Raw genomic sequence first — 57671 nt, forward strand, 5'->3', positions numbered from 1 at the left:
GTCCTGCTGTTCATCCTCGCGGCCGCCGCCGGACTGTTCGCCGGCTCCTACACGTACGCCATGGCCAACCCCACCCCGCACCGCATCCCCACCGCCGTGGTCACCGATCCGGAGACCGACCGGGGCCGGGAGTTCGTCGCCGGGATGGACAAGGCGCTCGACGCCTCGCTCGTCATCCATGTCTTCGCGACGCCCGAGGCGGCGCGCGAGGCGCTGGAGGAGCAGGAGGTCTTCGCGATCGTGCGCTCCGGTCCGGCCGGGGTCTCGCTCCAGGTGGCCGGGGCCTCCGGCGCGGCCGTCGCCCAACTGCTCGCGGAGTCGGCCGTCAAGGTCGGGGACACGCTGGGACTGCCGGTCGCGGTGACGGACGTCAAACCGCTCCAGAAGGGCGACCCGCGCGGGCTCGCGCTCTTCTACATCTCGCTCGCCGCCGTGATCGTGGGGTTCGTCGGCTCCATCCAGCTCAGCGTGCACGCCCGCGGCCTTGTCCCCCTGGAACGCATCGCGTTCACCGTCGCCTACTCGCTGCTCGGCGCCTTCGCGATCGCGGCGGTGGTCGACTGGCTGCTGGGCGCCGTCGATCTGCCGTTCGCCGAGTCCTGGGCGATCCTCGCCTTCACCATGTTCACCTCCGGCATGGTCTTCACCATGTTCAACACCCTGCTGGGCCGCTGGGCGATGCTCCCGACCTGGGGCGTCATGGTGTTGCTGGGCAACCCCTCCTCGGGCGGGGCGGTGTCCTGGCCGCTGCTGCCCTCGCTGCTCGGGCACATCGGCCGCTGGCTGCCCCCGGGCGCCTCCGTCAACGCCCAGCACACCGCCGTCTACTACCAGGGCCACCAGCGGCTCTTCCCGTACCTGGTGCTCGCGGGCTGGTGCCTGGTCTCCTGCACCGTCTTCTGGGTGTGGCGCCACCGCCACCCCGGGGGCCGCGACCGCGAACCCGAGCACGCGGCCCCGGCAGGCTGATCCCCGACGACCGTTTCGCGACTCGCCCATGTCCGTTCCAGGCGGAAACGGACAGATTCCTTACGGTGGGTGAGCAATGTGCCCCGGGCTGTTCACGGCCCGTCGCGGAACCCCGGGCGTGCTCGCCCGGCAGTGGGGAGTTCGACATGGACCGTAGAAGCTTCAGCCGGCGGATGCTCATGGGCGGCGGCGCGGCCGCGGCGGCCGGGGTGACGTCGCTGGCCCTCCCCCGGACGGAGGCGGCCGCCCGGCCGCACCCGCCCCGGCGGGCGGGCGCCGGGGGAGCGGTCCGGCGGATGCGGATGTACGTGGAGCAACTGCCCGACGGCCGGATGGGCTACGGGCTGGAGAAGGGGAAGGCGACCGTACCGGGGCCCCTCATCGAGATCGTGGAGGGCGACACCCTGCACATCGAGTTCGTGAACACCCTGGACGTCCCCGCCGGGCTGCACGCCCACGGCGTCGACTACGACACCGCGAGCGACGGCACCCGGATGAACCGGAGCACCGTCGAACCGGGCGCCACCCGCACCTACACCTGGCGCACCCACACCCCCGGCCGCCACCACGACGGCACCTGGCGGTCCGGCAGCGCCGGCTACTGGCACTACCACGACCACGCCGTCGGCTCGGACCACGGCACCGGCGGCATCCGCAAGGGGCTCTACGGCCCGCTCGTCGTCCGCCGCCGGGGCGACCTCCTGCCCGACCGGACGATCGCCATCGTCTTCAACGACATGTCGATCAACAACACCCCGGCCGGCCACACCCCGGACTTCGACGTCACCCTCGGCGAACGCCTCGAAGTCGTCATGATCACGCACGGCGACTTCTACCACACCTTCCATCTGCACGGTCACCGCTGGGCCGACAACCGCACGGGCATGCTCACCGGCCCCGACGACCCCAGCCGCGTCGTCGACACCAAGATCGTCGGACCGGCCGACTCCTTCGGCTTCCAGGTGATCGCGGGCGAACACGTGGGCCCCGGGGCCTGGATGTACCACTGCCATGTGCAGAGCCACGCCGACCGGGGGATGGGCGGCATGCTGTTCGTGAGGAACCCGGACGGCTCGATGCCCGGCCACGAGGCGCAGACCGCCCCCGCGCCACCGTCCCCCGAAGCGTCCGCGTCCCCCTCGGGACACCGGCACTGAGCCCCTCCGGTCAGCCGGACCCGAGGCGCCGTTGCTCCTCCTCCACGATGCGCCGGGCCAGCGAGCCGTCCGAGACGTCCACCGCGTCCGGCGTCGTCTCGGCGACATCGCTGCGCCGCGCGTAGGCGTCGAACAGCCGCTCCTTGCGGGCCAGGATGTCCAGCATCCGCTGGTCGACGCTGTCCGTCGCGAGCAGCCGGTGCACCTGGACCGTCCGTATCTGGCCCATCCGGTGCACCCGGGCCACCGCCTGGTGCTCGGTCGTCGGCTTGAGCTGCGGCTCGCACAGGATCACCACCGACGCGGCCTGCATGTTCAGCCCGACGCCGCCGGCCTGGATCTGGCTCAGCAGCACCGCGTGCCCGCGCGCGTCGGCGAAACCGTCGATCAGCCGCTGCCGCCGCCCCGCCTCGACACTGCCGGTCAGCGGCCCGAACACCCCCTCGCCCAGCGCCTCGCGCACGGTCTCCAGCACCTCGCGGAAGTACGAGAACACCACGACCTTCGCCCCGTTCTCCGCGGCCTCCGCGACCAGCTCGCGCAGCCGCTGGAGCTTGGCGGAGCGGTCCGGACACGCGTACGCCGCGCGTCGCATCCCCATGAAGTGCCCGGCCGCCACCGCCTCGTGATAGGCCGCCCGGTCCGCCTCGCTGAACTCCTCCCACTCGTCCACCTGGACCAGCGCCGGGAGTTCGGTGAGCACGTCCTGCTGGTTGCGGCGCAGATAGGCCGGGGCGACGGCGCGGCGGAACGCCTGGGAGCCGGCCGCGCCGTGCGTCGGGGTGACCGCGGGCGCCAGCTCGGGCCGCAACTGGCGGACCAGGCTGCGGAACTCCTCCACCCGGTTCTCCATCGGCGTGCCGGTCAGGAACAGCACGTGCTCGGTCCGCCGCGACCAGCCGGCCACCGCCCGGGACCGCCGGGTCTCCGGATTCTTCACGTAGTGCGCCTCGTCGACGACGAGCATCCCGGGCCGCACCCCGCCCGGCTCCAGGGTGTGCAGCCCGTCGAAGGTGGTCAGCGCCACCCCGCCGGACGCCCGCCACTCGGCGAACGCCGCCGCGCGCTCCGGCCCGTGCACCGGCAGGGCCCGCAGCGTGGAACGGGCCCGGACCTCCCGCGCCCAGTTGATCAGCACGCTCGCCGGGCACACCACCAGGAAGTGCGTCTCCCCGCGCGCCGCCAGATGCGCGAGCGCGGCGATCGCCTGCACGGTCTTGCCGAGCCCCATCTCGTCGCCGAGGATCACCCGCTTCTGCGCCAGCGCGAAACGGGCGCCGAACGACTGGTAGCCGCGCAGCGACACCCGCAGCCGGGCGTCGTCCAGCCGCAGCCCCCGCACCCGGTCCGCCATGCCCGACGGCAGGAAGCCCTCGGCCGCGTCCCGGTCCGGCCCGGTGCCCGACAGCTCCGCCAGCAGGCTGTAGTACTCCGCCGACCGCAGCTCGAAGTCCACCCACGCGGCGACCGGCGACTCCGGGTCCCGCAGCAGATCGACGGAGACCTGACCGAACAGCAGCGGCAGCTCCCGCTCCCGCGCGTCCGCCACGGCGTCCCGCACCGAGGCCACGGCCTCCAGGGCGCCGGCCCGCACCCGCCGCCGGGCGAAGACCAGCCGCAGCCGTCCCCGCGCCGGAGCGGCCGCGGTCAGCAGCGGGCCGAGCCGGTCGGAGAGCCGCCGCGCCCCGTCCACCGCCCGCCGAACGTCCGGGCCCGCGGCCACCAGCCGGTACACGGCGGTGACCAGGGCCGTCGTGGCGTCGTCGGGGGCGTCCACGTCTATCCGCAGGGCGACGGTGTCCCGGACCGCGTGCGCGATACGGGCCGCGGCGGCCAGCGTCTGGTCGGCGGTCTGCGCACCGACCCCTGGGATCTGGCGGAGCTCGTAGCGACTGGCCGCGTACACCTGGCCGACCGTCGTGAAACCGGCCTGCTCGACCGCGCCGATCCGCAGCCGGCCCTCCGTGACGTCCTTCAGCCGGGACACCGGGATGGCGGCCAGATCCTGCCGCACCAGCGCGTCCAGCAGCGGATCGAGGGCCGTGCGCACGGCCGCGACCGCACGCTCGTGGTCCGCCAGCACCGCACGGGCCGCCGCGAGGAGTCCGTCGGCCCGCGTCAGCAGCTCCCGGGCCGCCCGCCCGGTCGGTGCCCCGCTGTCCGTGGACCCGCCCTCAGCCATGTACGTCCTTACCGTCCCCGCACCTCGTGCCGCCGCTGTGCCAGGCGACCGCCCGGAGCGCACATATCGTCCCATGCGGCGCGGGCCGGGGCGGCGGAGGCCCGGTCAGCCGGCGGGCGGCCGGCGCTCGCCCGGGGGCAGCAGCAGCACCTCCAGGGCACGGGCGCAGGACCGGGCCCGCGCCAGGAACCAGTCCCGGCGCGCCTCGGTGATCACCGACGGGGTGGCCCGCACGGCCAGGGCGAAGCGGGCGTACCCGGCACCGTCCAGCACCGGCACCGCCAGCGTCCGCACGCCGTACGCGGACTCCCCGTCGTTGACCGCGTGGGCCGCCGCCCGGACCCGGGCCAACTCGGCCTCCAGGGCGGCGGGTTCGACGATCGTCCGATCGGTGAACGCGGGCAGCGGAGGCAGTGTGGCGGGCCCGCCCTCGCCCGGCCGCGCCCACGCCAGCAGGACCTTGCCCAGCGCGGTCGAGTGCAGCGGCCGGCGCAGCCCGACCTTCGGCGTCACCGAACCGCCCGCGACGATCACCGCGTGCGGACCGCTGCGCAGCGCCAGATCGGCGGTGGCCCCGGTGCGCCCGGCGAGATCGGCCAGCTCGGGCGCGGCCAGATGCAGACCCCGCTGGTGGTACGAGAGCCGGCCCAGCTCCGTCACGGCCGGACCGAGCCGGTACCGGGAGGTCCGGGCGTCCTGCTCCAGAAAGCCGGCGCCGAGCAGGGTGCGGGCCAGCCGGTGCGCGGTCGACGCCGAGAGCGAGAGCCGGCGCGCCAGGTCCGACGCGCTCAGATCCGGGCCGTTGTCGTGGAAGCAGTGCAGGACGTCCAGGGCGCGCCGGACCGCCTGCGCCCCGGCGGGCGCGCGCTCTGCCGCGGCCTCGGTCATAGGTCACTCTCCGCTCGCGTTCATGGGGTGGGGAGGTCTCGACCGTGTCATATGGCGGCAGCCGCACCGGGCCGAAACCCCCTGGTGAAACACTGTGTTCACGCCCGGTCCCACATCATGGGAAGCGAGTTGTGGGCGTGCGCGCCGCCGTGGCAGGCTGCGGTCCGTCACCACCGACGAGCAGAAGGGAGCAGTGCCATGGCCGGCCGCCGGTCCGCGTCACCCGCCCGCACCGCCCCGCTCCTCCTCGCCCTCACGCTGCGCCGTCACATCGACCTGGCCCGCGTGTCCAGCGCCGCCTGTCGCTGACCCTTCCCGCACCGCCCCCGGCCGGTCCCGTCGTCTGACGCGTCCCGCCGTACGCACCCGCACCCCCGTCCGCGCACCGGAGCGCCGCACCGCGCGCACCCGGAGGTGACGGTCCGCCGCGCCCGTACGCCGTGCCGCGCCCCGCCGTGCCCGTCGCCGTCCCCGCCCCGCCGAACTCCCGGGAGGACCCATGCCGTCCGCCGCCCTGCCCGACACCCTCTGGTTCACCCGCTGTCCCGTACCCACCGCCACCGGCATCGCGGCCGACCGGCGGTGGTTCACCGAGGAGTTCGCCGCCGACGGCATCTCCGTACGCTCGCTCCAGGACGCCGCCCCCGGCGCCGACCGCGCCGCGCACTACACCCACGCGCTGCCCGGCCTCTTCCGGGAGGGCGGCAACGTGCCCGCGCTGTGGGCCCGTTCACGCGGGGAGCGCACCCGGCTGATCGGCCTCACCTGGATCGAGGAGCGGCAGACCGTCCTGGTCGCGCCCGGCTCCGGCATCCGGGGCGCCGAGGCGCTGCGCGGACGACGGCTCGCCGTGCCCCGCCACGATCTGGCCATCGACTTCTGGCGCGCCATGGCGCTGCGCGGATTCGAGGGCGCGCTCGCCTCCGCCGGACTGACCTGGGAGGACGCCGTCCTCGTCGAGGTGCCCGCCGACGGCCGACCCGGCCAGTGGGCGGCCGAACTGGAGGCGCTGCGACGCGGCGACGTCGACGCCGTGTACGTGAAGGGCGCACTGGCCGTCGAGGCGGCCCGCCGGGCCGGGGCCGAGGTCGCCGTGGAACTCGACGCGCTGCCCGACCGCCTCCACCGCGTCAACAACGGAACCCCGCGCCCCCTCACCGTCCACCAGCGGCTCCTGGACGAACACCCCGGCCTGGTCGACCGCTTCCTGGCCGTCCTGCTGAAGGCCGCCGACTGGGCGGCGGGACAGCCCGGCGAGGTCGCCCGGATCCTCGGCGCCGAGACCGGGGCCGGCGCCGACGGAGTCGCCGGCGCCTACCGGCCCGGCACCCATCTGACCCTCCACCCCGATCTGTCCGCCGACCGCCTCGCCCTGCTCACCGCGCAGGAGGCCGGGCTCCGCGCCCACGGCTTCCTGCCCGAGCCCGTCGACATCGCCGCCTGGGCCGACCCCGGCCCCCTGCACCGCGCGGCCGGGCTCGCCCGTGCCGCCACCGCCCCACGAGACCAGAGGACCCCCTGACCATGCATCTCGCCCGCTCCCCGCGTACGGCCGCCGCCGCGGCCCTCCTCACGGTCTCCGCGCTCCTCGCCCTCACCGCCTGCGGCACCTCCGAGGCCGACAGCGCCCAGGACGGACCGGGCGGCCGGGCCACCGTGACCGTCCGCATCCCCGACCCCGGCAACTCCGGAGTGCTCGCCCGGGGCAAGAAGGACGGCAGCCTCGACAAGGCCCTCTCCAAGGTCGGCGCCGAGGTGAAGTGGACCGGCAGCGCCGGCCCGTTCGCCCCCGCCGCCCAGGCGATGAACGCCGGTCAGCTGGACATCGCCACCGGCTCCATCACCTCCGGCATCACCTCGCTCGCCCAGCGCCCCGGATTCAAGTTCTTCACCGCCGTCGCCCCGGACGCCGCCGGCGAGGGCATCCTCGTGCGCGACGGCTCCGGCATCCGCTCGATCGCCGACCTCGTCGGGAGGAAGGTCGCCGTCAACCAGGGCGGCACCGGGGAGTACCTGCTGCTCAAGGCCCTCGCCAAGGCCGGGATCCCGGCCGACCGGGTGACCCGGGTCTATCTGCGGCCGGACCAGACGGCGGCCGTGTTCAACGCGGGCAAGGTCGACGCCTGGGCCGTCTGGGCCACCTACGCCGTCGCCGAGATCGGCGGCGGCAAGGCCCACTTCGTCGCCGACGGCGCGGCGATCGGCTCCGACAACTACAGCCTCAACGCCGTCCGTACGGAGTTCGCCGCACAGCACCCCGAGGTCGTCAAGGCGCTCTACCGGTACCTCCACGACGCCAGCGCCGAGGAGAAGCGGAACCCCGCCGCGTACCTCAATGTCTTCACCGACGTCGGCCCCACCGCCGTCACCGGCCGGGCCGAGGAGGTCCAGACGGAATTCACCGCCAAGGGCGGCACCGTCGACCCCATCGGCCCCGAGGACATCACCCGCTTCAAGGCCGTCGCCGCCTTCTACGCCGAACAGAAGGTCACCCGCACCGAGGTCGACGTCGTCGCGCACCTGCTGGACGTGGAGACCCTGGGATGAGCGGCCCCGCCATCGGTCCGAAGACCGGAACCGGCGTGCTGCCGGGCGACGGAGGGCGCACGGAGCCGGACGCCCTCGCCGGGCTCGTCCGGCCCCGCCCCCGCACCGGCCGGCCGCGCGGACGCGCCTACGCGGTCACCGTCCGCGCGCTCGGCCCCGTCGCCCTGCTGGTCCTGTGGTGGGCGGCCTCCGCCACCGGACTGCTCACCCCCGACGTCCTCGCCTCGCCCGCCGACGTCCTGCGCGCGGTACGGGAGCTGTGGGGCAACGGGCAGTTGCCCGACGCCCTCACCACCTCCCTCACCCGCTCCGGCCTCGGCCTCCTCGTCGGACTCGCCGCCGGACTGACCCTCGGCATCACCACCGGCTTCACCCGCCTCGGCGACGAACTCCTCGACTCCTCGCTCCAGACCCTGCGCACCATCCCGTTCCTCTCCCTGGTCCCGCTGTTCATGGTCTGGTTCGGCATCAACGAGACGGCCAAGATCCTCCTCATCGCCGTCGCCACCACCTTCCCGATGTACGTGTCCACGGCGAGCGGGGTGCGGAACACGGACCCGAAACTCGTCGAGGCCGTGCGCAGCTTCGGGATGGGCCGGCTCGCCCTGGTCCGCGAGGTCGTCCTGCCCGGCGCCCTGCCGTCCCTGCTCGCCGGACTGCGGCTGTCGATGACGCTCAGCGTCATCGCGCTGATCGCCGCCGAGGAGATCAACGCCACCGCCGGCATCGGCTATCTGATGTCCCAGGCCCAGAGCTACGCCCGCACCGACGTCCTCGCCGTCTGCATCCTCGTCTACGGACTCCTCGGGCTCACCGCCGACATCGTCGTACGGCTCCTGGAACGCCTGCTGATGCCGTGGCGCACCCGGAAGGGAGCGGTCCGATGAGCTCCGCCGCCGTCCACGTGCGGAACCTGAGCCGGGTCTTCGACGGCCGGGCCGTCCTCGACGGGCTCCGGCTCGACATCGCCCGCGGCGAGTTCGTCGCCCTGCTCGGCGCGAGCGGCAGCGGGAAGACGACCCTGCTGCGCATCCTCGGCGCCCTCGACGGCGCCGACGGGGGAGAGGTGCTGGTCCCCGAGGCCCGCACGATCGTCTTCCAGGAACCGCGCCTCGTCCCCTCCAAGCGGGTCCTCGCCAACGTCACCGTCGCGCTGCCCCGCGGCCGGGCGGCCGACGGGCTGCGGGCCCTGGCCGAGGTCGGCCTCGAACGCCACGCGACGGCCTGGCCCGCCACCCTGTCCGGCGGCGAGGCCCAGCGGGTCGCCCTCGCCCGCGCCCTGGTCCGGGAGCCCGAACTCCTGCTGCTCGACGAGCCGTTCGCCGCGCTCGACGCGCTGACCCGGCTGAAGATGCAGGACCTCGTCGGGGAGCTGTGCCGCCGCCACCGGCCCGCCGTGCTGCTGGTCACCCATGACGTGGACGAGGCCGTCCGGCTCGCCGACCGCGTCGCCGTCCTGCGCGACGGCCGGCTGGTCACCGACGAACCCGTCACCGTCGCACGCCCCCGCGACCCCGGCGACCCCGCCTTCGCGGCCCTGCGCCGCAGGCTCCTCGCCGACCTCGGCGTCGAGACCGCACCGACGGCCCGGCCGCCCGCCGGACCGTCCACCGCACCACCCGTCCCGCCGTCCCCCGAACGAACCGAAGCCGGAGTGATCTGAATGACCCTCACCATCGGTGTCCACAGCAGCAACCCGTCCCTCTACTACCTCTACCACCTCTCCCGTCTCGGCTTCGCCCAGGAGGAACTGGCCCCGCTCGGCGAGACCGTCGTCTTCCACCCGTACACCAACGGCGTCCGCACCGGAGAGCTGCTGTCCCGGGGCGTCATCGACTTCGGCGGCACCGGATCCACCCCGCCGGTCACCGCCCAGGCCGCCGGACACGACATCGTCTACACCGCCGTCTCCGCCCCGCGCCCCGAACACGGCGCGCTCCTCGTCCCCGAGGACAGCCCCCTGACCTCGGCCGCCGACCTCAAGGGCACCACCGTGCACCTGGCGATCGGCTCCTGGCAGACCCATCTCGTCGCCAAGGCCCTGGACGACGCGGGACTCTCGTACGCCGACGACATCACCGCCGTCCGCTCCGGCCCCGACAGCGAGCGGCTGCTGCGCACCGGCAGGATCGCCGCCTGGGTCGCCCAGGGCGCCGAACTGGCCGCGGCCCGCCGCACCGGCGGACTGCGCACCCTGATCCGCACCGGCGACGTCATCAGCGACCGCTCCGTCTTCTTCACCCGCCGCGAGCTGGCAGAATCCCGCCCCGAGGCCGTCGAGGCGCTGACCCGGGCGCTGGAGCGCGCCGACGCCTGGGCCGCCGCACACCCCCGGCAGGCGGCCGAGATCGCCGCCGCGGACCTCGGCGGCTCGGCCGACGACTGGGAGACCGCGCTCGCCTCCCTGCCCTGGGCGATCGAACCCGTCGGCGACGCCTTCCTCGCCGAGCAGCAGGAGGCCGCCGACATCTTCCACCGCACCGGGTTCATCGACCGCCCGGTCACCGTCGCGCACGCCCGCGCGCGGGCCGCCACCGACAAGGCGGTATGACGACATGGCGACAGAAGTCCTCTGGTACGTCATCCCGCGCGAGGGCGCCTATCCCTGGGAGCCCGAGGGCAGACGCCCGGTCGACCTCGGCTATCTGACCCGGCTCGCCGGAGCCGTCGAACGCCTCGGCTACAGCGGGGCGCTCCTGGCCACCGACCTCTACGACGTCTGGCCGCTCGGCAGCGCGCTCGCCGCCGCCACCAGCACCCGGTTCAAGCCACTGCTCGCCGTCCACCCGGGGCTGATCGCGCCCACGCTGCTGGCCAAGACGGCCCTCACCTTCGACACGCTCTTCGGCGGCCGGCTCCGCTTCAACGTGGTGAACGGGTCCACACAGGCCCTGCGGGAGTACGGACTCCACGTGGAGCACGACGAGCGGTACGAGCTGAGCGCCGAGTACTGGTCGATCGTGAAGCGGCTCACGGCCGGCGAGGTCTTCGACCACAAGGGCCGCTTCTACGACCTGAAGAACGCCGGGGCCTCCTTCGGGGAGCTGAAACCCGTCCAGGACGGGCCCGTCCCGCTCTGGTTCGGCGGCTCCTCGGACCCCGGCATCGAGATGGCGGCCCAGCACGTCGACGTCTTCCTCACCTGGGGCGAGCCGCCCCATCTGCTGAAGGAGAAACTGGCGAAGGTGCGGGCCAGGGCCGCCGCGTACGGCCGGACCCTCCGCATCGGGCTGCGGCTGCACCTGATCGTCCGCGACACCGAGGACGAGGCCTGGGCCGCGGCCGACCGGCTCCTCGACGTCACGAGCGAGGCGACGTACGCCCGGCAGCTCGGCGACCGGGCCGGCGAGGACGGGGTGGGCTGGCAGCGGCAGTTCCGCCAGCACGGCGGCAAGGTCCCCGCCCGCGCCCGCGAACTGGAGGTCCACCCGAACATGTGGCCGGGCATGAGCCTGTTCCGGCCGGGTCCCGGCACCGCCGTGGTCGGTTCGACGGCCCAGGTCGTGGAGCGGCTGAAGGAATTCGAGGACCTGGGCGTCGACACCTTCATCCTCTCCGGCAATCCGCTGCTGGAGGAGGCCTACCGGGTCGCGGAGACGGTGCTCCCGGCCCTCGGCGTCACCCGCTGAGCCGCGGCCGGAGGCGTACGGCCCCGTCCCGTACGCCTCCGGTTCGCGCGGTGCCGTCCCCCGTTCCGCCGACGCGCCATGGATCGTTGATCAGTCGTTTATCGCGGCACGGCACTGTATGGCCCATGCTGATCAACACCGCGGCCGACCCCGCTCGCGCCTGGCAGGAGACGGCGCTGTGCGCGCAGACCGGGCCCGAGTTCTTCTTCCCCGCTCCCGGCAGCTCCACCCGTGAGGCCAAGCAGCTCTGCAACGCCTGCGAAGGACGCCAGGCCTGTCTGGAGTACGCACTCGACAACGACGAGCGCTTCGGCGTCTGGGGCGGTCTCTCCGAGAAGGAGCGCGACCAACTGCGCAGAGTCACCAACGCCTGATCCGCCCGCCGCGCGCACCGGGCGGGTGTGAACCGCACCCGCCCGTGCGAGACTTCGGCCTTCCGTACATCGTCCCGCGGGTCCCCGGCCGCACCGGCGGCCCGCGACGACCGCGAGGAGAAGCCGAGTTGAGCGAGTACGACTGCATCGTCGTCGGAGCCGGATCGGCCGGCTGCGTGCTGGCGGCGCGGCTGTCCGAGGACCCCACCGTCCGGGTCGCGCTCATCGAGTCCGGCGGCCCCGACCGCGGCACGGAGATCCGGATCCCCGCCGCCTTCCCCAAACTCTTCAAGACGGCCTACGACTGGGACTTCACCACGGCGGAGCAGCCCGCGCTCGGCGGCCGGGAGCTGTTCTGGCCGCGCGGCCACACCCTCGGCGGCTCGTCCTCGGTCAACGCCATGATGTGGGTACGCGGCCACCGCGACGACTACGACGCCTGGGCCGGTGCCGCCGGAGCCGCATGGGGCCACGAGGCGTTCGTCCCGTACTTCCGGCGCGCCGAGCACTGGACCGGACCCACCGGGCACGGCACCGTGTACGGCACCGAGGGCCCGCTCTTCGTCTCACCGCCGCGCGCCCCCTCCGCTCTGACCGGCCACTTCCTCGACGCCTGCCAGGACGACGGACTGCCGCTGCTGCCCGAACTGAACGCGCCCGACCACAGCGGTGCGGCCGTGACCCCGGTCAACCAGCGCCGCGGCCGCCGCTGGAGCGCGGCGGACGGCTACCTCAAACCGGCCGCCCGCCGCCCCAACCTCGACGTCCTCACCGGCACCCGGGTCACCGCCCTCGCCTTCGACGGCACCCGGGCCGTCGGCGTCCGCACCACGGGCACCGGCCCCGCCACCCTCACGGCCCGCCGCGAAGTCCTCCTTAGCGCCGGCGCCGTCGGCTCCCCGCATCTGCTGATGCGCTCCGGCATCGGCGACCCCGAGGACCTGGGACGGGCCGGGATCGAGGTGCTGGCCGCCTCGCCCGACGTCGGCCGCAACCTCCAGGACCACCTGTCGTACGCGGTGACCATGCACTGCCCGCGCCCGGTGACCCTGACCGGCGCCGACACCCCGGCCAACATCGCCCGCTATCTGCTGGCCCGGCGCGGCCCGCTCACCTCGAACCTCGCCGAGGCCGTCGCCTTCGTCCGCAGCGATCCGGCCCTCGCCGCCCCCGACCTGGAACTCATCTTCGCCCCGGCCCCCTTCATCGAGCACGGGCTGACCGCCCCGACCGAGCACGGCCTCACCATCGGCGTGGTCCTGCTCCAGCCCGCGAGCAGCGGCCGCATCACCCTGGACCCCGACGGCGGGGACCACGGCCCCGGCATCCGGATCGATCCCGGATACCTGACCGATCCGGCCGACCTGCCCCGGCTGATCGCCGGGGTGCGCCGTGCCGAGACCCTGTTCGCCTCGGGGGCGCTGGCCCCGCACACCTCGGGACCGATGGCCCCGTACCCCGGACCGGTCGACGACGACCGCCTCGCGGAGTCGGTCCGCGAGGCCGCCCAGACCCTGTACCACCCCGTGGGCACCTGCCGGATGGGCGAGGACGACGCGGCGGTCACCGATCCGCGGCTGCGGGTGCGCGGGGTGGACGGGCTGCGGGTCGTGGACGCCTCGGTCATGCCGCGCATCACCCGCGGCCACACCCACGCCCCGACCGTCGCCCTCGCCGAGAAGGCCGCCGAACTGATCCGGCAGGACGCACGGGCCTGAGGAGCGGCCCGGCCGGGGCGGGGCCGGGGCCGGATCAGGACGGGAGGCGGAACGTCTCGCCGTACACCTTCCAGGTCAGCGGAGTCTCCAGGGACAGGTTCCCGTCGTCGAGGAACGCGCGCTGGGCGGTGTCGATGCGCGAGGTGTCCTGCTGGTTCTTCTTCGACTTCATCACGGCACGCGCCGCGTCGAGGAACGCGTCCAGGTACACCGACTCGTCGCCGCCCTCCTCGACCGTGTCCGCCTCGGCGAGGGCGGCCCTGCGGATGCCGTAGAACTCGTCGGGCCCGGTGCCCGGCCCTTGGAGGACCATCGCGTCGAAGTAGATGTACTGGCCCAGGGTGCCGAGCCCGTCGAGCTTCGCCAGCCGGACCGCGGGGACGAAGTAGTCGTGCTCGCGCACCCGGTCCTGCGCGGCGCGGAACTCCGGGTCCTCGGCCGACTTCTTCCAGGCGGCCGTGAACCCGGGGTCCAGACCCTCGTGCGAGGCGGTGCCGTCGACCTTGCGCAGCGCCGGGAGGAACGGCGCCAGCGGACTGTCCGGGTGGTCCTTCGTGAAGGACTCGACGAACGCCAGCATGTCGTGGGTGCCGGAGCAGAAGCCGACGATTCCGGCGTTGTACCCGGTCCCGTCGTTGTTGTCCTCGATCGTGGCGTACTGGCTGCGCCAGTCCAGCGTGGAGCCCTCCGCACTGGCGAACAGCTTCCAGGCGATCTCCCGCTCCTTCGGCGCGGCGAGCCCCGCGGGCATCTTCGCGACCCGCGCGTCCATCTCCGCGCGCTCCTCGTCGTCCGCGGCGGCGTACGGATCGGCCGGCTCCGCGGACGCGGCGGCCGACGCCTCGGCGGTGGGGGAGTCCTCCGGCAGCCCGGAGTCGCCGCCGCTGTTGAAGAGGATCGAGGCGGCTATCGCTATCGGTATCCCGAAGAGCACCACGCGGGTCACAGGTTTCACCCGCCACAGCGTACGGTCCGTAAAGCGCTGGGGAGCGCCCGCCCCCGCACGGCACAATCGCCCCCATGACCGAAGCCCTGCTGAACGCGCTCGATCCGCTTCCGTACCCCGCGCGCATGCGCGAACTCGCGGCCCGCGCGCGTGCGCTGTCCGCCTCGGGAGAGCTGCGCGCCGTGCTCGACGCGCTGGACGGGGGCGGCCCCTACGAGCGGGGGACCGCCGTCGTCGCGGCCGCCGTCGGCGGGGACACGGAGTGGATCGGCGCCCGCGTCGGCGACCCGGACCCCTTCGTCCAGGGCCATGCGCTGAGGGTGGCGCGCAGCCTCGGCGTCCCGGACGAGGCGTACGAACGGGCCCTGGACGACCTGCCCGCCACCGCGCGGCGCCGGCTGCTCCGGGCCGTCGTCACCGACGGGCGCGGCGCGCTCGCCGCCCGGCTGATCGACCGGGTGCGCGCGGAGTGGGGCGACGAGGCGGCCACCCTGCTGCTGCCGGGCTGCCCGCCCGCGACGGCCGCCGCCCTGCTGCCGGACCTGCTGCACGCGGTGGCCGGCTGGAGCGCTCTCGTCCGCAGCCACCCCGACCTCCTGCTCGACGTCGTCGACGCGCAGCTCGCCGCCCTTGCGGCACCCCAGCGCGCCCTGCGCTGGCAGCGCGACGCGCCCGGCATCGCGGCCTGCGCCCGCGCCCGGCCGGACCGCGTCCTCGACCTCCTCGAACGCCTCGGCCCCGACGCCCTGCCGCGGCCCCTGCTCAGCACTGTCGGCACCCTCGCCGCCGCCGACCCCGCCCGCACCCTGCGCCTGCTGCTGCGCCCCGGCACCCGGCCGCTGCTGACGGGCGGCGCGCCGGCGCTCGGCCGCGGCACCCTGGTCCGGCTGGCCCGCACCGCGCCCGACGGGCTCGTCGTGGAACTGGGCCGCGCGCTGGCCCGGGACTCCCGCGCCCTGGCCCGGCTGCTCGCGGCCCTGCCGCCCCGCGGCCGCACCGCCCTGTACGCCTCGGTGACCGAGGGGCACGGACCGGGCAGGAACACCGTGGACCCCGTCGTGCTGGACGCGCTGCCCCGCGGCGGGGTCGCGGACGTGGCCCGCCGCGCCGCCGAACGGGCCGAACGGCAGGGCGAGGCATGGTCGACCGTGCTGCTCGCCCGCTCGTACCTGCCGGTGGCCGAGGTGTGGGACGACCTGCTCGCCGCCACCCGCCGGCCCCTGGCCGCCGACCGCGCGTTCGCCTGGCCGCTGCTGGTCCGCAACGCCGCACGCACCGGGGAGCCCGGCCCCGTCGCCGTCCTCCTCGACGACATGGCCCGGCTGCGCAACGAACAGGACCCGGTCCGCTCGGCCGCGCTCACCGCGCTGAGCACGGTGCCCGCGCCCCTCTTCACTGCGGCGGCCGAACCCGCCCTGGACCGGATCGCCACCGACGCCGTCGAGGCCCGCGACTCCTCGTACACGACCCGGCAGGCGCTCACCGCCCTCGCCGTGCGGCTGCTGCGCGAGCACACCGTCACCGGCCGGCACGCCCTCGTCAGCTGGGCCCTGCGCACCCTGGTGCGCATCTCCGGGAACACCGGGGGCGCCGACCTCGGACGGCTCGACCGCACCCTGCGCCGGGGCCAGGAGCACGCGGTGTTCGACGCGCTGCGGCCCTGGCTGGAGGCGGGCGCGGAGAAGAGCGACTACGGGCTCGTGTTCGCCCTGACCCGGGCGCTCGGCCGGCGCGCCGCCGGGCTGCCCGAACTCCAGGACCTGCTGTGGCAGGCGGTCCGCTTCGGCACCGCCGCGACCGCACGGACCGCCGTCGCCCTCTGGCTGGAGCCTGCCGCGACCCGGTCCGAGCGGGTGGAGCGGCTGCTCGCCCTCGACGCCTCGGCCGGCACCGTGCCCGAGGTGCTGCGCGTCCTGACCCGCGTCCGCACGGATCTGCTCGATCCCCTGCTCGCCACCCTGCCGCCGCACGGCCGCTTCCTCGCCCCCGGTGCCGCCTGGACCGTCCACCCGGGGCCCGAGGTGCGCCGCTGGGTGCCGCGTCAGCACCGCGCCGCCGCCCGCGCGCTGCGCCGCGCGGCCCGCGACGAGAAGCTGCCGCTGTACGGCCGCGCCGCCGCGATCGGAGCCCTGGCCTCCGTACCCGCGCTCGGCACCGACGCCGTACGGGAGTGGGCCGCGTCGGACGACGTCGTGCTGGCCGAGGCCGCGCTGACCGCCCTCGGCCGCACCGACCGGGCCGCCGATGTGCTCCCGGAGCTGCTGGCGCTGAGCGGGGACGACCGCGCCCGGGTCGCCGTCTTCGCCGCCGGACGGGCCTCCCGGAACGTCCGGCCCTCCGTGCTGGCACCGCTGCTGCGGGCCCGGCTGGCCCCCGGCACCGGAAAGGTGACCGCGCGGAAGGAGGCCGTCCGGCTCGCCGTGGTCCGGCTGCCCCGGGAGACCGCCGCCGATCTGGTCGCCGAGGCCTACGGGGCGCCCGGACAGCACGAGGACGTGCGGGCCGCGTGTGTGGCGGCCGCCGTGGAGCTGCTGGGCGACGCACGGATGTGGCGGATGCTGGCCGAGGCCGCGTCCGGCCCGGCCGTGCTGCGCGCCGCCGTTCTGGACGTGTGGCCGTTCTGCCTGCCCGCGGCGCACCGCGCCGGATACGCGCGCCTGGTCCGCGAGGTGTGCGCGACGGACGACGAGGAACTCGCCGCCTCCGCGCACGCGGTCGCCGCCCACTGGATCGCGTGGGAACCGGAGCTCGGTGCGGTCCTGGCGGACGCCGTCACGGATCTGGGGCGCCGCTCCTGGCAGGCGGCGGCCGGTGCGCTCGCCAGGGCCGCGTCCGCCGACTCCGGGGAGGCGGCGCGGGCCCTCCTGGGGGCTCTCGCGACGCTCTCGGACGCGGTGGCCGTGGAGGACGCGGACAGCGACCGCGACCGGCCCGCCCGGCAGCGCGTCGTCCACCTGGTGAACCGTCTCGTCGTGGGCGCGCGGACCCCCCTCGGTGCCCCGGACGGCGCCGTTCTGACCGACGCCGGCGAACTCCTCGCCCGCCACCGCGACCACATACCCCAGGCCGCCGCCCTGCTGGTGGAGACCGTGGATCCGCAGAGCGGACCCGAGGAGCTGTACACGGCGCTGGACCGGCTGGCCGGGCTGCACACGGGCCGGGCCGTCCTCGCGGCGCGCACCGCCGCGCGTTTCGGCGCGCGCGCCCGGGTGCACGTGGGCGAGGACGGCACGGCCGGTCTGCTCCAGGTGGCGGGGCGGCTCGCCGAGGACGGGCGGCTCGCCCACGGGCTGCTGGCGGTGAGCCTGGTCGCCACGGGCGGCCGGCACACCGGCTGGACCGGTCCGTGGCGCACCCAGCTGCGGCTGCTGCGGCGCCACCGGGAGGCCGAGGTGCGCGACGCCGCGTACGCGGAGGTCACTGCGCAGGAATGAGCCGTGGGGCCCGTGCCCGGCCGGCCACGGGCCCCACGGGCGTGTCCGGGGTCAGCCCTGGGCGCGGGCCGCCATCCGCGCCTTGCGCGCGGCCAGCTTCTCGTCGAACGTGGACGCCTCGCCGTCCAGCCCGTTCATGTACAGCCCCAGCTCCTCCTGGGCCCGCAGGCCGTCCGGGCCGAGTCCGTCGATGTCGAGGACCTTCAGATAGCGCAGCACGGGCTGGATCACGTCGTCGTGGTGGATCCGCAGGTTGTAGATCTCGCCGATGGCCATCTGCGCTGCGGCCCGCTCGAAGCCGGGCATCCCGTGTCCGGGCATCCGGAAGTTCACCACGACATCGCGCACGGACTGCATCGTCAGGTCCGGGGCGAGCTCGAAGGCCGCGCCCAGGAGGTTGCGGTAGAACACCATGTGCAGGTTCTCGTCGGTGGCGATACGGGCCAGCATCCGGTCGCAGACCGGGTCGCCCGACTGGTGGCCGGTGTTGCGGTGCGAGACCCGGGTGGCCAGCTCCTGGAACGCCACGTACGCCACGGAGTGCAGCATCGAGTGGCGGTTGTCGGACTCGAAGCCCTCCGCCATGTGCGCCATGCGGAACTGCTCCAGCTTGTCCGGGTCCACGGCGCGGGAGGTGAGCAGATAGTCCCGCATCACGATGCCGTGGCGGCCCTCCTCGGCCGTCCAGCGGTGCACCCAGGTGCCCCAGGCGCCGTCGCGGCCGAAGAGCGAGGCGATCTCGTGGTGGTAGCTGGGGAGGTTGTCCTCGGTGAGCAGGTTCACCACCAGGGCGATCCGGCCGATGTCCGTGACCTTGGACTGGTCCGTCCGCCAGGCCTCGCCGTCCTCGAAGACGCCGGGGAAGTTGCGTCCGTCGGAGAACGGGACGTACTCGTGCGGCATCCAGTCCTTGGCGACCTTGAGATGGCGGTTGAGCTCCTTCTCCACCACTTCTTCCAGCGCGTACAGCAGCTGGGCGTCGGTCCACGCCGGTGAACGGCCGAGGTGGGCAGAGGTGATCGTCACGGGGAGCTCCTGGGGACGGGAGAATTACCTACGGCTTCGTAGGTTACGAAACCGTAGGTTAAAGCCGGGGTAAGGCTCTGGCCAAGCCCGTCCCGGCGACCACTCCTCACGCGGTGTCATCGCCCCAGGTCAGCTGTGTACGGGGAGTGTGCGGCGGCCGGGCCGGCCCCCTGTGGCGGGAAGCTCCGAACAGTCGGCGTACTCGGAGCGCGGGCGCACGGGGGGCGCGGTCGGGTGGGCCGGATCAGAGCAGATGGTCCGCCGCTCCGGACTTCACGGCGGAGATCAGCGCCCGCAGGGCCTCCACCGAGTCGCTGACGTAGGCGGCGGTGTCGGTGGTCGAGCCGATGTAGGCCCGGCCGTGCTCGTCGAGGCCGAACCGGAAGCAGTTCGCTCCCTCGCTGCAGAAGGCCTCGTCCCAGCAGATGTCGTTCATGCTCTCTCTCCTCATAGGTCCTGCGCTATGCGCCGGATGAAGTCGCGCGACTCCTCCACGGGCAGCGCGAGTGCCCGCAGTCTTTCCAACAGGCCGCGGTAGCGCCTGAGTTGCATGTCCGCGTCCAGCAGGATCGAGCCGTGCGACGAATCGAGCTGCACGGTATCGAGCTGCGGGACGGCCGCGCCGACATAGGTGAACGACTGACCGGCCCCGGGGAAACCCCCTGCGGAGAACGGGATCGCCCGGACCGTGATCCGGTCGCGCTCGGACTGCTGGAGGATGTGCTCCAGCTGGGCCCCGCTCACCTTCGGCCCGCCGAACTGCATGCGCAGCGCGGCCTCGTGGATCAGCGTCTCGTACAGCGGCGGGCGGTCCCGTTCCAGCACCTCCTGGCGGCGCAGCCGCAGCGAGAGCCGGGCCATCAGATCGGGTCCGGGCAGCGGGGGGACGGCGGTGTCGAAGACTGCGCGCGCATGCTCCTCGGTCTGCAGCAGGCCGGGGATGTGCGTGGTGGTGGCGGTCGTCAACTCCACGGCGTGGTATTCGAGTTCGGCGATGTCCAGCAGGCTCGGCAGCAGCAGTCCGCGGTGCTCCTCCCACCAGCCCCTGGCCCGTTCCGTCGCCATCTCGGCGAGCAGGTCGACGAGTCCGGCGTCCGGGCAGCCGTAGTTGAAGGCCAGGGTGCGGACCCGTTCGGCGCTGATGCCGAAGCGGCCCGACTCGATATTGGGGATACGGGTGCGGTCCACGCCGAGCAGCGCCGCCGCCTGCTGTGCCGTCATCCCCGACTGCTCGCGCAACTTGCGTAGTTCGTACCCGAGTCGTTGTTGTCGTGCGGTAGGTGTACTTCGGGGTGGCACGGTGTGGTTCCTTCCGGGGCGAGAGTGGCGAAATGCCGGAACCACACAAGTAGTAGCACTGTGCTCCGGTCGTACGCTACGGTCGGTAGTGCCAGTCTCACACGGGGCGACCGCGCCGCTGTGTGATCGTCACCACACGTATGAGAAAGACGAGTCCCCTTGATGAAAGGCGCATTGCGTTGCCTTCCGGCCCCCGTGCCGGCGGGCCCCACCCCGCCGGAGGCGGACAATCTGAGCTATTCCTTCGCTCTGCCCGGCGGCGCCTTCTGCGCCGGTCTCGCCCGCCGCTCCGTGAGCGAACTGCTCACCCGGCACGGCCTGGACGAACTGCGCGAGACGGCGGTGCTCGCCGCCTCCGAACTGGTCGCGGCGGCCTACCGGTTCACCCCCGACCGCGAGATGCTGCTGCGCGTCCACTGGCAGTTCGACGCACTGCGGATCATCCTCTACGACCAGCATCCGGCGCACGAGTCGCCGGAGCGGTCGGAGGAGTGCCGCGAACACCGCAGCGCCAGCATGTGGCTGCTGGCCGCCGCGGTGGACGCGCACGGAGGGGACTGGGGGCTGACTCCCGCGCTGACGGCCTCCGGCGGCACCAAGGCCTGGGCCTTACTCCACCGGTGACCGCGTCCGCGTCCTGAGCCCCCGTCCCCGTACCGCCTCCCTCACACCCCCGGGCGCACCTCCTCGGCCGACGTGGTCCGCAGCCCGTCGTCGAGCAGCAGCCAGCGCGTGATCCCCAGCGATTCGAGGAAGGGCACATCGTGGCTCGCCACGATCAGAGCCCCCTCGAACGCGTCGAGTGCCGCCGTCAGCCGGCGCACGCTCGCCATGTCCAGATTGTTCGTCGGCTCGTCCAGCATCAGCAGCTGAGGCGCCGGCTCCGCCAGCAGCAGGGCGGCCAGAGCGGCACGGAACCGCTCACCGCCCGACAGCGTCCCGGCGGCCCGGTCCGCGCGCGCCCCCTTGAACAGGAAATGGGCCAGTCGCGCCCTGATCCGGTTGTTCGTGGCCTCCGGGGCGAACCTCGCCACGTTCTCCACCACGCTCAGCGTGTCGTCCAGTACATCGAGCCGCTGCGGCAGAAACCGCGCCGGCACCTGCACACACGTCGATCCGGACACCGGCGCCAGCTCACCGGCCAGGGTCCGCAGCAGCGTCGTCTTGCCCGCGCCGTTGCGTCCCACGAGGGCGATCCGTTCGGGGCCGCGGACCTCGAACCAGCCCGGGACCCGCGCCCCGTACAGCAGTTCCAGCTCCGTCGTCCGCAGCACCTCGCGGCCCGGGGGGACCTTGGTGTGCGGCAGTTCCACCCGGATCTCCTCGTCCTCCCGCACCGCCTCGACCGCCTCGTCCAGGCGCTCCCTGGCCTCGGCCAGCCGTTCGGCGTGCAGGATGCGGTGCTTGCCCGCGGACTCCTGGGCGGAGCGCCTGCGGGCGCCCATGACGATCTTCGGTTCGCGCTTGTTCTCCTGCATCTTCTGCCCGTAGCGCTTGCGCCGGGCCAGTTTGACGCCGGCCTCGGCGAGTTCGCGCCGCTGGCGGTGGACATCGGCCTCGGCGACCCGCACCATGCGCTCGGCCGCCTCCTGCTCCACGGCCACCGCCTCCTCGTACGCGGAGAGGTTCCCGCCGTACCAGGTGACGGAGGAGTCCCGCAGATCGGCGATCTGGTCGACCCGCTCCAGCAGTTCGCGGTCGTGGCTGACGACGAGGAGCACCCCGTGCCAGGCGTCGACGGCCGCGTGCAGCCGGGCGCGGGCGTACAGATCCAGATTGTTCGTCGGCTCGTCCAGCAGCAGGACGTCCGGCCGGGCCAGCAGCAGCGCCGCCAGCCGCAGCAGCACGCACTCGCCACCGGACATCTCGCCGACCGTGCGGTCCAGCCCGAGACGACCGAGACCGACCTGGTCGAGCATGGCCCGCGCCCGCTCCTCCACGTCCCAGTCGTCGCCGACGGCGGCGAACGCCTCCTCGCCGGTGTCACCGGCCTCGATGGCGTGCAGCGCCGCCCGGGTGCCCGCGATGCCCAGGGCCGCGTCGACGCGCAGCGCGGTGTCCAGGACCAGGTTCTGCGGCAGATAGCCGATCTCGCCGGCCGTGGTGACGCGGCCGTCCAGCGGGGCGAGTTCCCCGGTGACCAGCCGCAGCAGCGTGGACTTGCCCGAGCCGTTGAGCCCGATCAGTCCGGTGCGGCCGGGGCCCACGGTGAGGTCGAGGCCGTCGAACACCTGGGTGCCGTCCGGCCAGGAGAAGGAGAGGGAGGTACAGCTGATATGGGTGAGAGGGGTGGACACGAGGAGACTCCCGGTTGCGTGGAAGGGGCGTGGGCAACGGGGCGAGACACCGGCCACGGGCCTTCCACGGAAGGGATGTTCCTACGGTGGAGAGAGAAGCCCAGGTCGCGGAGGACGGCTCGAAGAGCTGAGGTCACACTCGGGCACGCGGACATGAGGACATGGCACGGCGTGCGACACGGTGTCTCGGGACCTCAGACGAACAACGTCCTGCTCCGATCGGCGACGACAGGGACGCGTACGACGCTACGGGCGCGCCGGGGGCGGGGCAACCGATTTGAGCGGCCGGCCTCCGCGCGGGCCGGGGCGCGCCCCGCTCAGCGCGGTCCGTCCAGCAGCCGCGCCAGACCCCGGTCCAGTTCGAGGAAGCGGTGCTCGTCCCCGGCCGGGACCAGCTCCTGCGCGCGCCGCAGGAACCGGCGCACCTCGTCCGTCCGTACGTGCACCATCGCGATGCCCTCCGCGGCGTGGAACTCCAGCACCGTGCGGTCGTAGCCGAAGGGCCGCACCCGGACGTCGCCGAGGCCGGCCGGGGTGTCCATCCCCGCCGCCAGCAGCTCCCGGGAGAACTCCCAGAGCACCGCCGTGCCCTCCAGCGTCGCCGGCGCGGGGAACGCCATGCGCACGGCGAACGGATCCGCCGGGTCGTAGCTCAGCACGGCGGGAAGCGTCTCCATCCGCGGAGCGGATGCGACCATGCGGGCCTGTACGGACTGCTCGATAACGGTGGACACGACCTGCTCCCTCTCGCGACCGGACGGACGGTTCCCGGCACTGATACAGACGACCGAACACGCGGTTCCGTGCACCGGGACGCGGCGTGAGCTGCGTCACCGCGCACCGCACACCGCTCCTGCTCGGGTGCCCCGATCCACGTCCCGCACCCTGGACGGGGCGCGGCCCGTGGGTTAGCTTCCAGCGCCATGAGGGCCAAGGGGAAGACGCGACGACTGATGTCTCTGGGAATGTGCGGGGCGGCGCTCGCCGCCGTGCTGTCCGCACCCGCCGCCCACGCGGCATCCGGGACACCGCACCGGACCGGCCACGCGCCGGACTGGACGGCCACCGACACCGGGACCGACGCCCGCTTCCGCGGCCTCGCGGCCGTCGACCGCCGCACGGCCTGGCTGGCCGGCTCCGGGGGAACGGTGCTGCGCACCACCGACGGCGGCCGCCACTGGGCCGACGTCTCGCCGCCCGGAGCGGCCGAGGAGGCGCTGGAGTTCCGCGACATCGAGGCCTTCGACGCCCGGCGGGCGGTGGCGCTGGCCATCGGCGAGGGCGAGGCCTCCCGGGTGCTGCGCACCGACGACGGCGGAAAGACCTGGAAGGAATCCTTCCGGAACACCGACGCGCGGGCCTTCTACGACTGCCTGACCTTCTTCGACAGCCGCCACGGCCTCGCCATGAGCGATCCGGTGGACGGCCGGTTCCGCATCCTGGCCACCGACGACGGAGGACGCCGCTGGCGGGTCCTGCCCTCCTCGGGCATGCCGGAGGCGCGGCCGGGCGAGGCCGGATTCGCCGCCTCGGGACAGTGCCTGGTCTCCTCCGGCCCCCGGGACGTGTGGCTGGCGACCGGCGGTGCGCAGACCGCCCGGATCCTGCACTCGGGCGACCGGGGCCGGACCTGGACCGCGACCGCCGCGCCGATCCGGGCCGGGGACCCGGCCCGCGGCGTCTTCGGCCTCGCCTTCCGGGACCGCGCCCACGGCATCGCGGTCGGCGGCGACTACCGCGCCGACCGGCCCTCGCCCCGCGCCTCGGCCGTCACCTCCGACGGCGGCCGCCACTGGAGCGCCGCCCGGACCCCGTCCCCCGACTACCGTTCGGGCGTCGCCTGGCTGCCGCACAGCCGCTCGGCCGCGCTCGCCGTCGGCCCGACCGGCACGGACCTCACCACGGACGGCGGCCGCACCTGGCGCACGATCGGCACCGGCTCGTACGACACCGTCGACTGCACGGCCGACGGCGGCTGCTGGGCCGCGGGCGAACACGGCCGCGCCGCACGGGCGTTCGTCGGATGAGAGGCGGTCAGACCCGCTGACGGTACGGCGCCAGCGCGTCCGAGGTCTTCGTCGCGATGAACTCCGTGACCCGGTACGCGCAGACGCCGTGCACGGCGAACGGGTCCGTCTCCGTGAGCCGGACGATCGTCTCCCGGTCGTCCCCCACGGCGAGGATCACCCCGCCGTCACGCGGGTTCTTCCGCCCCGACGCCACGAACACCCCGGCCGCGTACTGCGCGTCGAGCCAGGCGACATGCTCCGCCATGACCGCGTCGACACGGTCGAGCGGGGCGGTGTAGGACAACTCCAGTACGAACATGATCACCACGGTACGGGAACGGCCCGTCCGCCCCGCCCGCCCGGACGGGTCGCTCCGGCCACCCCCTAGGCTGGGCGCCACCATGACTGCTTTCCGGATGCCCGCGGACGAGGCCGAGGCCCGTGCCGTCCAGGACGATCTGCGCACCCGTGTCGTGCTCGACGAGCCGGGGCCCGAGCCGGGCACCGGCCGGGTCACGGGGGTCGACGTCGCCTACGACGACGAGCGGGACGTCGTCGCCGCCGCGGCCGTCGTCCTGGACGCCGCGACCCTGGAGGTGGTGGCCGAGGCGACCGCCGTCGGCCGGGTGACCTTCCCGTACGTACCCGGACTCCTCGCCTTCCGCGAGATCCCCACCGTGCTGGCCGCCCTGGAATCCCTGCCGGCCGACCCCGGACTCGTCGTCTGCGACGGCTACGGCCTGGCGCACCCGCGCCGTTTCGGCCTCGCCAGCCATCTGGGCGTACTGACCGGACTGCCGGTCATCGGCGTCGCGAAGAACCCGTTCACCTTCACGTACGAGCAGCCGGGGCCCCGGCGCGGGGACCGGTCGCCGCTGCTCGACGGCGGCGAGGAGGTCGGCCGGGCACTGCGCACCCAGGACGGCACCAAACCGGTGTACGTCTCGGTCGGACACCGCACCGGCCTGGACAACGCCTGTGCCCACACCCTGCTGCTGGCCCGGGACTTCCGCCAGCCGGAGACCACCCGCCGCGCCGACGCGCTGTGCCGGCGGGCGCTGCGCGAGGCCACGGCCTGAACGCCCCGGGGCGGCCGGCCGGTCAGGCCGGCGAGAAGACGTGGTTGCTGATCAGCCGGGTGGCGCCCACCACCCCGGCGACCTGGCCGAGTTCGCCCAGCACGATCGGGAGGTTCCCGGTGGCCAGCGGCAGCGACTGGCGGTAGATCTGGGTGCGGATGCTGGCCAGCAGATGGTGTCCGAGGCCGGTGAGCCCGCCCCCGATGACCACCAGACCGGGGTTGAAGAAGCTGACGAGACCCGCGATGACATGGCCCGTGCGGGTGCCGCCCTCCCGGATCAGGTCCAGCGCCTCGGTGTCCCCGGCCGCCGCGGCCGCCGACACGTCCTCGGCGCTCAGCGTCCCCGCCGCCGCGAGCCGGGCGGCCAGCGGCTCCGAACGGCCCGATCGGGCCAGCTCCGTCGCGTCCCGCACCAGCGCGAGCCCGCTGAAACACGCCTCCAGACACCCCGTGTTGCCGCACAGGCACCGCGGCCCGTCCGCCACCACCTGGATATGGCCGATGTCCCCGGCGCTGCCCGTCACGCCCCGGCGCACCTCGCCGTCCACGACGATGCCGCAGCCGATGCCCGTCCCCAGCTTCACACAGAGGAAGTCCCGCACCGAACGGGCCACGCCCGCCTGCTGCTCGCCCAGCGTCATCAGGTTCACGTCGTTGTCGACGAGGACCGGGCAGCCCAGTTCGCGGGTCATCTCCTCGCGGACCGGATAGCCGTTCCACCCCGGCATGATCGGCGGCGCCACGGGAACGCCCTCCGGGAACCGGACCGGCCCGGGAACACCGATCCCGGCACCGTCGAAGTGCTCCACCGACGTGGTCCGCCGCAGCTCGGCGACCAGCTCGCGCACCTGCGCGAAGACCGCGACCGGCCCGTCGCGCACATGGAGCGGGGCGGCGAGATGGCCCAGGATCTCCAACTCCGCGTTGGTCACCGCGACATCGACCGAGGTCGCCCCGATGTCCACACCGAGGAAACGCATCGACGGGGCCACCCGCACGTTGTACGAACGACGGCCCCCGCGCGAGGCGGCCAGGCCGTCCGGGACGATCAGTCCGGCCTCCATCAGCCGCTCGATCTCGAACGCGAGCTTCGAGCGCGACAACTCCACCAGATCGCCCAGCGCGACCCGCGACTGCGGTCCGTGGTCGCGCAACAGGCGCAGCAGCCGGGCCTGATGCAGATTGGCCGGTCGGACCGTGGAACTCCTCACGCCGCCCCCGAGATGGTGAATGCCGTGTCCCCGGCTCGTGTTCGGGCGGGGATTCCGTCGGACGGTAGCATCGTGCCGCCGATGGTAAAAGAAACTTATGCGCCGTGCCGCGGGTCTTTCCATCGGGGATGGACAAAGTCGTGGGGCGCCGGTGCGCCGGGGCCCCGCCCTCCGCACGCGGGCGGGCCCGGCGGGGGAGTCCACGGACTCCCCCGCCGGGCCCGGTACGCAGTTCACGCCGTCCGGCCGGTCACGGTTCAGCGGCCGTGGGGGCCGCGATCCCGCATCCCGACGTCGGACCGGGCGGCGGCCTTCTTGATCGTCGCGGCCTCGCGCCGGTCGATGACTCCCTCCTTCTTCAGTGCCTTGACGACCTTTCCGACGTGGGAGACGAACGCGCCGTGGTTCTTCCACGGCCGGTGGTCCTCGATCAGCTCGTTGATCGTGCAGCCCTTGGCCGTGACACGGTTCGGGACACCGGTGTCCACCAGACCGGTGAAGACGGTGGTCCGGCCGTCCTTCTCGGGGCAGCCGGCCGGCGGCCTGCCGTCGACCACCGTGACGGACAGCCACTGCGGCACGGACGTGTTGCCGGCCTTGTCGCTCGCCCGGTAGAGGACGGCGTGGCTTCCCGACCGGGTGATCCTCACCGGACCGTCGTACGTCAGATAGGGACCGCCGTCGAGCGAGTACTCGATCCCGGCGACCCCCGACTCCGTGTCCGTCGCGGTCACCGTGAGCGTGGCGCTGCCGACGTACGCTCCGGCGTCGTTCCTCGTCCCGGAGACGGTCGCCGACACGTCCGGCGCGGTCTCGTCCGCGGACGGGGCGGTCACCACGGTGAACGTCACCGACTGGGCGGGGGAGGTGTTTCCGGCCCGGTCGGTGGCCCGGAACCCGAGGGTGTGCTTCCCGGCGGCGGCGACGGCGACGGGCGCGGTGTACGGCTGGTAGTCGGCGCCGTCGAGCGCGTACTCGATGGTGCCCACGCCCGATTCGGTGTCCGAGGCCGTCACGGTCACGGTCGCGGTGTCGATGTACTCACCGGCGTCGTTCTTCGTTCCGGTGACCGTGGCGGAGGTGTCGGGTGCGGTGGTGTCCTCGGGGGGTGCGGTCGTGGCGACCGTGAAGGCGACCGTCTTCGCGGGCGCGGCGTTGCCCGCCTTGTCGGTGGCCCGGTAGGCGAGGGTGTGTTCACCGGCCGTGGTCACGGTGACCGGCGCGGTGTACGGCTGGTAGTCGGCGCCGTCCAGTGCGTACTCGACGGTGTCCACGCCCGATTCGGTGTCCGTGGCGAACACGGTGACCGTCGCGGTGTCGATGTACTCACCGGCGTCGTTCTTCGTCCCGGCGACCTCGGCCGAGGTCTCGGGCGCGGTGCCGTCCTCCGGCGTGGCGGCCGCGACGGTGAAGGTGACCGTCTTCGCGGTCGCGGTGTTGCCCGCCTTGTCGGTGGCCCGGTAGGCGAGGGTGTGCTCACCGGTCGCGGTCACCGCGATGGGGTCGGTGTACGCGGTGTAGGCGGCGCCGTCGAGTGCGTATTCGACGGTGTCCACGCCCGAGTCGGTGTCCGTGGCGGTGACGGTGACGGTCGCGGTGCCGACGTACTCACCGGCGCTGTTCTTCGTTCCGGTGACGGCCGCCGAGGTCTCGGGTGCGGTGGTGTCCTCGGGAGGATCGGTCGCGGCGACGGTGAAGGTGACCGTCTTCACCGCGGCGGTGTTGCCCGCCTTGTCGGTGGCCCGGTAGGCGAGGGTGTGTTCACCGGTCGCGGTCACCGCGACGGGGTCGGTGTACGCGGTGTAGGCGGCGCCGTCGAGTGCGTATTCGACGGTGTCCACGCCCGAGTCGGTGTCCGTGGCGGTGACGGCGACGGTCGCGGTGCCGACGTACTCACCGGCGCTGTTCTTCGTTCCGGTGACGGCCGCCGAGGTCTCGGGCGCGGTGCTGTCCCCGCCCGGTGCGGCCGTGACGACCAGCTCCCCGACCATCATCTGGTGGCCCGGCATGGCGCAGAAGTACCGGTAGACGCCCGGCGTCAGCGTGACCTCCGCCGTGTGCCTGCCTCCCTCCGAGTCGAAGGGGCTCGCCAGGATGTTGAGGCTGACATCGTTGTTGTAGTCGCCGTTGGCCGTGTCGAACGTCAGGGTGTGCGTCAGCCCCGTCGTGTTGCCGGTGGCGGCGCTGCTCTCGAACACGATGGTCGCCTTGCCCGCGACCGCCGTGGCGGGCGCCGACGTGTACTTCGTGTAGTCGTCGCCGGCCGTCCAGGTGAGCACCTGGTCCTCCGCCGGAGCCGCCGCGGCCGCCTGAGCCGGACGGTCGGCAGCGGCGTAGGCGGCCGGCACGGCCAGGGAGAACACGGTGAACACCACGGCCATCAGTGCCATCAGCACCGGATGCTCGCCGAACCGGACACGTGGCGCGGATCTTGAGGGGGGCGGATCCGTCTGGTCATGGAGCAGTCTTCTGGACACTGCTGCACCTTTCGGGAATTCGCTGGTGCGGCACCGCATGGGACTCACGGCCCCGCCTGCTGGACGATCAGTCGCCGTGATGAGCGCGTTCCGAGACATGTGCGTATGAGTGCTCACCGGACCGGTCACCCCGGCCGTAACGGGGGTGCGCGCAGCCTCCTTCAACGTGGCAACGTCGGGAAAGTAGCGGCTCTTTTGACTATTCGCCAAGACCTATGACGAGAATCCAACCAACTTTGACCTGAGTCTGGAAAAACTGGAGCCGTGCCCGCTACGGTGTCCAGCGTTCCGAGGTGACCCCCTCCACCCAGTCGGTTCCGTCCGGCCCCCGCCGGCCGAGCCGAGTCAGCGAGCTCACGTCAGGTCCTGGCCGAGTCCGACCGCCCCTGCCGAAGTCCGGCGCGGAGACCGTCCCGCCCCCCGTTCGGGGGCCGCACGCCAGGCGCACCACGCGTACCGCCGTGACAGGAGAGCCGCTGTCGCGGCGGCTCAGACCACGACCACGAAACGACCGCGTGCACCTGCGCGTTTCGAGGATTGGAGAGCGATGTTCGACTCAGACGCAGGTACGGGACGCCACTTCTCCCGACGGGCGTTCGCCACCGGCGCCGCGGCCGCCGCGGTCGTGCCCACGGTGCTGGGCGCCACCGCGGCCGTACCGAAGGGCAACGCCGCCGAGAACAACGGCAAGGGGAACGGCAAGGGCGGCGTGCGCAAGCTGACGCTGTACATGGAGAACCTGCCGAACGGGGAGATGGGCTACGGCCTGGAGCCCGGGAAGGCGTCGATCCCCGGACCGCTGATCGAGATGACCGAGGGCGACACGGTGAAGATCGAAGTCGTCAACAACCTGGACGTCGCCGCGAGTCTGCATGTGCACGGTGTGGACTACGACGTGGCGAGCGACGGCACCCTGATGAATGACAGCGTTGTCGAACCGGGCGGCCGCCGGACCTACATCTGGCGCACCCACGCCCCGGGGCGCAGCGCGGACGGCACCTGGGAGACCGGCAGCGCCGGCTACTGGCACTACCACGACCACAACGTGGGCACCGAGCACGGCACCGGCGGCCTCAAGAAGGGGCTGTACGGGCCCGTCGTCGTCCGCCGCAAGGGCGACGTCATCCCCGACAGACAGTTCACCGTCGTGTTCAACGACATGACGATCAACAACAGGGCCCACCACGACGTCCCGACGCTCAAGGCGGTCGTCGGCGAGCGGGTGGAGTTCATCGTCATCACCCACGGAGAGTTCTTCCACACCTTCCATGTGCACGGGCACCGCTGGGTGGACAACCGCACCGGCATCATGCAGGGCCGCCAGGACGAGACCCGGGTCATCGACACCAAGACCGTCGGCCCCGGGGACTCCTTCGGATTCCAGGTGGTGGCGGGTGCCCGGGTCGGCGCGGGCAACTGGATGTACCACTGCCATGTCCAGAGCCACGCGGACATGGGCATGGTCGGGATCTTCCAGGTCGCCGACGCCGACGGCAACGTCCCCGGCGGCACCGGCGGGATGGGGGACATGGCGGGGATGGACCACCACTGATCCCTCGCACCACCTGTGGCACCCCGGCGGGCGCCCTTCCTCGGCCCCGCCCCCGAATCCACGCCCGCCGGGACCGGCCGACGGCCCGACGGGCGTGCACGGACCTGCCGTCGGTCGGTCCCCCTGCCCGCCAGGACCGGAGGCGCGCCCGCGCCTCCCGCTCCGGCATCCGTCCTCCCGGGCATCGTGAACGCCTGCCGAACGCCGTCCCGCCCGCTGCACGCACCGGTCGGGGCCCGGCGGCAGCCCATCCCTGAACGCTCTTCCGGTTCCGGATCGAGTCAAGGAGTAAGCATGGGCAAGAGAGACCGCTTCACAGGGTCGAGGCGGAGCGGAGCCCCGCCCGCGTACGGCGGGCGTGTCTCCGGGCGCGCCCGCCCCTGGCGCCGCGCGGTCGTCATGGTGTCCAGTGCCGCGCTGGCCCTCGGGCTGTCGACGCTGCCGGCCGCATCCGCCCCGAAGCAGCCGGCCGATGCCGCCGGAGGGAAGCAGAGCGCCGCCGCCAAGGCCCCGGTGAGCGTCCTGGTCTTCCACGGTCCCGCCGCCGAGCAGGACGACCCGGTCAAGAAGGCCGTGGCGGCGATCGGGAAACTCGGTGACCAGAACGGGTTCAAGGTCGTGGAGACCGAGGACCCGCACGTGTTCAGCGCCGCCTACCTCGCTCCGTACCGGGCGGTGGTGTTCCTCTCGGCCGACGGTGTGACGCTCAGCGCCGAGCAGGAGGCCGCGTTCAAGGCGTACATCAGCGGCGGCGGCGGCTTCGTCGGCGTGCACGACGCGGCACGGGCCCAGCCGGACTCCTCCTGGTTCACCGGGCTGATCGGCAGCCGCCCGGCCCTGGGGCTGCCCGATGCCGAGAAGGTCGTCGAGAGCGATGCCAGCGGGGACAATCCGCCGAACGAGTCGAAGGACAAGCTGTTCGACGGGAAGAACACCACCAAGTGGCTGACGTTCGACTCGACCGGCTGGGTCACCGCGAAGCTGGACAAGCCCGTCACGGTCGTCAACTACGCATTGACCTCCGGCGACGACTACGTGGGGCGCGACCCCAAGGACTGGAAGCTCCAGGGCTCGGAGGACGGCAAGACCTGGAAGACGCTGGACACCCGGAGCGGCGAGACCTTCACCTCGCGCGGCCAGACGCGGCAGTTCCAGTTCACCAACAAGGACGCGTACCAGAACTACCGGCTGGAGATCACCGCCAACAGCGGTGAACCACTGATCCAGCTCGCCGAGCTGCGGCTCTTCACCGCCGACCCGACACCGCCGCAGGACTCCAAGGTCCAGAAGGCCGTCGTCGACGTGACGGACCGCCAGCACCCGGCCAACAAGGGGCTGCCCCTCAACTGGACCCGCTCCGACCAGTGGATCAACTGGGACCCCAACCCCATCGGCAAGGTCCACACGATCGCACAGGTCGAGGAGCACACCTACAAGCCCGGTCTCAGCGCCAACGGCGCCTTCCACCCGGTCTCGTGGTGCCGCGACTACGAGGGCGGCCGCTCCTTCTACACCGGCATGGGCCGTACGGAGGAGAGCTACACCGACGACGCGAAGTTCCGGAGCCATCTGCTCGGCGCCATCGAGTGGACCACCGGCATGGTGCGCGGCGACTGCCAGGCGACCATCGCGTCCAACTACACCACCGAGCGGCTGACCGCGCAGAACCAGGCCGGGCAGCTCGACCAGATCGGTGAGCCGCACGGACTGACCATGGCCCCCGACGGCAAGGCCTTCTACATCGGCAAGGCCGCCTGCCCCTCCGGCGCGATCGTCGACTGGAACGACCCCAAGGTCGGCCTCGGCTGCGGCACCATCCACCAGTGGGACCCCAAGACCAAGAAGGTCAAACTGCTCACCACGCTCGACGTGATGGGCAACCGGGGCAGCGGCGACGAACTCGTCAAGAACGAGGAAGGCCTCATCGGCATCACCCTCGACCCGGCGTTCGAGAAGAACGGGTGGATGTACATCTTCTGGATGCCGCACGACTCGATCGACCGCGACAAGCGGATCGGCCAGCGCACGGTCTCCCGGCTCACCTACGACTTCGCCTCCGACTCCATCGACCAGGGCACGCGCAAGGACCTGCTGCACTGGGACACCCAGATCCACAGCTGCTGCCACGCGGGCGGCGGCATGGCCTTCGACAAGGACGGCAACCTCTACATCGGCTCCGGTGACAACAACTCCTCGGGCGGCTCCGGCGGCTACTCCGGGAACAACTGGACCGAGGACTACAAGGGCGTCTCCTTCCAGGACGCCCGCCGCACCTCCGGCAACACGAACAACCTGAACGGGAAGATCCTGCGGATCCACCCCGAGCCGGACGGCACCTACACCATCCCCAAGGGCAACCTCTTCCCGCCGGGCACGGACAAGACCCGTCCCGAGATCTACGTCATGGGCGTCCGCAACATCGCCCGGCTCGCCATCGACCCGGAGCACAACTGGCTCACCGCCGGCTGGGTCGGCCCGGACGCGGGCGCGCCCGACCCGGAGCTGGGCCCGGCCAAGTACGAGACGGCCACCGTCATCACCTCCGCGGGCAACCAGGGCTGGCCCTACTGCATGGGCAACAAGCAGCCGTACCGCGACCGCAGCAACACCGACGCCAAGCAGCTCACCGGCTGGTACGACTGCGACCACCTCAAGAACGAGTCGCCCCGCAACACCGGTCTGACGGACATCCCGCCGGCCCGCGACAACATGATCTGGTACTCGCCCCAGGGCGGCGGCCCGGTCTACCCCGAGCGCTCCGACGGCAGCGGACTCCCGTCGTACGTGGAGAGCGAGGCGACCTACACCGAGCCGTACCTCAAGGGCGGCGGCCAGGCCGTGATGTCCGGTCCGACCTACCACCGCTCCCAGGTGGACACCGGCAGCGGCGTCGCCTGGCCGGCGTACTGGGAGGACAAGTGGTTCATCGGTGACGAGTCCAACGCCAACAACCGCGTCGCGGTGACGGTGGACCCGGACCGCGTCAAGGACGCCGGCGCGCCCGCCTTCGGCGAGGACCTGCGCTCCATCATCGCGCCCGGCGGCGGCGCCACCCAGCTGCAGAGCTGGATGGACGCCAAGTTCGGTCCCGACGGCGCGCTCTACATGCTCGACTACGCGGGCGGCTTCTTCAGCCTGCACCCCAACCAGAAGCTCATCCGCATCAGCTACAACGGCGGTCCCGCCACCCCGAACCCGCAGGCCGCCGGGGCACGCGTGGTGAAGCAGAGCAAGCCGAGGACGGTGGCGTTCTCGGACACCCGCGTCGGCGGTGTCGCCTGGACGTGGGACTTCGGCGACGGCAGCGCCCCCTCGCACGAGGCCGCACCGACGCACACCTACGCCGGCTACGGCACGTACCACGCGAAGCTGACGGTCACCTACGCCGACGGCGAGAAGGCGACCGCGACGATCGACGCGCGGACCGGCTGCGCCGCTCCGGACGCCCGCAAGACCGTCCGGCTGCTCGACACCGACACGGGTGTGGCCAACCGCGTCTCCCGGGGCGGCTGCACCGTCAACGACCTGATCGACGACGAGGCGTCCTGGCCCAACCACGGGGCGTTCGTCCGGCACGTCGAGAGCGTGATCAACGAGCTCCGCAGGCAGTACGTGCTGGGCGACAAGCAGGCATCGGCGATCCGCAAGGCCGCCGCGCGGAGCAAGATCGGCAAGGTCCCCGGATACCGTCCGCTCTTCGACGGGACGGCGGGCACCCTGGCCGACTGGCGGCAGGCGGGCCCGGGGAAGTTCTCCCTCCAGCCCGACGGCACCCTGCGCACCTCCGGCGGGATGGGGATGCTCTGGTACGCCGAGAGGCCGCTCGGGGACTTCTCCGTGAGACTCCAGTTCCGTGATGTGGCGCCCGGCACCGCCAACGCCAACACCGGGGTCTTCATCAGATTCCCCGATCCGCGGACCCCGCTGGCCGACCGGCCCGAGGGCAGCTGCGGAACGGTCGGCTCGGCCCGCACCGCCCAGGAGTGGCTCGCCGTCTACTGCGGACAGGAGATCCAGATCTACGACGGAGCCACGGGCGAGGCCCAGAAGACCGGTTCGGTCTACAACTTCAAGCCCGTGGGCCTGGACCAGGCGCGGGTGACCCCGAAGGGCCAGTGGAACGACTACGAGATCCGCGCGGTCGGCCAGCACTACACGATCATCCGCAACGGTGTGGTGATCAACGAGTTCGACAACACACCGGGCAAGGCCTCGTCCCGGGCGGGTGACCCGCCCACCGACCTGCGCCAGTTCCTCAGCGGATACATCGGACTGCAGAACCACAGCAACAACGACCTCGCCGAGTTCCGCAACATCAGGGTGCGGGACCTGTAGCACGGCGCCACGGCACGGAGGCGGGGGCCGCGGTCACGAGCCGCGGCCCCCGTCCGCGCGTCCCCGGCCGCCCGTCCCCGTCACGGGACGGGCACCTCCTGAGTATCCGTACGGATGGCGCCCGGCGATCATGCTCGGCAGTCTGGACACATGAACGCACACCGCACATCCGGCCGAACCGTCCCCTCGCCGCCCGCCCCGCGCCGGGTCGCCCTCGGCGTCCTGCTCGGCGGGGCGGCGGGGCTCGTCTGGGCCGGTGCCATGCTCTACACCCTGGCGTCCTGGATCCTCTGAGCCCCCCGCGCCCGACGGCTCAGCGGACCGCCGCCACCCGGAAGCGGATCCCCGCCCCGCGCAGCCGGTCGAGCAGCGCGTCGCCCATCGCCACCGCCGGAGTGACCTGGCCCGCGGTCTCCGGCAGATCGTCCAGCGCCAGACACAGCGCCGACTCGGCCAGCATCTTCGCCGTCTCCCCGTAGCCCGGGTCGCCGCCCGACACCTCGGTGAAGACCCGGCGCCCACCGCCCTCGCCCACGAAGCGGACCGTGAACCAGCTGCGCTCCCGACGCTCCGCGTCCGGTCCGTCGCCCGGCTCGTAGAAGTCCATCAGCCGGTCGCGCACGGCCGGCACCTGCGCCGCACCGAGCAGCAGGCCCATGGCGAGCGTGCCGCCGAGCGCCACCGGGAGGTGCTTGACCGAGGCGTAGTGCCGGTAGCGGAAGTCGGGGCCGTACCGGGGGAGCGCGCGGGCCGAGCGCTCCACGATCTGCGCGTCGATCGTCGGCAGCGGGAGCGCCCAGGTGCCGGTCTCGGTGCTGAAGCGGGGGCCGCCCAGCGGGGCGCGGACCCGGCGGGCGACCAGACGCGGCTCGTGCAGCCGGCGCTCCCGGGCGGCGCGCAGCGTCTGCGGCTGCCGGCTCATGATGCTGAGCGTGGAGGCGAAGGTGCCGCCGGAGAACGCGGCGTTGGAGCGGACGAAGCCGTCGATCGTCAGCGGAACGCCCTCGGGGAGCTGCCCGACCGTGAAGTACGCGCCCAGGTCGTGCGGGACGGAGTCGAAACCGCAGGCGTGCAGGATGCGGGCCCCGGTCTCGCGGGCGCGGGTGTCGTGCTCCAGGAAGACCTCGTCGGCGAACTCCGTCTCACCGGAGAGGTCCGTGTAGTCCGTACCGGCCTCGGCGCAGGCCGCGACCAGTTTCCTGCCGTACCAGACGTACGGCCCGACGGTCGTGGCGACCACATGGGTGGACTCGGCCAGCTCGCGCAGGGCGTCCTCGTCGTCCGCGTCCGCGTGCAGCAGCGGGAGGTCCGCGCAGCGCGGATCGGTGTCGGTCAGCCGGTTGCGCAACTGCTCCAGCTTGGCGCGGTTGCGTCCGGCGAGCGCCCAGCGGCACCCCTGGGGAGCGTGCGCCGCCAGATACTCGGCCGTGAGCTCGCCCACGAAGCCGGTGGCGCCGAAGAGGACTACGTCGTAGGGGCGTTCCGCCCCGTTCTGCCTGTTCATCAGTGCCTCCGCAGGGGGCCGGCGCCAAGGTCGCACGCAGAGGGTAGCCGAGGCGGCCGTGGCGTTGGGCGCCCGGGGAGGGCTCATGGGGCAGGATCCGGCGAAAGAGGTAGCCGGCGTGTTCCGAAAGGAGTGCCGTCCGCCCGGAGCGCGGGAGGGACTCCCGGACCGGGGCCTCCGGGCGTACGACGGACGTTTCCGGGAACGACCTAAGCGCTTGCTCGGTCCGGGGGGTTGTGCGGAGCCCGGCGCGTTCTTAGCATCATCGATGTTACATCGGTTGTGTCACACCGCTGGGGGCTCGATGGCAACGACAGGGAACGGCCCGGACGGCCCGCGCGGCCCCCTGGCCGGAGTACGCGTGGTCGAGCTGGCGGGCATCGGGCCCGGCCCGTTCGCCGCGATGCTCCTGGCCGATCTGGGCGCCGACGTGGTGCGCGTCGACCGGCCCGGCGGCGCCGGGATCGGCATCGACCCGGCCAAGGACCTCACCAACCGCAACAAGCGCTCCGTCCTCGTCGACCTCAAGGACCCGGACGGCCCCGCCACCGTGCTGGACCTCGTCGCACGCGCCGACATCCTCATCGAGGGCTACCGGCCCGGAGTCGCCGAACGCCTCGGCGTGGGCCCCGACGCCTGTCTGGCCCGCAATCCCCGCCTCGTCTACGGGCGGATGACCGGCTGGGGCCAGGACGGGCCGCTCGCCGACCGCGCCGGGCACGACATCGCCTACATCGCCCTCACCGGCACCCTCTCCATGATCGGCCGGCCCGACGAGCCGCCCACCGTCCCGGCCAACCTCGTCGGCGACTACGCCGGAGGCTCCCTCTATCTCGTCGTCGGCGTCCTGGCCGCCCTCCAGCACGCCCGGACGCCCGACGGCACCGGCCAGGTCGTGGACGCGGCGATCGTGGACGGAGCCGCCCACCTCGCCATGATGATCCACGGCATGCTCGCGGCCGGCGGCTGGCAGGACCGGCGCGGCTCCAATCTGCTCGACGGCGGCTGCCCCTTCTACGGCAGCTACGAGACCTCCGACGGCGGACACATGGCCGTCGGCCCGCTGGAGCAGCGGTTCTACGAGGAGTTCGTCACCCTCCTCGGCATCGCCGAGACCGCCCCCGACCGGGGCGACCTCGCCCGCTGGGACGAACTGCGCGCCGTGGTCGCCGCCCGGTTCCGCACCCGCACCCGCGCCGAGTGGACCGAGGTCTTCGAGGGCACCGACGCCTGCGTGGCCCCCGTGCTCTCGCTGCGCGAGGCCCCGCACCACCCGCACCTCGCGGCCCGCTCCACCTTCGTCGAGCACGGCGGGCTCACCCAGCCCGCGCCCGCGCCCCGTTTCTCGGCCACCCCCGCCGCGGTGCGCGGCGGCCCCGCGCTGCCGGGCGCCGACACCGAAGCCGTCGCCGCCGACTGGGCCGTGCCGGCCCTGCGGACCACCCGGAAGGACACGACCGACTGATGCAGCGGCAGATCTTCACCGAAGAGCACGAGGCGTTCCGCGCCACCGTCCGCACCTTCCTCACCAAGGAGGTCCTCCCGTACTACGAGCAGTGGGAGAAGGACGGGATCGTGTCGCGCGAGGCCTGGCTCGCCGCCGGCCGGCAGGGGCTGCTCGGCCTCGCCGTCCCCGAGGAGTACGGCGGCGGCGGGAACCCCGACTTCCGCTACAGCGCCGTCCTGGCCGAGGAGTTCACCCGGGCCGGTGCCCCCGGCCTCGCGCTCGGCCTGCACAACGACATCATCGGCCCCTACCTCACCGGCCTCGCCACCGAGGAGCAGAAGCGGCGCTGGCTCCCCGGCTTCTGCAGCGGCGAGACCATCACCGCCATCGCCATGACCGAACCCGGCGCGGGCTCCGACCTCCAGGGCATCCGCACCACCGCCGAGGACCGGGGCGACCACTGGCTGCTCAACGGCTCCAAGACCTTCATCTCCAACGGCATCCTCGCCGACCTCGTGATCGTCGTCGCCAAGACCACCGCCGAGGGCGGTGCCAAGGGCCTCTCGCTGATCGTCGTCGAACGCGGCGCCGAGGGCTTCGAGCGCGGCCGCAACCTCGACAAGATCGGCCAGAAGTCCCAGGACACCGCCGAACTCTTCTTCCACGACGTCCGCGTCCCCAAGGAGAACCTGCTCGGCGAACGCGACGGCGCCTTCATCCACCTGATGACCAACCTCGCCCAGGAGCGGATGGGCATAGCCGTCGCCGGCATCGCCGCCGCCGAACACCTCCTGGAGATCACCACCGCGTACGTCAAGGAGCGCGAGGCCTTCGGCCGGCCGCTCTCCAAGCTCCAGCACATCCGCTTCGAGATCGCCGAGATGGCCACCGAGTGCGCCGTCACCCGGGCCTTCCTCGACCGCTGCATCGCCGACCACTCCGACGGGACGCTCGACGCCGTCCACGCCTCCATGGCGAAGTGGTGGGCCACCGAACTCCAGAAGCGCGTCGCCGACCGCTGCCTCCAGCTCCACGGCGGCTACGGCTACATGGCGGAGTACCCCGTGGCCAGGGCGTTCACCGACGGCCGCATCCAGACCATCTACGGCGGCACGACCGAGATCATGAAGGAGATCATCGGCCGCTCGCTGCTCGCCTGACCCACCCTCTTCGCACCACACCCCCGAAAGGCTGCTGACTTGAGCACCGAAGCGTACGTCTACGACGCGATCCGCACCCCGCGCGGCCGCGGCAAGGCCAACGGGGCCCTGCACGGCACCAAGCCCATCGACCTCGTCGTCGGCCTGATCCACGAGATCCGCGCCCGCTTCCCCGGCCTCGACCCCGCCGCGATCGACGACATCGTCCTCGGCGTGGTCAGCCCGCTCGGCGACCAGGGCTCCGACATCGCCCGGATCGCCGCCATCGCGGCCGGTCTGCCGGACACCGTCGCCGGCGTCCAGGAGAACCGCTTCTGTGCCTCGGGCCTGGAGGCAGTCAACCTGGCCGCCGCCAAGGTGCGTTCGGGCTGGGAGGACCTGATCCTGGCGGGCGGCGTCGAGTCGATGTCCCGCGTGCCGATGGGCTCCGACGGCGGCGCCTGGGCCATGGACCCGATGACCAACTACGAGACCGGCTTCGCCCCGCAGGGCGTCGGCGCCGACCTCATCGCCACCATCGAGGGCTTCTCGCGCCGCGACGTCGACGAGTACGCCGCGCTCTCCCAGGAGCGGGCCGCCGAGGCGTGGAAGTACAACCGCTTCGCGCGTTCCGTCGTCCCCGTCAAGGACCGCAACGGCCTCGTCGTCCTCGACCACGACGAGCACATGCGCCCCGGCACCACCGCCGACTCCCTCGCCGCCCTCAAGCCGTCCTTCGCCGCCGTCGGCGAGATGGGCGGCTTCGACGCCGTGGCGCTCCAGAAGTACCACTGGGTCGAGAAGATCGACCACGTCCACCACGCGGGCAACTCCTCCGGCATCGTGGACGGCGCCGCCCTCGTCGCCATCGGCAACAAGGAGACCGGCGAGCGCTACGGCCTCACCCCCCGCGCCCGGATCGTCTCCGCCGCCGTCTCCGGCTCCGAGCCCACCATCATGCTCACCGGCCCCGCCCCCGCCACCCGCAAGGCCCTCGCCAAGGCCGGGCTGACCATCGACGACATCGACCTCGTCGAGATCAACGAGGCCTTCGCCGGTGTCGTGCTGCGCTTCGCCCGGGACATGGGCCTGCCCCTCGACAAGATCAACGTCAACGGCGGCGCCATCGCGCTCGGCCACCCCCTGGGCGCCACCGGCGCGATGATCCTCGGCACCCTCATCGACGAACTGGAGCGCCGCGACCAGCGCTACGGCCTCGCCACCCTCTGCGTGGGCGGCGGCATGGGCATCGCCACCGTCGTCGAGCGTCTCTGACCGTCCCCCTTCCTACGGAGAAGACACACCCATGACCGAGAGCACGACCATCCGCTGGGAACAGGACGAGACCGGCGTCGTCACCCTCGTACTGGACGATCCCGACCAGTCCGCCAACACCATGAACCAGGCCTTCAAGGACTCCATCGCGGCGATCGCCGACCGCGCCGAGGCCGAGAAGGACTCCATCCGGGGCATCGTCTACACCTCCGCGAAGAAGACCTTCTTCGCCGGCGGCGACCTCAAGGACATGATCCGGATCGGCCCTTCGAGCGCACAGCTCGCCTTCGACACCGGCACCGCCATCAAGAACTCGCTGCGCCGCATCGAGACCCTGGGCAAGCCGGTCGTCGCCGCCATCAACGGCGCGGCCCTCGGCGGCGGTTACGAGATCGCCCTGGCCGCGCACCACCGCATCGCCCTCGACGCCCCCGGCTCCCGCATCGGCCTGCCCGAGGTCACCCTCGGACTGCTCCCCGCGGGCGGCGGTGTCACCCGCACCGTACGCCTCATGGGCATTGCCGACGCGCTGCTCAAGGTCCTCCTCCAGGGCACCCAGTACACCCCGCGGCGCGCCCTGGAGAACGGTCTGGTCCACGAGGTGGCCGCCACGCCGGAGGAGATGCTGGCCAAGGCCCGCGCCTTCATCGACGAGCACCCCGAGTCCCAGCAGCCCTGGGACGTCAAGGGCTACCGGATCCCCGGCGGCACCCCGTCGAACCCCAAGTTCGCCGCCAACCTCCCGGCGTTCCCGTCCAACCTGAAGAAGCAGCTCAACGGCGCCCCGATGCCCGCCCCGCGCAATATCCTCGCGGCGGCCGTCGAGGGCTCCCAGGTCGACTTCGAGACCGCGCTGACCATCGAGGCCCGGTACTTCACCGAGCTGGTCACCGGCCAGGTCGCCAAGAACATGATCCAGGCCTTCTTCTTCGACCTCCAGGCCGTCAACTCCGGCGCCAGCCGCCCCAAGGACATCGAGGAGCGCCCGGTCCGCAAGGTCGCCGTCCTCGGCGCCGGGATGATGGGCGCCGGCATCGCGTACTCCTGCGCCAGGGCCGGGATCGAGGTCGTCCTCAAGGACGTCTCCGCCGAGGCCGCCGCCAAGGGCAAGGCGTACAGCGAGAAGCTGCTCGACAAGGCGCTGTCCCGGGGCCGTACGACCGAGGCCAAGCGCGACGAGCTGCTGGCCCGCATCACCCCGACCGGTGACGTGGCCGACCTCGCGGGCTGCGACGCGGTCATCGAGGCCGTCTTCGAGGACACCGCCCTCAAGCACAAGGTGTTCCAGGAGATCCAGGACGTCATCGAGCCCGACGCGCTGCTCTGCTCCAACACCTCGACCCTGCCGATCACCGTCCTCGCCGAGGGCGTCGAACGCCCCGCCGACTTCATCGGGCTGCACTTCTTCTCGCCGGTCGACAAGATGCCGCTCGTCGAGATCATCAAGGGCGAGAAGACCGGCGACGCGGCGCTGGCCCGCGCCTTCGACCTGGTCCGCCGGATCAAGAAGACCCCGATCGTCGTCAACGACTCGCGCGGCTTCTTCACCTCGCGCGTCATCGGGCAGTTCATCAACGAGGGCGTCGCCATGGTCGGCGAGGGCGTCGAGCCCGCCTCCGTCGAGCAGGCCGCCGCCCAGGCCGGCTACCCGGCGAAGGTGCTCTCCCTCATGGACGAGCTGACCCTCACCCTGCCCCGCAAGATCCGCAACGAGACCCGCAAGGCCGTCGAGGAGGCGGGCGGCACCTGGCCCGGCCACCCCGCCGACGCGGTGATCGACCGGATGGTCGACGAGTTCGAGCGCCCCGGCCGCAGCGGCGGCGCGGGCTTCTACGAGTACGACGAGAGCGGGAAGCGCTCCCGCCTCTGGCCCGGCCTGCGTGAGCACTTCACCCGGCCGGGGACGGACATTCCGTTCCTCGACATGCAGGAGCGGATGCTCTTCTCCGAGGCCCTGGACAGCGTCCGCTGCCTGGAGGAGGACGTCCTGATCACCGTCGCCGACGCCAACATCGGCTCCATCATGGGCATCGGCTTCCCGCCGTGGACCGGCGGCGTGCTCCAGTACATCAACGGCTACGAGGGCGGGCTGCCCGGCTTCGTCGCCCGCGCCCGGGAACTCGCCGAGCGCTACGGCGACCGCTTCCTGCCGCCCGCGCTGCTCGTGGAGAAGGCCGAGAAGGGCGAGACCTTCCACGACTGACGCCACCACGACGGGCCGTCACCCCGCTCCGCGCGGGGGAGGCGGCCCGTCGTGCCGTCACTCGGCCGCGAACGCGGCCCGCAGCTCCTCCCTGAAGGAGCGCTGGAACGCGGTCACCAGCGCCTGCAGCACGATCGGCTGCATATGCCCGGACAGCGACCGCATCGCCTTCACATGCTCCGGATCCGACTCCCGCTCCCGGTACGGGTTCCACACCTCGTCCCGGAACAGCCGCGACAGCTCGTGCGCGACCGAGCGGGTGTGCTCCAGCAGCACGGTCCGGGCCGCGAGGATCGTCTCGTGCGCGATCGGCACGTCCAGCAGCTCCACCCCCAGCCGGAGCAGCCCCGGATCCAGCCGGTACACCCCGTCCGCCGGATCGGACCGCTCCAGCACCCCCATCGCGGCCAGCCGGTCGATGTCCCCGCGGTCCAGCGGCCGTCCCGCGCGCCGCTCCAGATCGGCCCGGGTGGCGTCCTCCGCCGAGTCCGGTGCCCACGAGGCCACCAGGGCCCGGTGGATCGCCAGATCATGGGCGCTCAGATCGGGCGGCAGCTGCTCCAGATAGCGTTCGATCGCGGCGAGCGTCATCCCCTGGTGCTGGAGCTCCTCGATGAGCGCCAGCCGGGACAGATGCGCCTGCCCGTAGTGCCCCACCCGGCGCGGCCCGATGACGGGCGGCGGCAGCAGCCCCCGGGTGCTGTAGAAACGCACCGTGCGCACGGTCACCCCGGCACGGGCCGCCAGCTCGTCGACGGTCAGCGTGGGCTCCTCGGCTCCGGTCGCCATATCTGCTCCTCGGGTCTCGGTGCAACAGTATTGCTGTCTCACCAACGATGTGAAAGAGGTCCGCCGCAGGCCCGGCCCCTGTCGGCGCCCCGCCCACTGTCAGTGCCCCCGCCTAGCCTGGATCCATGCCGGAGATCCAGTACGTACAGGGTGACGCGACCGCGCCGCACGGCAAGGGCGTCAAGGTGATCGTCCATGTCTGCAACGACCTCGGGGGCTGGGGCAAGGGCTTCGTCCTGGCCCTCTCGCGCCGCTGGCCGGGCCCCGAGGCGGCCTACCGGCGGTGGCACCGGGAGCGCGCCGGCAACGACTTCGGCCTCGGCGCGGTGCAGTTCGTGCAGGTGACCCCCTACATATGGGTGGCCAACGCGGTGGGGCAGCGCGGGATGCGCCGGGGGAGCAAGGGCGTTCCGGTGCGCTACGAGGCGATCGACACCGCGCTCGCCACGGTGGCCGAGCGCGCGGCGGAGCTGGGCGCCTCGGTGCACATGCCCCGGATCGGCTGCGGGCTCGCCGGGGGCACCTGGTCCCGGGTCGAGCCCCTGATCGAGCGGCGGCTGACGGCCCGGGGGCTGCCGGTGACGGTGTACGACTTCGAGGGCTGAGCGAGCCGCCCGGACGGAGGGCTGAGCGAGCCGCGCCCGCACGCAGCCCGTGTGCGAGCGCGAACGGTTCCCCCGCCGGACCGCCCGCCCCGGTCCGCCGCCGTCCCTCCCGATACGCTGACCGCCGTCCACGGGGGTGGGTGACGAGGGGAGGTCCGGTGACGGAGGCCGACGCGGAGGGCGGGACGACCGGTGGACCGGGGGAGGGGGCGCCGCCCGGCGCCGAGGACGCGTCGCTGCTGACGCTGCTCGGCCTGGGACCCGACGAGGACACGGTCTACCGGCTCCTCGTGGACCGCCCGGACTGCGAACCGGAGGCGCTCACCGGGCCGGTGGGCGGGATCGGCACGGTCACCCGCGCCCTGGACGCGCTGCTCGAACGGGGCCTGGCCAGCGCCGACCGGCCCGACGCGGACGGCGTCGTGCGCTACCGGGCCGCCTCGCCCGTGCTCGCCCTGGGGCCGCTCCTGGAATCGCGGCGCTCGGCCCTGCACCGCGTCGAGTCCCTCGTCGGCGACCTCACCGAACGGCACCGCTCCGCCCAGCTGTACGGGGCGGGCGCCCCGGTCGAGGTGCTGTCCGGACCGGCGGCGATCCGGCGGCGGCTGCTCACCATGCAGCGCCAGGCCCGGACCGAACTGTGCACGCTCGTCCCGGCCCGCCACGTCCCCGCCGTCCTCAGCTTCGAGGACAACCACGAGGAGGTGGACGCCGAGATGATCGGGCGCGGAGTGAGCGTCCGCAGTGTTGTCGAACGCGAATGGCTGGAGGACCCGCAGACCGCGAGCCTGCTCGCCTCCTGCGTCGCCCAGGGCCAGCACATCTCCGTCACCGACCGCCTTCCCATCAAGCTCGCCATCGTGGACCGCCGGGTCGCCCTCCTGCCCCTGGACCCGGAGCGCGAGACCGAACCCGTGGCGCTCGTCGTGCACCGGACCGGGCTGCTCACCGCCCTGGTCTCGCTCTTCGAGGAGCACTTCGAGAAGGGCTGGCGGCTGAGTCTGACCGGCGGGCAGGAGGGCTCCGGCTCCCCGCTCGCGGCCGTCGACCGGCAGATCGTGGCCCTGCTGCACGTCGGGCTCACCGACGCCGCCATCGCCCGTCAACTGGGCATGGGCCACCGCACGGTGCAGCGCCGACTGCACGCGCTGATGGACGAGGTCGGTGCCGAGACCCGCTTCCAGCTGGGCTGGCACGCGGCGAGGGCCGGCTGGCTGCCCGATCTCGGGGACACCGGACCGGTTCCGGGACCGGCCCCGGAGGCGTAATTACGCCACGGCACTTTCGCGCCAGCGCCATCCCTTGTTCACACCGCCTTCCATGACGAACGATCGGCACGTCAACGCCCGAGCCGCCCCAACGGCTCGGGCGACGGTGTGCAAGGGGAGGTCTCTGTGAGACGAACGAATGTGCAGCGGATGCTGGCCACCGGTGTGGTCGCCGCCGCGACGGGGGCGGCGCTGCTGACCGCGCCGGCCTGGGCGGAGGAGCCGGTTCCGGCATCGGCGGCCGAACCGGTGGGTGTCGCCCCGGCGATGACCCAGGGCCTGGACAAGGCCCCCCGGCCCGGCACCCCGGCCGAGGCCGCGCGGGCCCATCTGAAGGCCCACGCGGACACCTACCGCGTCCCGGTCTCCGACCTGAAGGCCGTGAAGACCACCAAGGACGGCGCGCAGTCCTCGGTCCGCTTCCAGCAGAAGCACCACGGCGTCCCCGTCTTCGGTGCCGAGTACGCGGTGCAGACCCGCTCGGCCGACGGCGGCCAGCAGGTCACCTCCGCCACCGGAACCCTCTACACCGACCTCACCGTCTCCACCACGCCCCAGGTCGGCGAAGCCCTCGCACGGCAGCGGATGTTCGGCCTTGACCGGAACCTGGCCGGGGTGCGCGACGCCCGGACCGAGGCGCACGGCCTGTCCGTCCTGCCCGACGCGAACGGCGGGCGGCTCGCCTGGCACTTCACCGTCACCGGCGGCAGGGCGAACGGCAGCCCGCTCCGCCAGGAGGTGTACGTCGACGCGGCGGTGGGCGGCATCGCGCTCTCCTACAACAACATCGACGCCGCCGATGCCTCGCCCGCCCGCGCCACCGGCGTGCGGGTCGACGGCAGCGAGGCCGCGCTGGACGTCAACAAGGAGACGGACGGCTCGTACACCCTCGTCGACTCCACGCGTGCCATGTACCCGACGACCGGGGGACAGATACGCACCTACGACGCGCTGCGGAAGAACTACACCCTCGTCGCGGGCGGCCCGGTCACCGACGACATCCCCCTCGCCACCTCGGCGAGCGACCGCTTCGACGGCGTCAACACCGCCTCGGGCGCGGTCGACGCGCACCTGAACGCCGCGAAGGTCTACGAGTACTACAAGGACCAGATCGGCCGCGACGGCGTCGACGGCAAGGGCGGCACCATCTACTCCGTCGTCAACGTCGCCTCCAACGGCAAGGACTACGCCAACGCCTTCTGGGACGGCTCCAAGATGGTCTACGGCCACATGGACGGTGTCCCGCTCTCCGTCGGCCTGGACGTCGTCGGCCACGAGATGACGCACGGCGTGACCGAGCACTCCGCCGGCCTCGTCTACCTCAACCAGTCGGGCGCCCTCAACGAGGCCATCTCCGACTACTTCGGCAACGCCATGGAGACCGCCGACAAGGGCATCGCCATGAGCGACCCCACCTCCGGTCTCATCGGCGAGTACCTCTGCAACGGCACCAAGCCGCTGGAGGAGTGCGCGCTGCGCGACCTGAACGACGGCCGCAACGCCCAGAAGGACTACCAGCCCATCACGCTCGACATCGACAACGGCGGGGTGCACTACAACTCCACCATCGTCGGCGGCGCGCTGTGGGACATGCGCAAGAACCTCGACCCCAAGCTCGCCGACCAGATCGTCTACCGGTCCGCGCAGAACTACCTCACCCCGCTGTCCGGCTTCACCGACATGCGCAACGCGGTGACGCTGGCCGCCAAGTCCCTCAAGGTCTCCGCCGCCGACCTCGCCGTCATCGCCAAGGCCTTCGACGACCACGGCATCGAGCGGGGCTGGGAGCAGAAGGGCGGCACCCACGACGGCACCACCATCGGCGCGGACGTCCTGCCCGCCTACGAGGTCTACAGCGGCGTCGACGAGCAGGCCGCGCAGATCAACGGCGACGTCTACGCCATCAGCCACGGCGACGCCATCGCCTGGGACCAGGGAAGCGCCGCCTTCGGCATCACCGTGGGCCGCTTCGGCAAGAAGCCCACGCACGAACTGGCCCAGCGGAACGCCTATCTGCTCGACCCGTCGCTCGACGACGACCGCATCGTCTTCACCCGCATCGCGGCCGACGGCATCGGCATCTACCGGGCCGGCGCCAAGGGCCAGGGCGCGATCAAGAAGCTCGTCGACCGCCCGGACGCGGACGAGACCGAGCCGGTGACCGACAACGGCGCGCTCGCCTACATCAGCACCACCGCCGACGGCGAGCAGGACGTGATGCTCCGCAAGGCCGACGGCACCACGGTCAACGTCACCCCGGAGCCCGGCACCAAGGCCTCCCGGCTCGCCATGAAGCACGGCACGATCGCCTGGGCCGGCGGCGACGGCACCTATGTGTACGCGTACGACATCGCGTCCGGCACCACCCAGACCAAGCGGATCACGGGCTTCCTCTTCGACTACGTCTCCGACATCCAGATCACCTCGGACCGGGTGTTCTGGCGGGAGACCGGCGGCTTCCTGATCCCGAGCACGGCGTTCACCTCGGCCCCGCTCGGCGACCTCTCCAAGGCGGCCAAGCTGCGCTACCCGTCGAACGTCTACGTCGCCCAGTTCTCGGTCAGCGACGAGTACTTCGCGTACTCCACCTACGACCTGTGGGGCGCCCTCGGCGCCTGGACCGAGCCCGGCAAGGTGCGCGTCGCCGAGACCGCCGACGTCGTCGCCGGAGTCAACGCGTTCAGCCGGGTCTCCTGCTCCTCCGGCGCCCAGCTGGCCCCGTCCCTCGGTGACGGCCAGCGCATCGCCTGGCTCGACACGAGCGCCGCGGCCACCGATGTGGTGACCCGCGCGACCTTCGCCGGAACCTGCGAGGAGTAGTCCCCGCCCGGCACCGCACCCGTGACGGGGCGCCCACCGAACCTCCGGTGGGCGCCCCGCCCGTGCGTGACAGACATACGCTTCCTGTCACTCCGTATCGAACCCCGGCCGGACGGCACCTACAGTGGGGGTCCACGCCGCGGATCGGGGAGGGCCATGACGGCACGGAGCACCGACGAGTCACCGCTGGCCCTCGCGCTGCGCGCGCCCGAACCCGCCGACGCGCTGAGCGAGCAGATCCTCGACGCCGCCCGCGAGCAGTTCATGACCTTCGGACTGCGCCGCTCCACGGTGGACGACGTCGCCCGGCGCGCCAAGGTCTCGCGCGTGACCGTGTACCGCAGGGTCGGCAACAAGGACGGACTGGTCTCGGCCTGCCTGCTGCGCGAGTACCGCCGGTTCGTCATGGAGGTCGACGAGGCGGTGGCGGCGCTGCCGACCACGGAGGACCGGCTCGTCGAGGGGTTCACCGCGGTGCTGCGGCACATCCGCGAACACCCCCTCATCGGCGGGCTGCTGCGGCTGGAGCCCGAGACCATGCTGCCGTTCCTCACGGTGGAGAGCGGCCCCGCCTTCCTCGCCATCCGCTCCTACCTGGCCGAACGGCTGGGCGAGGCGCGCCGGGCGGAGGGGCTGCCCAGCGGTGACCCGACACCGGTCGCCGAACTGATGGTGCGGATCACCGTCTCCTTCCTCCTCAACCCCGTCAGCTGCTTCGAGCTCGACGACGACACCCAGGTACGGGAGTTCGCCCGCCGCTGCCTGGTGCCGCTGCTCGCTACCGGGTAGACGTCCCGGCGCCGTCGCGTTCGTCGGGCAGCGGTTCCAGCGGGCGGTTGCGGGCCCAGTGCGGCCCGAGGTCGTCGAGCCGCCAGCCGAAGGGGTACGAACGCGGCTGCGGCCGGGACGGGAAGCGGCGCGGCCGGGCCGGCAGCCGGCGCACGCACCGCGCCCGCAGCCGCAGCGCCGCCTCGGCCGAGTTCCGGGCCCACCGGGGCTGCGGCCGGAACCCCAGCGCGGCGAGCAGCGGCTCGTCCAGCAGCGCCAGCGAGAACCTGGCGATCAGCGGCCGCAGCGGACGCGGGTACCAGGCGGCGATGACCCGGAAGGTGGCGTTGGCGACCCGCCGGTTGGCCGGGTCGTAGGCGAACATCCGCGCCTCGTACGCCTCCAGCAGCTCCTCGAACCCCGCATAGCTGTCGGGCACGTCCTCGATGCCCATCACGGCCCCCGTCCTGCGGCCCGCCTCCACCAGTGCCTGCACCTCCTGCGCGCACAGCGGGCGCCAGCCGAACCGGTCGATCCAGCGCTTGGGGCCCACCACCGTCGTCGCCAGGACGTACCGGAAGTCCTCGTTGGGGATGGAGTACTTCCCGTGGATCCGGTTGAGATGACGGGCCGCCGCCCGTCCGCGCTCCGAGTCGAAGCCGTCGGCGGCCATCTCGTAGCCGAGCAGCACCGTGTCGTCGTAGCGCTTCTGCCCGGCCCGCTCGAACTCCTGGGTGCGGTCCAGGAGTACCGAGATCCGGGGGACCCCGTAGTCCCGCAGGAAGGCGACGCTCACCCCCTGCCGGTAGTCCCAGGGGAACTCGTACTGGGAGATCAGCCGGAGGATCTCGGCGTAGTCGCGCGACGGATCCATCCGGCGGATCTGGTGCAGCCGGCTGTAGCGGCCCATGGTGCGCCCTCCTGTCCGTGTACCGGTTCAGCGGTGCGGCCCCGTCCGACCGGTCAACTCACCCGCTGATGCGGCGGGATGAGGAACCGTCAGAACGCAGAGTCAAAGATACAAATACTATCGACTTGTTTCAGGAGTCCCGTCAACACCGCCGACGGCCCCGGACCCCCGGGTCGCGCGCCGGGCCCCGGTGGGCGGCCGGCCGCACCGGCTCGCATACTGGATTGCGCGGGGGCAGGGCGCCGGACCGTGCCGCCCGCCGAGCGTCGGGAGCACCGCATGACCAGCCGACCGGTCCCGGAGGCCGATCCCGCACCGCCACCGCCGGGCGGGGTGCTGTGGAGCCTGTCCGGAGACGTCCGGGCCCTGCTGATGCTGCCCGCCGCCCTCACCCTCCAGGTCGCCCACCCCGCCGTCGGCGCCGGAGTCGACGAGCACTCGGTCTTCCGCACCGACCCGTGGGGGCGCGGCGAACGCTCCCTCGGCTCGCTCCAGCTCTGGGTGTACGGCGGGGCCGAGGCCGCCGAGGAGGGGCGCAGGCTCCGTCAGCTGCACCGCACCGTCAACGGAACCGACACCCGGGGCCGCCCCTACCACGCCCTGTCACCCGCCAACTACGCCTGGGTGCACGCCACCGGCTACCCCGTCTACCGGCACGGCGCCCGCTACCTCCTGCGCCCCCTCGACGCGGCCCAGGAACGCGCCCTGTACCGGGAATGGCTCCAGGTCGGCCGCGTCCTCGGCATCCACGACCGGGACATGCCGCAGACCATCGAGGAGTTCTGGCCCTACTACCACCGGATGCTCGCCGAGGAGATCGAACGCACCGTCGTCGTGGACGAACTCGTGGCCACCCGCACCCCTGTGCCGCCTCCGGACCGGGGCCCGCTCCGGCTGCTGCTGCGGGCGTGCTGGCCGCTGCTGCTCCCGCCGCTGGCCCGGTTCCGCGCCTTCCTCACCGTCGGGCTGATGCCGCCGGACGCGCGTACCGCCATCGGCCTGGAGTGGACGGACGCGCAGGAGCGCCGGCTCCGCCGCTTCTGCGCCGTGCTGCGCGTCGTGGTGCCCGTCCTGCCGGAACGGCTGCGCTATCTGCCCCGGGCACGCCGCGCCAGGGCCGCCCACCGGGCCGCGCGGCGCCGGGCCGGTGCCGGGTGATCGAGCCCCGTACTACGCCGAGGCGCGGCGGACCAGCCGGGTCGGCATGATCACCGCCTCGTCCCGCGAGCCGCCGCCGTCCAGCCGTTCCATCAGCAGCCGGACCATCAGCCGGCCCATGCCGACCACGTCCTGACGGACCGTCGTCAGCGGTGGGTCCGTCGCCTCGGCGACCGACTCCAGATCGTCGAAGCCGACGAGCGCCACGTCCTGCGGCACCCGGCGGCCGTGGGCGCGCAGCACCCGCAGCGCGCCCGCCGCCATCAGGTCGTTGGCCGCGAAGACCGCGTCCAGCTCCGGGACCCGCTCCAGCAGCCGGGCCATCGCGCGGGCGCCGCCCTCCTCGGTGAAGTCGCCCTCCTCGATCAGGGCGGGACCGGCATCCGGCAGGACGTCCGTGTAGCCGTCGATCCGGTCCAGCGCGGAGGTCTGGTCGCGCGGTCCGGCGATGTGCGCGACCGTGCGGCGGCCGAGCGAGACGAGATGACGCACCGCCTCCCGCGCCCCGGCGCGGTTGTCGCAGTCCACATAGGGCACCGCGAGCGCGGAACCGGCCCCCGGCCGGCCGGGCCGCCCGCCGTACACGGTCGGCACCCGGAACCGGCGCACCACGGCGGGCAGTTCGTCCCCGGTGTGCAGCGAGAAGGCCAGCACCCCGTCGACGTGGCCGCCGGCCAGATAGCGGGTGACCCGCTCGAAGTCGCCCCGGTCCTCCACGAGTAACAGCACCAACTGGGTGTCGTTCAGCGCGAGTTCGCGGCTGATGCCCCGGATGTGCTGGGAGAAGAAGGGATCGGAGAAGATCCGGGCCTCGGGCTCGTCGATGATCACCGCGACGGCCCCGTTGCGCCGGGTCACCAGGGTGCGGGCGGCGTGGTTCGGTATGTAGCCCAGCTCCTCGACCGCCTTGCGGACGCGCTCCACGAGCGGCTGCCGCACGCCCGCCCCGCCGTTCACCACCCGCGAGGCGGTCGCCCGGGAGACATCGGCGAGGGCCGCCACCGCCTCCAGGGTCGGGCGGGTGCCGTCCGGGACGGCGGGGCTCGGACCGGACACAGGACGCTCCTCGGGGCGCGGGACGGTGCGGAGGACGGCCGGGCCCGGCCGGTCAGCGCGGAACCTCCCCAGCCTAGGCCCTTTCGTCACACTGCCGCCTGCCCCGCGGGGCCATGCACGCGCTCTCGCCGCACCGGGCACAGGCCCGAGTACGTCCAGTACGAGGACCCGCACCCGGCACACCGAGAGCACGCACCTGACCCCGCAGGGCCGTCCTTCGGGCGACGACGGCAGTGTGACGACAGAACCTGGGCCCTGTCCGGCCATTCCCGTCTGCCGGGCGTGTCGGACAGGCCCTGGGCTCTTTCCTCCCGATCGGGGCCGTGACCCCGGTCATGATCGGCCGTCGCCGCGGGGGCGGGCGCACCGAACCGCGCCCGCTGTTGCACGGGCCTGTCGCGAGGCCCGCGCCCGGGGTACCGTCCCGCCATGCCGACAGCCGGGGACAGGGCCTGTTTCGAGTTCCCCGTCAGCGCCCCGACGCCCGGCACCAGCGCCGGGGGACCGACGAAGCGCACCCGGACCCGCCCCGGCCGGCGCGTGCGCAACCTCGCCCTGACCGCCGTGGCCGCCGCCCTCCTCACTTCCCTGGTCGTCGCCCCGTCCGGCGCGGCGGACACCCCGCCGCGCACCGGGTTCGAGGTCACCGAGGGGGAACGCTGGACGAGCCCCGACGAGGAGAGCGCCCTGCTCGCCGCCGTGGACCGCCACGGCGACCGGGTCTCCGTGGACCGCGTCGGCACGACACCGCGGGGGCGGCCGCTGCGCCTCGTCACGATCGGCGGCGCGCGCCCCGGCGCGCTGACCGTGCTGCTGGTGTGCAGCCAGCACGGCGACGAACCCGCCGCCCGCGAGGCCTGTCTGACGGTGATCAGGGATCTGGCCTACGCCACCGACCCCGCGACCCGCGCCCTGCTCGACCGCACCCGGATCCTCGTCCTGCCCACCGCCAACCCCGACGGCTTCGCGGCCGGGACCCGGGGCAACGCCGACGGCGAGGACGTCAACCGCGACCATCTGGCCCTGCGGACCCCCGAGGCCCGCGCCCTGGCCGCCGTGCTGAGGGACCGGGCGCCCCAGGTGGTCGCCGATCTGCACGAGTACGCGGCGACACCTCCGTACTACGAGAAGGACCTCACCGTCCTGTGGCCGCGCACGCCCGCCGCCGACGGGGTGCGCGGGGCCGCCGAGCGGCTGGTGGAGAGCGGGCTGCGGCCGGCGATGCGGGAGGCCGGCTACACCGTCGGGCTGTACGGCGAGTGGAACGACCCCGTCACCGGCGCCCGGATCAAACAGACGGCGGGCGACGGCCAGGAGCGCATCCTGCGCAACCTCGCGGGGGTCAAGCACGCCGTCGCGGTGCTCGTCGAGTCCCGCGCCGACCCGGTCGACGCGACCGAGCGCGCCCGTCCCGCGCTCGCCCAGCGCCGCCGGGTGTCCTCCCAACGCACGGCGATCGAGGCCCTGTTCGACGCGGCCGACCGCGAGCGGGCCGGCCTCGCCGCCGTCACCGCGCGGTCCCGCGCGGCGGGCGGCGGGGACCGGGGGCCGCTGTACCTCGGGGGAGCGGACGACCGGGCACCCCGCACCGACGACGTGCCGGCCGCCCCGCCCTGCGGCTACCGGCTCACCGCCGCGGCGTACGCCCGGGTCCACGACGAACTGGCCCTGCACGGTGTCACGTCCCGTGCGGACGGCGACGGGGTGTACGTCCCCCTGCGCCAGCCCGCCCGCAACCTCGTTCCCCTGCTCCTCGACCCATGGGCCGCATATCACCTCGTAAACGGACAAGCCGATACGGCTTGTTGATCCCCGACGCGCCACCGTCCGTGTGGTACTGCCTACGGAGAGCGAAACATTTCTCCCGAAAGGTGCCGTGCGTGTCGCAGGACGAACAGAGAACGGGCGACGAAGGAACGGACGACCGGGCAGCGGACGAGCAGGAAGCGGATTCCCGGCGGGCGGACGTCCTGGGCGACCTCTCGGTGACGGCGGATCTGCCCGGCGAGCCCTCCGGGGACCGCAGGCCCACGACGGACCGGGTGGTGTTCGGCGTCACCGCCGTCCTCACCCTCGCCTTCGTCGTCTGGGGCGCCACCGCCACCGACTCGCTGGAGGACGTCTCCAGCCGCATGCTCAACAGCCTGATCCACAACGGCGGTTGGGCCTTCATGCTGGCCGCGTCCGGCTTCGTGGTCTTCGCCCTCTGGCTGGCGATCAGCCGGTACGGCAACATCGCGCTCGGCCAGGAGGGCGAGGAACCGGAGTTCCGCACGGTCTCCTGGGTCGCCATGATGTTCAGCGCCGGCATGGGCATCGGCCTGATGTTCTACGGCGTCAGCGAGCCACTGGCCCACTTCACCGACCCGCCGCCCGGCACCCACCCCGCCGACGCCGCCGAGGCCATGCAGACGGCGATGGCCACCACCCTCTTCCACTGGACGCTCCACCCCTGGGCGATCTACGCGGTCGTCGGCCTCGCCATCGCGTACAGCACCTTCCGGCGCCGCAGGCGGCAGACGATCAGCGCGGTCTTCGAACCCCTCATCGGCGCCCGCCACGCCCACGGCGGCGTCGGACGGCTGATCGACATCCTCGCGATCTTCGCCACCCTCTTCGGCTCGGCGGCCTCGCTGGGGCTGGGCGCCCTCCAGATCGGCAGCGGCTTCCACGAGCTGGACTGGATGGAGAAGACCGGCACGGGACTCCTCGTCCTGATCATCGCGGTGCTCACCGCCTGCTTCGTCGCCTCCGCGGTCTCCGGGGTGGAGAAGGGCATCCAGTGGCTGTCCAACACCAACATGGTGCTCGCCCTGATCCTCGCCGTCTTCGTGTTCGTCGCCGGCCCCACCGTGATCGTGCTCGATCTGCTGCCCACCTCCATCGCCGCGTACTTCGGCGACCTCCCGCAGCTCGCCGGGCGCACCGAGGCCACCGGCAAGGGCGAGGTCGCCACCTGGCTCGGCAGCTGGACCGTCTTCTACTGGGCCTGGTGGATCTCCTGGACGCCCTTCGTCGGCATGTTCATCGCCCGCATCAGCCGCGGCCGCACCATCCGCCAGTTCATCGGCGGGGTCATCCTGGTGCCGAGCACCGTCAGCCTCGTCTGGTTCGCCATCTTCGGAGGCACCGCGATCAAACTGCGCGAACGCGGCAGCCTCGGTGACGCGGACACCCCGGAGGCCCAGCTCTTCGGCGTGCTGCGGGAGTTCCCGATCCCCACCGTGATGAGCATCCTGGTGATGGTCCTCGTCGGCATCTTCTTCGTCTCCGGCGCCGACGCCGCCTCCATCGTCATGGGCACCCTCTCGCAGAAGGGCATCCTCGAACCCGCCAAGTGGGTCATCGTCTTCTGGGGCGTCGTCACGGGCGCGGTGGCGGCGGTCATGCTGCTCATCGGCAACGGCAAGGGCGACGCCCTCGCCGGACTCCAGAACCTGACCATCCTGGTCGCGGCGCCGTTCACCCTGGTGATGATCGGCATGTGCGTGGCCCTGATGCGGGACCTGCGCAGGGACCCGCTGATCGTGCGCCGGGAGTTCGGCGTGGAGGCCGTCGAGTCCGCGGTGATCGAGGGGCACACCAAGTACGACGGCGACTTCGAGATCCGCATCGGCCCCGGCGGCAGCGAGATCACCACCGAACGCGACGGCCGGCGCGGAGGGCCGGGCCCCGCCTGATCCGGACGGTGGCCCCGGGCCGCCCGCGCGCCCCGTCGGCCCCTCAGCCCACCAGGTCCGCCGCCGCCCGCGCACAGCCCAGGGCCACCGTCACACCCGCACCGCCGTGCCCGTAGTTGTGCACCAGCCGCCCGCCGCCGGGCAGGGGCTCCGCCTCGATCCGCACCCCGCCCTCGCGGGCCGGCCGCAGTCCCACCCGGTGGCCGACGACCCGCGCACCGGCGATCTCGGGCCGCACCCGCGCGCACCGCTCCACGATCGCGCGGGCCGTGTCCGGATCGGGCACCGTGCTCCAGTCGCCGGCGACGGCGGTGCCGCCGAGGACCAGCCGGCCGGGCTGCGGGAAGAAGTACGTCGTCTCGCTGGAGGCGGGGTCCGCCTCGGTGAACCACTCCTCGATCCCCGGGTTCTCCACCAGCACCAACTGGCCGCGCACCGGCCGCATCCCGGGATCCGGCACCAGCGACGCCGCCCCGATCCCGGTGCAGTTGACGACCACGTCCGCGCCGTCCGCCGCCGCGCCGAGGGACGCGACGGTGCCCCGCTCCAGCGTGCCCCCGGCGGCCGTCACCCGGTCCTCCAGCCACCGCAGATGCGCCGGCATGTCGAGCAGCGGCAGCCGGCAGCGCAGGCCCTCCGGGCCCTCCGTCAGGGACTCCACCCGCCCCGCCCACGGCCCGAGGGCCGCCAGCCGTTCGCCCCGGTGCAGCCCGGCGACCAGCCGGACACCGGTCTCCCCGGGCCGGGCCGCCAACTCCTCGTACCAGCGCAGCGTGGTCAGGGCCCAGTCGCCGACCCGGTCCAGCGGTTCGATGCGATAGGGCCACCACAGGGCGCCCGCGACCGCCGACGTCGTCGCGGACGCGGGCTCCGCCGAGACGACCCGCACCCGGTGGCCCTCCCGCGCCAGCACCAGCGCCGTCGTGAGCCCCATGACGCCGCCGCCCACCACTCGCACGTCCGACACTGCCCCACCGCTTCCGCTCGCCGCCGTATCCGCCGGTGGGGACGGTAACCGAACACGCCGGACCCGCCCACCGCACCCCCCGCACGCGGCCTCCGGCCGCGACCGGGTGCCGATTAGGATCGGCACCCTGATGACTGCCACTCTCGTCGCCAAGGACCTCGCCGCCGGACACGGCGACCGCACGCTCTTCGCCGGGCTCGACCTCGTGGTCGCGCCCGGCGACGTGATCGGTCTCGTCGGTGTCAACGGGGCCGGAAAATCGTCGCTGCTCCGGCTGCTCGCCGGGCTCGACCGGCCGGAGGAGGGGGAGCTGCGGCTCTCCCCGCCCACCGCCACGGTCGGGCACCTGCCGCAGGAGCCCGAGCGCAGGCCGGGGGAGACCGTCCGGGAGTTCCTGGCCCGGCGCACCGGCGTCGCCGACGCCCAGCGGACCATGGACGAGGCCACCGAGGCCCTCGTCGACGGGGCGCCCGGCGCCGACGACGCGTACTCCGAATCGCTGGAGCGCTGGCTGGCGCTCGGCGGCGCCGACCTGGACGAACGGGCCGAGGAGGTCGCTGCCGAACTGGGCCTCACCGTCGGCCTCGACCTGCCGATGACCGCCCTGTCCGGCGGTCAGGCGGCCCGCGCCGGACTCGCCTCGCTGCTGCTCTCGCGCTACGACGTCTTCCTGCTCGACGAGCCGACCAACGACCTGGACCTCGACGGCCTCGAACGCCTGGAGCGCTATGTCTCCGGGCTGCGCGCCGGCACCGTCGTCATCAGCCACGACCGCGAGTTCCTGATGCGCACGGTCACCAAGGTCCTCGAACTCGACCTGGCCCAGCAGCAGATCAACCTCTACGGCGGCGGCTACGCGGCCTATCTGGAGGAGCGAGAGCGGGCCCGCCGGCACGCCCGCGAGGAGTACGAGGAGTACGCGGACAAGCGCTCCGCGCTCGAAGGCCGCGC

The 57671-nt window shown here is 72.9% G+C and carries 45 protein-coding genes and 3 pseudogenes (2 of these 48 running past the window's edge); 32 read left to right on the plus strand and 16 right to left on the minus strand.

Annotated features, from left to right (window positions below; all coding sequences use genetic code 11):
* Both ACZ4FH_RS14665 and ACZ4FH_RS14670 read left to right on the plus strand, forming a co-directional pair.
* On the plus strand, nt 1-969 hold the 3' portion of the coding sequence (locus tag ACZ4FH_RS14665; protein ID WP_467304806.1) for an ABC transporter permease. It extends 135 nt beyond the left edge of the window; only the last 969 of its 1104 coding nucleotides appear in the window; its start codon lies beyond the left edge, outside the window; its stop codon occupies nt 967-969.
* A gap of 146 nt (nt 970-1115) precedes the next feature.
* Nucleotides 1116-2126 carry a multicopper oxidase domain-containing protein gene (locus tag ACZ4FH_RS14670; RefSeq protein WP_467304808.1) on the plus strand — a complete coding sequence of 337 codons (1011 nt, stop codon included), beginning with the start codon at nt 1116-1118 and terminating at the stop codon, nt 2124-2126.
* A 10-nt stretch (nt 2127-2136) separates the two neighbouring features.
* On the opposite strand, the gene ACZ4FH_RS14675 is transcribed toward ACZ4FH_RS14670, so the two are convergent.
* Both ACZ4FH_RS14675 and ACZ4FH_RS14680 read right to left on the minus strand, forming a co-directional pair.
* A complete protein-coding gene (locus ACZ4FH_RS14675; protein ID WP_467304810.1) occupies nt 2137-4308 on the minus strand; it encodes a DEAD/DEAH box helicase in 2172 nt (723 codons plus the stop codon).
* 105 nt (nt 4309-4413) lie between these two features.
* The gene (locus ACZ4FH_RS14680; protein WP_467304812.1) at nt 4414-5196 is read right to left on the minus strand and encodes an IclR family transcriptional regulator; all 783 of its coding nucleotides are present in this window, start codon (nt 5194-5196) and stop codon (nt 4414-4416) included.
* A gap of 198 nt (nt 5197-5394) precedes the next feature.
* On the opposite strand from ACZ4FH_RS14680, the gene ACZ4FH_RS14685 reads away from it, so the two are divergent.
* From ACZ4FH_RS14685 to ACZ4FH_RS14725, 9 genes are all read left to right on the plus strand, one after another.
* A complete protein-coding gene (locus ACZ4FH_RS14685) occupies nt 5395-5505 on the plus strand; it encodes a putative leader peptide (protein WP_467304814.1) in 111 nt (36 codons plus the stop codon).
* A gap of 190 nt (nt 5506-5695) precedes the next feature.
* The gene (locus ACZ4FH_RS14690) at nt 5696-6718 is read left to right on the plus strand and encodes an ABC transporter substrate-binding protein (RefSeq protein WP_467304816.1); all 1023 of its coding nucleotides are present in this window, start codon (nt 5696-5698) and stop codon (nt 6716-6718) included.
* A gap of 2 nt (nt 6719-6720) precedes the next feature.
* Nucleotides 6721-7743 carry an NrtA/SsuA/CpmA family ABC transporter substrate-binding protein gene (locus ACZ4FH_RS14695; RefSeq protein ID WP_467304818.1) on the plus strand — a complete coding sequence of 341 codons (1023 nt, stop codon included), beginning with the start codon at nt 6721-6723 and terminating at the stop codon, nt 7741-7743.
* Nucleotides 7740-8630 (plus strand): ABC transporter permease, encoded by an 891-nt coding sequence (locus ACZ4FH_RS14700; RefSeq protein ID WP_467304819.1) that lies wholly within the window; start codon nt 7740-7742, stop codon nt 8628-8630. The genes ACZ4FH_RS14695 and ACZ4FH_RS14700 overlap by 4 nt, the downstream gene beginning before the upstream one ends.
* The gene (locus ACZ4FH_RS14705) at nt 8627-9406 is read left to right on the plus strand and encodes an ABC transporter ATP-binding protein (RefSeq protein ID WP_467304820.1); all 780 of its coding nucleotides are present in this window, start codon (nt 8627-8629) and stop codon (nt 9404-9406) included. Before ACZ4FH_RS14700 ends, ACZ4FH_RS14705 begins: the two co-directional genes overlap by 4 nt.
* A complete protein-coding gene (locus tag ACZ4FH_RS14710; protein WP_467304822.1) occupies nt 9407-10294 on the plus strand; it encodes an ABC transporter substrate-binding protein in 888 nt (295 codons plus the stop codon).
* 4 nt (nt 10295-10298) lie between these two features.
* Nucleotides 10299-11372: an LLM class flavin-dependent oxidoreductase gene (locus ACZ4FH_RS14715; protein ID WP_467304824.1), complete on the plus strand. Its 1074-nt coding sequence runs from the start codon at nt 10299-10301 to the stop codon at nt 11370-11372.
* 125 nt (nt 11373-11497) lie between these two features.
* Nucleotides 11498-11746: a WhiB family transcriptional regulator gene (locus ACZ4FH_RS14720; RefSeq protein ID WP_383638348.1), complete on the plus strand. Its 249-nt coding sequence runs from the start codon at nt 11498-11500 to the stop codon at nt 11744-11746.
* Between the two features lie 128 nt (nt 11747-11874).
* Nucleotides 11875-13464 carry a GMC family oxidoreductase gene (locus tag ACZ4FH_RS14725; RefSeq protein ID WP_467304826.1) on the plus strand — a complete coding sequence of 530 codons (1590 nt, stop codon included), beginning with the start codon at nt 11875-11877 and terminating at the stop codon, nt 13462-13464.
* Between the two features lie 34 nt (nt 13465-13498).
* Here ACZ4FH_RS14725 and ACZ4FH_RS14730 read toward each other — a convergent pair whose 3' ends face one another.
* Nucleotides 13499-14410, minus strand: coding sequence for a chitosanase (locus tag ACZ4FH_RS14730; RefSeq protein ID WP_467304920.1), 912 nt, complete (start codon nt 14408-14410; stop codon nt 13499-13501).
* A 74-nt stretch (nt 14411-14484) separates the two neighbouring features.
* Between ACZ4FH_RS14730 and ACZ4FH_RS14735 the strand changes: the two genes are divergently transcribed.
* On the plus strand, nt 14485-17844 hold the full coding sequence (locus tag ACZ4FH_RS14735) for a hypothetical protein (protein ID WP_467304828.1): 3360 nt from the start codon (nt 14485-14487) through the stop codon (nt 17842-17844).
* A 51-nt stretch (nt 17845-17895) separates the two neighbouring features.
* Here ACZ4FH_RS14735 and ACZ4FH_RS14740 read toward each other — a convergent pair whose 3' ends face one another.
* The 3 genes from ACZ4FH_RS14740 to ACZ4FH_RS14750 form a co-directional block, all read right to left on the minus strand.
* Nucleotides 17896-18870, minus strand: coding sequence for an acyl-ACP desaturase (locus ACZ4FH_RS14740; protein ID WP_467304829.1), 975 nt, complete (start codon nt 18868-18870; stop codon nt 17896-17898).
* Between the two features lie 244 nt (nt 18871-19114).
* Nucleotides 19115-19306, minus strand: a complete 192-nt coding sequence (locus ACZ4FH_RS14745; protein ID WP_467304831.1) for a hypothetical protein — start codon at nt 19304-19306, stop codon at nt 19115-19117.
* Between the two features lie 11 nt (nt 19307-19317).
* Nucleotides 19318-20169, minus strand: coding sequence for a helix-turn-helix domain-containing protein (locus ACZ4FH_RS14750; RefSeq protein ID WP_467304835.1), 852 nt, complete (start codon nt 20167-20169; stop codon nt 19318-19320).
* Nucleotides 20170-20364: 195 nt separating this feature from the next.
* Between ACZ4FH_RS14750 and ACZ4FH_RS14755 the strand changes: the two genes are divergently transcribed.
* Complete coding sequence (locus tag ACZ4FH_RS14755; RefSeq protein ID WP_467304836.1) at nt 20365-20793, plus strand: ATP-binding protein; 429 nt, start codon at nt 20365-20367, stop codon at nt 20791-20793.
* Nucleotides 20794-20834: 41 nt separating this feature from the next.
* Here the strand turns inward: ACZ4FH_RS14755 and ACZ4FH_RS14760 are convergent, their stop codons facing one another.
* Nucleotides 20835-22466, minus strand: coding sequence for an ABC-F family ATP-binding cassette domain-containing protein (locus tag ACZ4FH_RS14760; RefSeq protein WP_467304838.1), 1632 nt, complete (start codon nt 22464-22466; stop codon nt 20835-20837).
* Nucleotides 22467-22783: 317 nt separating this feature from the next.
* Nucleotides 22784-23200 (minus strand): spore wall synthesis regulator SsgD, encoded by a 417-nt coding sequence (gene ssgD, locus ACZ4FH_RS14765; RefSeq protein ID WP_467304839.1) that lies wholly within the window; start codon nt 23198-23200, stop codon nt 22784-22786.
* Between the two features lie 219 nt (nt 23201-23419).
* On the opposite strand from ssgD, the gene ACZ4FH_RS14770 reads away from it, so the two are divergent.
* Nucleotides 23420-24493 carry a WD40/YVTN/BNR-like repeat-containing protein gene (locus ACZ4FH_RS14770; protein WP_467304841.1) on the plus strand — a complete coding sequence of 358 codons (1074 nt, stop codon included), beginning with the start codon at nt 23420-23422 and terminating at the stop codon, nt 24491-24493.
* A 7-nt stretch (nt 24494-24500) separates the two neighbouring features.
* Here the strand turns inward: ACZ4FH_RS14770 and ACZ4FH_RS14775 are convergent, their stop codons facing one another.
* The gene (locus ACZ4FH_RS14775) at nt 24501-24794 is read right to left on the minus strand and encodes a YciI family protein (protein WP_467304843.1); all 294 of its coding nucleotides are present in this window, start codon (nt 24792-24794) and stop codon (nt 24501-24503) included.
* Between the two features lie 82 nt (nt 24795-24876).
* Between ACZ4FH_RS14775 and ACZ4FH_RS14780 the strand changes: the two genes are divergently transcribed.
* Nucleotides 24877-25554 carry an endonuclease V gene (locus ACZ4FH_RS14780; protein ID WP_383638318.1) on the plus strand — a complete coding sequence of 226 codons (678 nt, stop codon included), beginning with the start codon at nt 24877-24879 and terminating at the stop codon, nt 25552-25554.
* A gap of 22 nt (nt 25555-25576) precedes the next feature.
* Here ACZ4FH_RS14780 and ACZ4FH_RS14785 read toward each other — a convergent pair whose 3' ends face one another.
* Together ACZ4FH_RS14785 and ACZ4FH_RS14790 are read right to left on the minus strand one after the other, a co-directional pair.
* Entirely contained in the window at nt 25577-26767 is a 1191-nt protein-coding gene (locus tag ACZ4FH_RS14785) for an ROK family protein (RefSeq protein ID WP_467304844.1), read from the minus strand.
* Nucleotides 26768-27024: 257 nt separating this feature from the next.
* Nucleotides 27025-29163 carry an OmpL47-type beta-barrel domain-containing protein gene (locus ACZ4FH_RS14790; RefSeq protein ID WP_467304921.1) on the minus strand — a complete coding sequence of 713 codons (2139 nt, stop codon included), beginning with the start codon at nt 29161-29163 and terminating at the stop codon, nt 27025-27027.
* Nucleotides 29164-29791: 628 nt separating this feature from the next.
* Between ACZ4FH_RS14790 and ACZ4FH_RS14795 the strand changes: the two genes are divergently transcribed.
* The 5 genes and pseudogenes from ACZ4FH_RS14795 to mmpA all read left to right on the plus strand — a co-directional run bounded on the left by ACZ4FH_RS14795 (nt 29792) and on the right by mmpA (nt 35425).
* Nucleotides 29792-30796, plus strand: coding sequence for a multicopper oxidase domain-containing protein (locus ACZ4FH_RS14795; protein WP_467304845.1), 1005 nt, complete (start codon nt 29792-29794; stop codon nt 30794-30796).
* 399 nt (nt 30797-31195) lie between these two features.
* A pseudogene (locus tag ACZ4FH_RS14800) lies at nt 31196-31627 on the plus strand (ThuA domain-containing protein); the annotation flags it as partial.
* 12 nt (nt 31628-31639) lie between these two features.
* A pseudogene (locus ACZ4FH_RS14805) lies at nt 31640-33988 on the plus strand (ThuA domain-containing protein); the annotation flags it as partial.
* A gap of 6 nt (nt 33989-33994) precedes the next feature.
* Nucleotides 33995-35131 (plus strand): annotated as a pseudogene (locus ACZ4FH_RS14810) (3-keto-alpha-glucoside-1,2-lyase-like domain-containing protein); the annotation flags it as partial.
* 150 nt (nt 35132-35281) lie between these two features.
* Complete coding sequence (mmpA, locus tag ACZ4FH_RS14815) at nt 35282-35425, plus strand: morphogenic membrane protein MmpA (protein ID WP_467304846.1); 144 nt, start codon at nt 35282-35284, stop codon at nt 35423-35425.
* Between the two features lie 19 nt (nt 35426-35444).
* Here mmpA and ACZ4FH_RS14820 read toward each other — a convergent pair whose 3' ends face one another.
* Nucleotides 35445-36635: a saccharopine dehydrogenase family protein gene (locus tag ACZ4FH_RS14820; RefSeq protein WP_467304847.1), complete on the minus strand. Its 1191-nt coding sequence runs from the start codon at nt 36633-36635 to the stop codon at nt 35445-35447.
* A 304-nt stretch (nt 36636-36939) separates the two neighbouring features.
* On the opposite strand from ACZ4FH_RS14820, the gene ACZ4FH_RS14825 reads away from it, so the two are divergent.
* The 4 genes from ACZ4FH_RS14825 to ACZ4FH_RS14840 are packed head-to-tail and all read left to right on the plus strand — an operon-like array spanning nt 36940 to nt 42699.
* On the plus strand, nt 36940-38100 hold the full coding sequence (locus ACZ4FH_RS14825; RefSeq protein ID WP_467304849.1) for a CaiB/BaiF CoA transferase family protein: 1161 nt from the start codon (nt 36940-36942) through the stop codon (nt 38098-38100).
* Nucleotides 38100-39242 (plus strand): acyl-CoA dehydrogenase family protein, encoded by a 1143-nt coding sequence (locus ACZ4FH_RS14830; protein WP_467304850.1) that lies wholly within the window; start codon nt 38100-38102, stop codon nt 39240-39242. Before ACZ4FH_RS14825 ends, ACZ4FH_RS14830 begins: the two co-directional genes overlap by 1 nt.
* Nucleotides 39243-39281: 39 nt before the next feature.
* The gene (locus ACZ4FH_RS14835; RefSeq protein WP_467304852.1) at nt 39282-40496 is read left to right on the plus strand and encodes an acetyl-CoA C-acetyltransferase; all 1215 of its coding nucleotides are present in this window, start codon (nt 39282-39284) and stop codon (nt 40494-40496) included.
* A 31-nt stretch (nt 40497-40527) separates the two neighbouring features.
* Nucleotides 40528-42699, plus strand: a complete 2172-nt coding sequence (locus ACZ4FH_RS14840; protein WP_467304853.1) for a 3-hydroxyacyl-CoA dehydrogenase NAD-binding domain-containing protein — start codon at nt 40528-40530, stop codon at nt 42697-42699.
* A gap of 57 nt (nt 42700-42756) precedes the next feature.
* Here ACZ4FH_RS14840 and ACZ4FH_RS14845 read toward each other — a convergent pair whose 3' ends face one another.
* Nucleotides 42757-43488, minus strand: coding sequence for a MerR family transcriptional regulator (locus ACZ4FH_RS14845; protein WP_385108019.1), 732 nt, complete (start codon nt 43486-43488; stop codon nt 42757-42759).
* Between the two features lie 125 nt (nt 43489-43613).
* Here ACZ4FH_RS14845 and ACZ4FH_RS14850 point away from each other — a divergent pair, with 125 nt between their 5' ends.
* The 4 genes from ACZ4FH_RS14850 to ACZ4FH_RS14865 all read left to right on the plus strand — a co-directional run bounded on the left by ACZ4FH_RS14850 (nt 43614) and on the right by ACZ4FH_RS14865 (nt 48970).
* A complete protein-coding gene (locus ACZ4FH_RS14850; RefSeq protein ID WP_467304855.1) occupies nt 43614-44093 on the plus strand; it encodes a macro domain-containing protein in 480 nt (159 codons plus the stop codon).
* A gap of 158 nt (nt 44094-44251) precedes the next feature.
* Nucleotides 44252-45361, plus strand: a complete 1110-nt coding sequence (locus ACZ4FH_RS14855) for a helix-turn-helix transcriptional regulator (protein WP_467304857.1) — start codon at nt 44252-44254, stop codon at nt 45359-45361.
* Between the two features lie 126 nt (nt 45362-45487).
* Nucleotides 45488-48181, plus strand: a complete 2694-nt coding sequence (locus ACZ4FH_RS14860) for a M4 family metallopeptidase (protein ID WP_467304858.1) — start codon at nt 45488-45490, stop codon at nt 48179-48181.
* Between the two features lie 156 nt (nt 48182-48337).
* Nucleotides 48338-48970 carry a TetR/AcrR family transcriptional regulator gene (locus ACZ4FH_RS14865; protein WP_467304859.1) on the plus strand — a complete coding sequence of 211 codons (633 nt, stop codon included), beginning with the start codon at nt 48338-48340 and terminating at the stop codon, nt 48968-48970.
* Here ACZ4FH_RS14865 and ACZ4FH_RS14870 read toward each other — a convergent pair.
* Nucleotides 48960-49859, minus strand: a complete 900-nt coding sequence (locus ACZ4FH_RS14870) for an oxygenase MpaB family protein (RefSeq protein ID WP_467304860.1) — start codon at nt 49857-49859, stop codon at nt 48960-48962. The two genes, ACZ4FH_RS14865 and ACZ4FH_RS14870, sit on opposite strands and share 11 nt — an antisense overlap.
* Before the next feature lie 279 nt (nt 49860-50138).
* On the opposite strand from ACZ4FH_RS14870, the gene ACZ4FH_RS14875 reads away from it, so the two are divergent.
* Entirely contained in the window at nt 50139-51017 is an 879-nt protein-coding gene (locus tag ACZ4FH_RS14875; protein ID WP_467304861.1) for an oxygenase MpaB family protein, read from the plus strand.
* A 12-nt stretch (nt 51018-51029) separates the two neighbouring features.
* Here the strand turns inward: ACZ4FH_RS14875 and ACZ4FH_RS14880 are convergent, their stop codons facing one another.
* Entirely contained in the window at nt 51030-52073 is a 1044-nt protein-coding gene (locus ACZ4FH_RS14880; protein WP_467304862.1) for a LacI family DNA-binding transcriptional regulator, read from the minus strand.
* A gap of 429 nt (nt 52074-52502) precedes the next feature.
* Here ACZ4FH_RS14880 and ACZ4FH_RS14885 point away from each other — a divergent pair, with 429 nt between their 5' ends.
* Both ACZ4FH_RS14885 and ACZ4FH_RS14890 read left to right on the plus strand, forming a co-directional pair.
* Nucleotides 52503-53882, plus strand: a complete 1380-nt coding sequence (locus ACZ4FH_RS14885) for a M14 family metallopeptidase (RefSeq protein WP_467304864.1) — start codon at nt 52503-52505, stop codon at nt 53880-53882.
* Between the two features lie 161 nt (nt 53883-54043).
* Nucleotides 54044-55753, plus strand: coding sequence for a BCCT family transporter (locus ACZ4FH_RS14890; RefSeq protein WP_467304922.1), 1710 nt, complete (start codon nt 54044-54046; stop codon nt 55751-55753).
* Between the two features lie 43 nt (nt 55754-55796).
* On the opposite strand, the gene ACZ4FH_RS14895 is transcribed toward ACZ4FH_RS14890, so the two are convergent.
* Nucleotides 55797-56720, minus strand: coding sequence for an FAD-dependent oxidoreductase (locus ACZ4FH_RS14895; RefSeq protein WP_467304865.1), 924 nt, complete (start codon nt 56718-56720; stop codon nt 55797-55799).
* 130 nt (nt 56721-56850) lie between these two features.
* Between ACZ4FH_RS14895 and ACZ4FH_RS14900 the strand changes: the two genes are divergently transcribed.
* Nucleotides 56851-57671 carry the 5' portion of an ABC-F family ATP-binding cassette domain-containing protein gene (locus ACZ4FH_RS14900; protein WP_467304866.1) on the plus strand. 817 nt of this gene lie beyond the right edge of the window, so only the first 821 of its 1638 coding nucleotides appear in the window; its start codon is at nt 56851-56853; the stop codon falls past the right edge of the window.

It is taken from the genome of Streptomyces sp. NPDC024555 (assembly GCF_055559335.1).

What these genes read in the sequence shown, in the direction of transcription:
- ACZ4FH_RS14770 (WP_467304841.1), top strand. Translation starts at nt 23,420, where the DNA reads ATGTCTCTGGGAATGTGCGGGGCGGCGCTCGCCGCCGTGCTGTCCGCA.
- ACZ4FH_RS14865 (WP_467304859.1), top strand. Translation starts at nt 48,338, where the DNA reads ATGACGGCACGGAGCACCGACGAGTCACCGCTGGCCCTCGCGCTGCGC.
- ACZ4FH_RS14705 (WP_467304820.1), top strand. Translation starts at nt 8,627, where the DNA reads ATGAGCTCCGCCGCCGTCCACGTGCGGAACCTGAGCCGGGTCTTCGAC.
- ACZ4FH_RS14780 (WP_383638318.1), top strand. Translation starts at nt 24,877, where the DNA reads ATGACTGCTTTCCGGATGCCCGCGGACGAGGCCGAGGCCCGTGCCGTC.
- ACZ4FH_RS14670 (WP_467304808.1), top strand. Translation starts at nt 1,116, where the DNA reads ATGGACCGTAGAAGCTTCAGCCGGCGGATGCTCATGGGCGGCGGCGCG.
- ACZ4FH_RS14690 (WP_467304816.1), top strand. Translation starts at nt 5,696, where the DNA reads ATGCCGTCCGCCGCCCTGCCCGACACCCTCTGGTTCACCCGCTGTCCC.
- ACZ4FH_RS14845 (WP_385108019.1), bottom strand. Translation starts at nt 43,488, where the DNA reads ATGGCGACCGGAGCCGAGGAGCCCACGCTGACCGTCGACGAGCTGGCG.
- ACZ4FH_RS14745 (WP_467304831.1), bottom strand. Translation starts at nt 19,306, where the DNA reads ATGAACGACATCTGCTGGGACGAGGCCTTCTGCAGCGAGGGAGCGAAC.
- ACZ4FH_RS14825 (WP_467304849.1), top strand. Translation starts at nt 36,940, where the DNA reads ATGGCAACGACAGGGAACGGCCCGGACGGCCCGCGCGGCCCCCTGGCC.
- ACZ4FH_RS14685 (WP_467304814.1), top strand. Translation starts at nt 5,395, where the DNA reads ATGGCCGGCCGCCGGTCCGCGTCACCCGCCCGCACCGCCCCGCTCCTC.
- ACZ4FH_RS14840 (WP_467304853.1), top strand. Translation starts at nt 40,528, where the DNA reads ATGACCGAGAGCACGACCATCCGCTGGGAACAGGACGAGACCGGCGTC.
- ACZ4FH_RS14735 (WP_467304828.1), top strand. Translation starts at nt 14,485, where the DNA reads ATGACCGAAGCCCTGCTGAACGCGCTCGATCCGCTTCCGTACCCCGCG.
- ACZ4FH_RS14875 (WP_467304861.1), top strand. Translation starts at nt 50,139, where the DNA reads ATGACCAGCCGACCGGTCCCGGAGGCCGATCCCGCACCGCCACCGCCG.
- ACZ4FH_RS14870 (WP_467304860.1), bottom strand. Translation starts at nt 49,859, where the DNA reads ATGGGCCGCTACAGCCGGCTGCACCAGATCCGCCGGATGGATCCGTCG.
- ACZ4FH_RS14675 (WP_467304810.1), bottom strand. Translation starts at nt 4,308, where the DNA reads ATGGCTGAGGGCGGGTCCACGGACAGCGGGGCACCGACCGGGCGGGCG.
- ACZ4FH_RS14710 (WP_467304822.1), top strand. Translation starts at nt 9,407, where the DNA reads ATGACCCTCACCATCGGTGTCCACAGCAGCAACCCGTCCCTCTACTAC.
- ACZ4FH_RS14715 (WP_467304824.1), top strand. Translation starts at nt 10,299, where the DNA reads ATGGCGACAGAAGTCCTCTGGTACGTCATCCCGCGCGAGGGCGCCTAT.
- ACZ4FH_RS14820 (WP_467304847.1), bottom strand. Translation starts at nt 36,635, where the DNA reads ATGAACAGGCAGAACGGGGCGGAACGCCCCTACGACGTAGTCCTCTTC.
- ACZ4FH_RS14850 (WP_467304855.1), top strand. Translation starts at nt 43,614, where the DNA reads ATGCCGGAGATCCAGTACGTACAGGGTGACGCGACCGCGCCGCACGGC.
- ACZ4FH_RS14885 (WP_467304864.1), top strand. Translation starts at nt 52,503, where the DNA reads ATGCCGACAGCCGGGGACAGGGCCTGTTTCGAGTTCCCCGTCAGCGCC.
- ACZ4FH_RS14775 (WP_467304843.1), bottom strand. Translation starts at nt 24,794, where the DNA reads ATGTTCGTACTGGAGTTGTCCTACACCGCCCCGCTCGACCGTGTCGAC.
- ACZ4FH_RS14695 (WP_467304818.1), top strand. Translation starts at nt 6,721, where the DNA reads ATGCATCTCGCCCGCTCCCCGCGTACGGCCGCCGCCGCGGCCCTCCTC.
- ACZ4FH_RS14795 (WP_467304845.1), top strand. Translation starts at nt 29,792, where the DNA reads ATGTTCGACTCAGACGCAGGTACGGGACGCCACTTCTCCCGACGGGCG.
- mmpA (WP_467304846.1), top strand. Translation starts at nt 35,282, where the DNA reads ATGAACGCACACCGCACATCCGGCCGAACCGTCCCCTCGCCGCCCGCC.
- ACZ4FH_RS14680 (WP_467304812.1), bottom strand. Translation starts at nt 5,196, where the DNA reads ATGACCGAGGCCGCGGCAGAGCGCGCGCCCGCCGGGGCGCAGGCGGTC.
- ACZ4FH_RS14700 (WP_467304819.1), top strand. Translation starts at nt 7,740, where the DNA reads ATGAGCGGCCCCGCCATCGGTCCGAAGACCGGAACCGGCGTGCTGCCG.
- ACZ4FH_RS14830 (WP_467304850.1), top strand. Translation starts at nt 38,100, where the DNA reads ATGCAGCGGCAGATCTTCACCGAAGAGCACGAGGCGTTCCGCGCCACC.
- ACZ4FH_RS14720 (WP_383638348.1), top strand. Translation starts at nt 11,498, where the DNA reads ATGCTGATCAACACCGCGGCCGACCCCGCTCGCGCCTGGCAGGAGACG.